Origin of the sequence: Chryseobacterium sp. MHB01 (genome assembly GCF_034651565.1) — a bacterium.
In the GTDB taxonomy this organism is placed as follows: Bacteria; Bacteroidota; Bacteroidia; order Flavobacteriales; family Weeksellaceae; genus Chryseobacterium; species Chryseobacterium nepalense.
In genome coordinates this window covers 1-57,671 of the sequence record NZ_JAYEDA010000009.1, presented here as the reverse complement: position 1 = coordinate 57,671, position 57,671 = coordinate 1, and the positions used below count along the sequence as shown (strand labels likewise).

The 57,671-nt window shown below is 33.7% G+C and carries 53 protein-coding genes, 8 tRNA genes and 1 other RNA gene (1 of these 62 running past the window's edge); 44 read left to right on the top strand and 18 right to left on the bottom strand.

Translation table 11 applies throughout. The features are described from left to right. Window positions 1-89, top strand: partial view of a hypothetical protein gene (locus tag U9K52_RS14965; protein ID WP_322927210.1) — the 3' end only. The gene continues 181 nt to the left of window position 1, outside the view; 89 of the gene's 270 nt are visible here — the last part of the coding sequence; its start codon lies off the left edge, out of view; its stop codon occupies window positions 87-89. Between the two features lie 44 nt (window positions 90-133). Here the strand turns inward: U9K52_RS14965 and coaE are convergent, their stop codons facing one another. The 3 genes from coaE to ruvB all read right to left on the bottom strand — a co-directional run bounded on the left by coaE (window position 134) and on the right by ruvB (window position 2,777). Beyond that, the gene (coaE, locus tag U9K52_RS14960) at window positions 134-769 is read right to left on the bottom strand and encodes a dephospho-CoA kinase (RefSeq protein ID WP_322927208.1); all 636 of its coding nucleotides are present in this window, start codon (window positions 767-769) and stop codon (window positions 134-136) included. 8 nt (window positions 770-777) lie between these two features. After that, window positions 778-1,644, bottom strand: a complete 867-nt coding sequence (locus U9K52_RS14955; protein ID WP_322927207.1) for an MBL fold metallo-hydrolase — start codon at window positions 1,642-1,644, stop codon at window positions 778-780. Window positions 1,645-1,754: 110 nt separating this feature from the next. Continuing rightward, on the bottom strand, window positions 1,755-2,777 hold the full coding sequence (gene ruvB / locus U9K52_RS14950; RefSeq protein ID WP_248388483.1) for a Holliday junction branch migration DNA helicase RuvB: 1,023 nt from the start codon (window positions 2,775-2,777) through the stop codon (window positions 1,755-1,757). Between the two features lie 194 nt (window positions 2,778-2,971). Here ruvB and U9K52_RS21395 point away from each other — a divergent pair, with 194 nt between their 5' ends. From U9K52_RS21395 to U9K52_RS14925, 6 genes are all read left to right on the top strand, one after another. Beyond that, complete coding sequence (locus U9K52_RS21395) at window positions 2,972-3,121, top strand: four helix bundle protein (RefSeq protein WP_412059341.1); 150 nt, start codon at window positions 2,972-2,974, stop codon at window positions 3,119-3,121. A gap of 188 nt (window positions 3,122-3,309) precedes the next feature. Next, window positions 3,310-4,533: an imidazolonepropionase gene (gene hutI / locus U9K52_RS14945; protein WP_322927206.1), complete on the top strand. Its 1,224-nt coding sequence runs from the start codon at window positions 3,310-3,312 to the stop codon at window positions 4,531-4,533. A 17-nt stretch (window positions 4,534-4,550) separates the two neighbouring features. Then, window positions 4,551-4,943, top strand: a complete 393-nt coding sequence (locus tag U9K52_RS14940) for a hypothetical protein (protein WP_263602227.1) — start codon at window positions 4,551-4,553, stop codon at window positions 4,941-4,943. A gap of 18 nt (window positions 4,944-4,961) precedes the next feature. Further along, the gene (hutG, locus tag U9K52_RS14935) at window positions 4,962-5,876 is read left to right on the top strand and encodes a formimidoylglutamase (protein WP_263602228.1); all 915 of its coding nucleotides are present in this window, start codon (window positions 4,962-4,964) and stop codon (window positions 5,874-5,876) included. Window positions 5,877-5,996: 120 nt separating this feature from the next. Then, window positions 5,997-7,289, top strand: coding sequence for an NAD-dependent succinate-semialdehyde dehydrogenase (locus U9K52_RS14930; RefSeq protein ID WP_263602229.1), 1,293 nt, complete (start codon window positions 5,997-5,999; stop codon window positions 7,287-7,289). A gap of 51 nt (window positions 7,290-7,340) precedes the next feature. Then, window positions 7,341-7,907: a thioredoxin family protein gene (locus U9K52_RS14925; RefSeq protein WP_263602230.1), complete on the top strand. Its 567-nt coding sequence runs from the start codon at window positions 7,341-7,343 to the stop codon at window positions 7,905-7,907. A gap of 53 nt (window positions 7,908-7,960) precedes the next feature. On the opposite strand, the gene pyk is transcribed toward U9K52_RS14925, so the two are convergent. Genes pyk through U9K52_RS14900 form a run of 5 tightly spaced genes read right to left on the bottom strand, consistent with a single transcriptional unit; the run spans window position 7,961 to window position 12,140 of the window. Then, window positions 7,961-9,406, bottom strand: coding sequence for a pyruvate kinase (gene pyk / locus U9K52_RS14920; RefSeq protein WP_263602231.1), 1,446 nt, complete (start codon window positions 9,404-9,406; stop codon window positions 7,961-7,963). After that, window positions 9,399-9,872 carry an IPExxxVDY family protein gene (locus tag U9K52_RS14915; RefSeq protein WP_263602232.1) on the bottom strand — a complete coding sequence of 158 codons (474 nt, stop codon included), beginning with the start codon at window positions 9,870-9,872 and terminating at the stop codon, window positions 9,399-9,401. Before U9K52_RS14915 ends, pyk begins: the two co-directional genes overlap by 8 nt. Continuing rightward, window positions 9,850-10,611, bottom strand: coding sequence for a ribonuclease III (rnc, locus tag U9K52_RS14910; protein ID WP_248388460.1), 762 nt, complete (start codon window positions 10,609-10,611; stop codon window positions 9,850-9,852). Before rnc ends, U9K52_RS14915 begins: the two co-directional genes overlap by 23 nt. 9 nt (window positions 10,612-10,620) lie before the next feature. Further along, on the bottom strand, window positions 10,621-11,865 hold the full coding sequence (gene fabF, locus U9K52_RS14905) for a beta-ketoacyl-ACP synthase II (protein WP_029295536.1): 1,245 nt from the start codon (window positions 11,863-11,865) through the stop codon (window positions 10,621-10,623). A gap of 35 nt (window positions 11,866-11,900) precedes the next feature. Then, on the bottom strand, window positions 11,901-12,140 hold the full coding sequence (locus U9K52_RS14900) for an acyl carrier protein (RefSeq protein ID WP_002976354.1): 240 nt from the start codon (window positions 12,138-12,140) through the stop codon (window positions 11,901-11,903). A gap of 282 nt (window positions 12,141-12,422) precedes the next feature. Here U9K52_RS14900 and U9K52_RS14895 point away from each other — a divergent pair, with 282 nt between their 5' ends. Beyond that, the gene (locus U9K52_RS14895; protein WP_322927183.1) at window positions 12,423-12,899 is read left to right on the top strand and encodes a thermonuclease family protein; all 477 of its coding nucleotides are present in this window, start codon (window positions 12,423-12,425) and stop codon (window positions 12,897-12,899) included. 95 nt (window positions 12,900-12,994) lie between these two features. Here the strand turns inward: U9K52_RS14895 and U9K52_RS14890 are convergent, their stop codons facing one another. Together U9K52_RS14890 and U9K52_RS14885 are read right to left on the bottom strand one after the other, a co-directional pair. Beyond that, window positions 12,995-13,405 carry a hypothetical protein gene (locus U9K52_RS14890; RefSeq protein WP_322927182.1) on the bottom strand — a complete coding sequence of 137 codons (411 nt, stop codon included), beginning with the start codon at window positions 13,403-13,405 and terminating at the stop codon, window positions 12,995-12,997. 737 nt (window positions 13,406-14,142) lie between these two features. Beyond that, window positions 14,143-14,709, bottom strand: a complete 567-nt coding sequence (locus U9K52_RS14885) for a hypothetical protein (RefSeq protein WP_322927181.1) — start codon at window positions 14,707-14,709, stop codon at window positions 14,143-14,145. Between the two features lie 833 nt (window positions 14,710-15,542). On the opposite strand from U9K52_RS14885, the gene U9K52_RS14880 reads away from it, so the two are divergent. The 11 genes from U9K52_RS14880 (at window position 15,543) to U9K52_RS14830 (ending at window position 26,419) form a co-directional block, all read left to right on the top strand. After that, complete coding sequence (locus U9K52_RS14880; protein ID WP_322927180.1) at window positions 15,543-16,331, top strand: GLPGLI family protein; 789 nt, start codon at window positions 15,543-15,545, stop codon at window positions 16,329-16,331. A gap of 296 nt (window positions 16,332-16,627) precedes the next feature. Next, window positions 16,628-17,920, top strand: a complete 1,293-nt coding sequence (locus tag U9K52_RS14875; RefSeq protein ID WP_322927179.1) for a phage integrase SAM-like domain-containing protein — start codon at window positions 16,628-16,630, stop codon at window positions 17,918-17,920. Between the two features lies 1 nt (window position 17,921). After that, window positions 17,922-19,400, top strand: coding sequence for a hypothetical protein (locus U9K52_RS14870; RefSeq protein WP_322927178.1), 1,479 nt, complete (start codon window positions 17,922-17,924; stop codon window positions 19,398-19,400). A gap of 125 nt (window positions 19,401-19,525) precedes the next feature. Continuing rightward, entirely contained in the window at window positions 19,526-19,801 is a 276-nt protein-coding gene (locus U9K52_RS14865; RefSeq protein ID WP_310405419.1) for a helix-turn-helix domain-containing protein, read from the top strand. A gap of 215 nt (window positions 19,802-20,016) precedes the next feature. Then, complete coding sequence (locus tag U9K52_RS14860; RefSeq protein ID WP_322927177.1) at window positions 20,017-21,312, top strand: BT4734/BF3469 family protein; 1,296 nt, start codon at window positions 20,017-20,019, stop codon at window positions 21,310-21,312. Between the two features lie 78 nt (window positions 21,313-21,390). Further along, entirely contained in the window at window positions 21,391-21,744 is a 354-nt protein-coding gene (locus U9K52_RS14855) for a hypothetical protein (protein WP_322927176.1), read from the top strand. After that, window positions 21,741-22,778, top strand: a complete 1,038-nt coding sequence (locus tag U9K52_RS14850; RefSeq protein ID WP_322927175.1) for an MBL fold metallo-hydrolase — start codon at window positions 21,741-21,743, stop codon at window positions 22,776-22,778. Before U9K52_RS14855 ends, U9K52_RS14850 begins: the two co-directional genes overlap by 4 nt. Before the next feature lie 35 nt (window positions 22,779-22,813). Further along, window positions 22,814-24,220, top strand: coding sequence for a hypothetical protein (locus U9K52_RS14845; RefSeq protein ID WP_322927173.1), 1,407 nt, complete (start codon window positions 22,814-22,816; stop codon window positions 24,218-24,220). 29 nt (window positions 24,221-24,249) lie between these two features. After that, window positions 24,250-25,314 (top strand): CBS domain-containing protein, encoded by a 1,065-nt coding sequence (locus tag U9K52_RS14840; protein ID WP_322927172.1) that lies wholly within the window; start codon window positions 24,250-24,252, stop codon window positions 25,312-25,314. A gap of 334 nt (window positions 25,315-25,648) precedes the next feature. After that, the gene (locus U9K52_RS14835) at window positions 25,649-25,996 is read left to right on the top strand and encodes a hypothetical protein (protein ID WP_322927171.1); all 348 of its coding nucleotides are present in this window, start codon (window positions 25,649-25,651) and stop codon (window positions 25,994-25,996) included. 3 nt (window positions 25,997-25,999) lie between these two features. Next, the gene (locus tag U9K52_RS14830; protein ID WP_322927170.1) at window positions 26,000-26,419 is read left to right on the top strand and encodes a hypothetical protein; all 420 of its coding nucleotides are present in this window, start codon (window positions 26,000-26,002) and stop codon (window positions 26,417-26,419) included. A gap of 82 nt (window positions 26,420-26,501) precedes the next feature. Here the strand turns inward: U9K52_RS14830 and U9K52_RS14825 are convergent, their stop codons facing one another. The 4 genes from U9K52_RS14825 to U9K52_RS14810 are packed head-to-tail and all read right to left on the bottom strand — an operon-like array spanning window position 26,502 to window position 33,109. Beyond that, the gene (locus tag U9K52_RS14825; protein ID WP_322927169.1) at window positions 26,502-27,527 is read right to left on the bottom strand and encodes a DUF4238 domain-containing protein; all 1,026 of its coding nucleotides are present in this window, start codon (window positions 27,525-27,527) and stop codon (window positions 26,502-26,504) included. Continuing rightward, on the bottom strand, window positions 27,527-29,329 hold the full coding sequence (locus U9K52_RS14820; RefSeq protein ID WP_322927168.1) for a hypothetical protein: 1,803 nt from the start codon (window positions 29,327-29,329) through the stop codon (window positions 27,527-27,529). The genes U9K52_RS14825 and U9K52_RS14820 overlap by 1 nt, the downstream gene beginning before the upstream one ends. Continuing rightward, a complete protein-coding gene (locus tag U9K52_RS14815; protein ID WP_322927167.1) occupies window positions 29,322-31,787 on the bottom strand; it encodes an ATP-binding protein in 2,466 nt (821 codons plus the stop codon). The genes U9K52_RS14820 and U9K52_RS14815 overlap by 8 nt, the downstream gene beginning before the upstream one ends. Then, window positions 31,787-33,109: a hypothetical protein gene (locus U9K52_RS14810; RefSeq protein ID WP_322927166.1), complete on the bottom strand. Its 1,323-nt coding sequence runs from the start codon at window positions 33,107-33,109 to the stop codon at window positions 31,787-31,789. Before U9K52_RS14810 ends, U9K52_RS14815 begins: the two co-directional genes overlap by 1 nt. 288 nt (window positions 33,110-33,397) lie before the next feature. Between U9K52_RS14810 and U9K52_RS14805 the strand changes: the two genes are divergently transcribed. Then, the gene (locus U9K52_RS14805) at window positions 33,398-33,952 is read left to right on the top strand and encodes a hypothetical protein (protein ID WP_322927165.1); all 555 of its coding nucleotides are present in this window, start codon (window positions 33,398-33,400) and stop codon (window positions 33,950-33,952) included. Between the two features lie 91 nt (window positions 33,953-34,043). Here U9K52_RS14805 and U9K52_RS14800 read toward each other — a convergent pair whose 3' ends face one another. Continuing rightward, window positions 34,044-34,892, bottom strand: a complete 849-nt coding sequence (locus U9K52_RS14800) for a putative phage abortive infection protein (RefSeq protein ID WP_322927164.1) — start codon at window positions 34,890-34,892, stop codon at window positions 34,044-34,046. A 664-nt stretch (window positions 34,893-35,556) separates the two neighbouring features. On the opposite strand from U9K52_RS14800, the gene U9K52_RS14795 reads away from it, so the two are divergent. Continuing rightward, window positions 35,557-36,087, top strand: a complete 531-nt coding sequence (locus U9K52_RS14795; protein WP_322927163.1) for an antirestriction protein ArdA — start codon at window positions 35,557-35,559, stop codon at window positions 36,085-36,087. 178 nt (window positions 36,088-36,265) lie between these two features. Here the strand turns inward: U9K52_RS14795 and ssrA are convergent. After that, window positions 36,266-36,667: a transfer-messenger RNA gene (ssrA, locus tag U9K52_RS14790) on the bottom strand. 76 nt (window positions 36,668-36,743) lie between these two features. Further along, window positions 36,744-39,878 (bottom strand): T9SS type B sorting domain-containing protein, encoded by a 3,135-nt coding sequence (locus U9K52_RS14785; protein ID WP_322927162.1) that lies wholly within the window; start codon window positions 39,876-39,878, stop codon window positions 36,744-36,746. Window positions 39,879-40,199: 321 nt separating this feature from the next. On the opposite strand from U9K52_RS14785, the gene rpsU reads away from it, so the two are divergent. The 15 genes from rpsU to U9K52_RS14710 all read left to right on the top strand — a co-directional run bounded on the left by rpsU (window position 40,200) and on the right by U9K52_RS14710 (window position 51,136). After that, window positions 40,200-40,397, top strand: coding sequence for a 30S ribosomal protein S21 (gene rpsU, locus U9K52_RS14780; RefSeq protein WP_007846872.1), 198 nt, complete (start codon window positions 40,200-40,202; stop codon window positions 40,395-40,397). 82 nt (window positions 40,398-40,479) lie between these two features. Continuing rightward, complete coding sequence (locus tag U9K52_RS14775) at window positions 40,480-41,367, top strand: tyrosine-type recombinase/integrase (protein WP_323673805.1); 888 nt, start codon at window positions 40,480-40,482, stop codon at window positions 41,365-41,367. Further along, window positions 41,364-41,654 (top strand): HPF/RaiA family ribosome-associated protein, encoded by a 291-nt coding sequence (locus U9K52_RS14770; RefSeq protein WP_248388446.1) that lies wholly within the window; start codon window positions 41,364-41,366, stop codon window positions 41,652-41,654. The genes U9K52_RS14775 and U9K52_RS14770 overlap by 4 nt, the downstream gene beginning before the upstream one ends. Window positions 41,655-41,763: 109 nt before the next feature. Continuing rightward, window positions 41,764-41,837 (top strand) — tRNA-Thr (locus U9K52_RS14765). A 19-nt stretch (window positions 41,838-41,856) separates the two neighbouring features. Beyond that, window positions 41,857-41,937, top strand: a tRNA-Tyr gene (locus U9K52_RS14760). Between the two features lie 86 nt (window positions 41,938-42,023). Beyond that, window positions 42,024-42,096: transfer RNA gene (locus U9K52_RS14755), tRNA-Gly, on the top strand. Between the two features lie 93 nt (window positions 42,097-42,189). After that, window positions 42,190-42,263: transfer RNA gene (locus U9K52_RS14750), tRNA-Thr, on the top strand. Window positions 42,264-42,282: 19 nt separating this feature from the next. Next, window positions 42,283-42,363, top strand: a tRNA-Tyr gene (locus U9K52_RS14745). An 86-nt stretch (window positions 42,364-42,449) separates the two neighbouring features. After that, window positions 42,450-42,522, top strand: a tRNA-Gly gene (locus U9K52_RS14740). Between the two features lie 40 nt (window positions 42,523-42,562). After that, window positions 42,563-42,634 (top strand) — tRNA-Thr (locus U9K52_RS14735). 401 nt (window positions 42,635-43,035) lie between these two features. Beyond that, a complete protein-coding gene (locus U9K52_RS14730; RefSeq protein WP_072883523.1) occupies window positions 43,036-43,716 on the top strand; it encodes a response regulator transcription factor in 681 nt (226 codons plus the stop codon). Window position 43,717: 1 nt separating this feature from the next. Continuing rightward, window positions 43,718-45,082 carry a HAMP domain-containing histidine kinase gene (locus U9K52_RS14725; protein WP_263602235.1) on the top strand — a complete coding sequence of 455 codons (1,365 nt, stop codon included), beginning with the start codon at window positions 43,718-43,720 and terminating at the stop codon, window positions 45,080-45,082. Window positions 45,083-45,449: 367 nt separating this feature from the next. Further along, a complete protein-coding gene (locus U9K52_RS14720) occupies window positions 45,450-46,691 on the top strand; it encodes a TolC family protein (protein ID WP_248388441.1) in 1,242 nt (413 codons plus the stop codon). A 2-nt stretch (window positions 46,692-46,693) separates the two neighbouring features. Continuing rightward, window positions 46,694-47,779, top strand: a complete 1,086-nt coding sequence (locus tag U9K52_RS14715; RefSeq protein WP_248388438.1) for an efflux RND transporter periplasmic adaptor subunit — start codon at window positions 46,694-46,696, stop codon at window positions 47,777-47,779. A 258-nt stretch (window positions 47,780-48,037) separates the two neighbouring features. Further along, a complete protein-coding gene (locus U9K52_RS14710; RefSeq protein ID WP_263602237.1) occupies window positions 48,038-51,136 on the top strand; it encodes an efflux RND transporter permease subunit in 3,099 nt (1,032 codons plus the stop codon). A gap of 79 nt (window positions 51,137-51,215) precedes the next feature. Here the strand turns inward: U9K52_RS14710 and U9K52_RS14705 are convergent, their stop codons facing one another. Continuing rightward, window positions 51,216-52,715 carry a DUF4394 domain-containing protein gene (locus U9K52_RS14705; protein WP_248388432.1) on the bottom strand — a complete coding sequence of 500 codons (1,500 nt, stop codon included), beginning with the start codon at window positions 52,713-52,715 and terminating at the stop codon, window positions 51,216-51,218. 318 nt (window positions 52,716-53,033) lie between these two features. Here U9K52_RS14705 and tuf point away from each other — a divergent pair, with 318 nt between their 5' ends. The 8 genes from tuf (at window position 53,034) to rplL (ending at window position 57,537) form a co-directional block, all read left to right on the top strand. Next, window positions 53,034-54,239, top strand: coding sequence for an elongation factor Tu (tuf, locus tag U9K52_RS14700; protein WP_042721320.1), 1,206 nt, complete (start codon window positions 53,034-53,036; stop codon window positions 54,237-54,239). A 58-nt stretch (window positions 54,240-54,297) separates the two neighbouring features. After that, a tRNA-Trp gene (locus tag U9K52_RS14695) sits at window positions 54,298-54,368 on the top strand. Window positions 54,369-54,380: 12 nt separating this feature from the next. Next, window positions 54,381-54,587: a preprotein translocase subunit SecE gene (gene secE, locus U9K52_RS14690; RefSeq protein WP_072883529.1), complete on the top strand. Its 207-nt coding sequence runs from the start codon at window positions 54,381-54,383 to the stop codon at window positions 54,585-54,587. Between the two features lie 21 nt (window positions 54,588-54,608). Beyond that, the gene (gene nusG, locus U9K52_RS14685; RefSeq protein ID WP_072883530.1) at window positions 54,609-55,151 is read left to right on the top strand and encodes a transcription termination/antitermination protein NusG; all 543 of its coding nucleotides are present in this window, start codon (window positions 54,609-54,611) and stop codon (window positions 55,149-55,151) included. Window positions 55,152-55,366: 215 nt separating this feature from the next. Next, complete coding sequence (rplK, locus tag U9K52_RS14680; RefSeq protein ID WP_034702033.1) at window positions 55,367-55,813, top strand: 50S ribosomal protein L11; 447 nt, start codon at window positions 55,367-55,369, stop codon at window positions 55,811-55,813. 11 nt (window positions 55,814-55,824) lie between these two features. Then, a complete protein-coding gene (gene rplA, locus U9K52_RS14675) occupies window positions 55,825-56,517 on the top strand; it encodes a 50S ribosomal protein L1 (protein WP_072883535.1) in 693 nt (230 codons plus the stop codon). Window positions 56,518-56,534: 17 nt separating this feature from the next. Next, window positions 56,535-57,122 carry a 50S ribosomal protein L10 gene (gene rplJ, locus U9K52_RS14670; RefSeq protein WP_263602239.1) on the top strand — a complete coding sequence of 196 codons (588 nt, stop codon included), beginning with the start codon at window positions 56,535-56,537 and terminating at the stop codon, window positions 57,120-57,122. A gap of 46 nt (window positions 57,123-57,168) precedes the next feature. Next, window positions 57,169-57,537, top strand: coding sequence for a 50S ribosomal protein L7/L12 (gene rplL / locus U9K52_RS14665; RefSeq protein ID WP_248388426.1), 369 nt, complete (start codon window positions 57,169-57,171; stop codon window positions 57,535-57,537). Window positions 57,538-57,671 lie beyond the last annotated feature (134 nt).

Sequence of the window (57,671 nt, the reverse complement as noted above, 5' to 3'; positions counted from 1 at the left end):
TAGGATTAGGCATTGGTAAAATTCTAAAAGAAGATTATGATTTGCAAGTTATCCCTGAAATTAGCTTTAAATTAGGATATGACTTCTAAACTTTAACAATAAACCCGCTGTATATTCAGCGGGCTTTTATATTTTATTCAATGTCGAAAACTATCTTTTCTGTAATTTCTTTTAAATCTTCGAGATTGGTATTGTTATAGATAATGCAATCTGCCAGTTTTATCTTATCTTTTTCAGGCATTTGCTTTTCCATGATGGCCTGTACCTCTCTGTACGTTTTACCATCCCTGTCCATTACCCTCTTCATTCTGATATTATCTTCTGCCGTTACCAAAATAGATTTATAACATTCTTTATTAAGTTTCAGTTCAAATAATAAAGCGGTTTCTTTAAAAATCAGATATTTTGTCTGCTTCTTAATCCAATCTTCGAAATCAAGACGTACTGCAGGATGAATAATCTGGTTTAACTGCTCCAGTAGATTCTGGTTGGTGAAAACTTTTTCAGCGACAAATTTCCTGTTATAAATTCCATTTGCGTCATATGACTCTTCACCGAGAAGTTCTTTAATTTTTGCTTTCAGGGCTTCATTTTCGTTTACAATATCTTTGGCTCTGTCATCTGAATAATAGACGGGAAATCCAAACTCTTCGATAAATTTTGCCACCGTGGTTTTTCCGGATCCTATTCCACCTGTAAGACCGATGATCTTGGGTGCTGACAATGGTTCCGGCTCAGCTTTCTGAGTTTCTGAATGTAGTTCTTCCATAGTTTGAATTAATATCCGAAAACATCATTAAAACTAAATGTCTCATCAAGTCTTACACCCTTTTCCGTCATCTTAAGACTGGCAAGTTCGTTGTGGGCATCGTGCTCAAAAAACAACAAGTACTCATTATCCACGCACTGTTTTAAGAATTTTCCCTTTTCTTCAAGAGTAAGAAGAGGTCTGGTATCATATCCCATTACATATACCTGGTTGATGTGCCCTGCGGTCGGGATAAGATCTGCTGCAAAAACAATGGTTTTTTCCTGATATTGAATCACGGGAAGCATCTGTTTTTCAGTGTGGCCGTCAACAAAAATAACATCCATTTTAAGATCCGGTGCGAAACCGTAATTTCCGGTGGTAGGAAGAGGTAAAAAATTAAGCTGCCCGCTTTCCTGAATCGGAATGATGTTTTCCTTTAAAAAACTTGCTTTCTCTCTTGCATTAGGTTCCGTTGCCCATTTCCAGTGGTTTTCATTGGTCCAGAACTGTGCGTTTTTGAAAGCCGGGCGGTATCCTGTTTTGTCATCATTCCATTCAATAGCACCACCGCAATGATCGAAGTGAAGATGCGTAAGGAATATATCCGTAATGTCTTCTCTTACAAAACCATATTTCTTTAAATTTTTATCTAAAGTATCATCTCCCCAAAGAGAATAATGACTGAAGAATTTTTCATCCTGCTTGTTTCCCAGTCCGCAATCTATTAAAATCAGCTTTTTGCCGTCTTCAACAAGAAGGGAACGGGTTCCCAGCTCAATCAGGTTTCTTTCGTCTGCAGGATTGGTTTTTTCCCACAGACTCTTCGGGACGACTCCGAACATGGCGCCGCCATCCAGTTTAAATTTTCCGCACTGTATTGGATATAGTTTCATATTAAGATTTATAATGTTTGTTTATTTCTGAAAAATAAGATTTTCACGCCAACCTGAAAAATAATTTAGTAATTTTTTGTTGACGCATAAATATGTCATAGCATGTGCACTTAAAAAAGTTCTCCCGGATTTTTTGATCTGGAAATATTTAAATGTTTATAGGCTTTATCGGTTACTTCACGTCCTCTCGGCGTTCTGATGATAAAACCTTCCTGAATTAAAAAAGGCTCATACACTTCTTCCAGCGTTTCAGGATTTTCCCCGATGGACGTTGCCAGTGCAGAAATGCCTACGGGTTTTCCCTTAAAATTTTCAATCATTACCCGCATGATCTTGTTATCCATCTCGTCAAGCCCAAATTCATCTACGTTTAGGGAATCAAGTGCATATTTGGTAATGTTGATTTCAATTTCCCCATTTCCTTTGATTTCTGCAAAATCACGAACCCTTCTCAAAAGAGCATTGGCAATTCTCGGGGTTCCACGGCTTCTGCGTGCAATTTCAATGGCTGCATCTTCATAGATTTTTACTCCTAAAACCCTGGAACTTCTCTGAATAATCATCGACAAAAGCTCTATGGTATAATATTCCAGCCTGCTCTGGATACCGAATCTTGCAAGCATCGGTTTGGTAAGCATTCCGCTTCTTGTGGTGGCACCTACTAAGGTAAAAGGATTTAAACCAATCTGAACACTTCTCGCATTCGGTCCGGTTTCCAGCATAATATCAATTTTATAGTCTTCCATTGCAGAATAAAGATATTCTTCTACAACAGGAGACAAGCGATGAATTTCATCAATAAAAAGGACGTCATTTTCTTCAAGATTGGTCAGCAGCCCGGCAAGGCTTCCCGGTTTATCCAGCACGGGACCGGAAGTAATTTTGCAGTTTACTCCGAGCTCATTGGCAATAATATTGGCCAGTGTCGTTTTACCAAGTCCTGGCGGGCCATGAAGTAGTACATGGTCTAATGCTCCGCCACGTTTTTTGGCAGCAGTTACAAAAACTTCGAGATTTTCCAGTGTTTTTCTCTGCCCTGCAAAATCTTTAAAACTCTGCGGGCGGATCTGTTCTTCCTGTGCAAGTTCTTCACGGGAATAATTGTCTTTATCCGGATGTAAAAAGTCTGGCATTAATTCAGTTTCATTTACTGTAAAGATAGGAAAATTGAGGTTAAGAATAAAGATTGAGGTTAAGATTAAGATAAATGTATATCGTTTTACAAGTTATCATATTAATTTATTTTAAGTAATTTTGAGAGGAAAAATAATTAATAACAAATGATAAAAGATTTTACTGATGCCCGTATGGCAAAAGGCAATGGATATTGCTGAAAAGTGTTTCAATCTATCAGGGGATTTACCCAAAAGAAGATTACGCACTAATTTCACAATTAAGAAAATCTGCCGAAAATATTTCTTCAAATATAGCGGAAGGTTTGGCAGAAGAACTTCAAAAGCCAAAGCAGGTTTTATGATATTTCCAGAGATCTGCATTTGAAACAAAAAACCATGTAATATACGGAAACAGAGTAAATATTTTTCAGAACAGGAGAGTTTGGAATTCAGAATTTGATTGGTGAAGTTTTACACGATTTAAATAAAATCACAAATCGTTTAAGTGCCATTAAACCTTAATCTAAGCCTCAGCCTAAACTTAATGTTAATGAAACTAATTGGTCCTTTTAAACAAATCGTAACACTTGCCAACCTTCCTTTAAGAGGAAAAATATCCGATGAGCAGCTTGAAATTATTGAAGATGGCGGAATTATAATCAATCATAATAAAATCCGGCAGATTGGAAATTTTGAAACTTTACAATCCGAAAACCCTAATATAGAAATTGAAAAAATAGAAGGGGAACAAATTGTATTGCCGGCATTTACGGATTCTCATACCCATATCTGTTTCGGGGGCAATCGTGCTAATGACTTTGCAATGCGCAACGCAGGGAAAACATATCTCGAAATTGCAGAAAGCGGAGGTGGAATCTGGAGTTCGGTTCAGCATACGAGAAATGCTTCTGAAGAAGAACTATTACAGACATTATTACAGAGAATTGATTTTTTATTAGCCCTTGGTATTACCACAATCGAAATAAAAAGCGGATATGGGCTCGATGCTGAAAATGAGCTCAAGATGTTACGAATTATAAAAAAAGCGCAGCAGCAAACCAAAGCAACGCTCATTCCTACGTGTCTTTCAGCTCATTTAAAACCACGTGATTTTGAAGGGAGTAACCAGGAATATTTACAATATATTTTAACAGAAATATTGCCTAAAGTAAAAGAAGAGAATCTGGCGAAACGTGTAGATATTTTTATTGAAAAGTCAGCGTTCCAGTCGGAAGAAAGTAAAGTGTTTTTACTTAAAACTAAAGATTTAGGTTTTGATATTACCGTTCATGCAGACCAGTTTACACCGGGAAGTTCAAGGATTGCAGTAGAGGTGGGTGCAAAATCTGCAGATCATCTGGAAGCAACTGTTGATGAAGATATTGAATTTTTAGCACAATCGGAAACGGTTGCAACTGCTTTACCGGGTGCAAGTCTGGGACTGGGAGAAAAATTTACGCCTGCCAGAAAGCTTTTGGATGCAGGAGCTATCTTGGCTATTGCCAGCGACTGGAATCCCGGTTCGGCACCAATGGGTAATCTCATTACACAGGCATCGATTTTAGCAACTTTTGAAAAACTGACTACCGCTGAAGTTTTAGCCGGAATTACTTTCCGCTCGGCTTTTGCGCTCGGACTGGAAGACAGAGGAAAACTTGAACCTGGAATAAAAGCAGATTTTGTAACTTTCAAAACGAATAATTTCCAGAATGTTTTATATAATCAGGGGAGTTTAAAAGCGGATAATGTTTATGTTGATGGAGAAAGAATTTAAATATATAGGAACTATACATGAAAAATTTTATTAACATAAAAGAAAAATATATTTCTCTGGAAGTACCGGAAAAGCATATTAATTATGCATTTAATGCAGTTAAATCAGGAGTTAAGAAAGAGCTTATCTTTAAAAATTTAACTTCCGATGTAAGAAGGGTTGATTATAAATTGGCAGATGAAATGCTTGATGAAATGTTTTCGGCAAATGGTGGTGAGTTTAAATATGAAAACCGAGGAGGCTATATATATTCTGTATTTTATTTAATTGCTATTGTTGTTTTACTTCTGCTTATAACATTTTCTAACAATGATAGTTTAGTCATTAAACTTAGCTTTGCATTAATCCCTTTTTTGGTCTTATTTTTGAGAACATTTATTCCGACATTAAAAGGAAAATTCAGAGAATAATCTGTAAATTATACGATAATGATTTGGCACGGAAGATTAGACGGAGAAGATTTGCTTTTCCACAGAATATTTCAGAGAGTTAGAGAGGAAAAGAACTATGATCTTATTTCAACGAAGGATTTCGTTTTACACGGTTTTGCTGTGGATGAAGGTGTTCTCAGAAATAAAGGAAGACAAGGTGCAAAAGATGCACCGGATATTATCAGGAAAAATATGGCAAATTTTCCGGTTATCCGGCCTGATTTTACCTTGCTGGATTTCGGAAATATTATGTGTGGTGGGCATAACCTGGAAGATGCCCAGAATAACCTTGCAAAAAATGTATCTAAAGTATTGCTTAAAAACGGTAGATCTGTTGTTCTCGGTGGTGGACATGAGGTTACCTATGCACATTACCTTGGTTTAAAGACTGCATTTCCGGAACAAAAAATAGGAATTATTAATATTGATGCCCACTTTGATAACCGTGAGCCTGAAAATGGGGTAGGAGCAAGTTCAGGTACAGGATTTTGGCAGATCGCACAGGAAGGTCCCATCAGTTCTTTACACATCGGGATCCAAAGGAATTCCAATACGCTTAAATTATTTGATACGGCTCACCAATACGGAATGAAATACATATTAGCAGATGAAATCTTCTTTGAAAACCTGCCGTCTGTTTACCAGAGAATTAATGATTTGGCAGAAAGTGTAGACTATCTTTATCTTACCATCTGTATGGATGTTTTCAATGCGTCAATAGCTCCCGGAGTTTCTGCTTCTGCATATAACGGAATCTTCGCGGATGCTGCATTTATGCATCTTTATAAGCATATTTTAAAAAGTGAAAAGCTTGTAGCGCTGGACGTGGCAGAAGTTAATCCGCTATATGATATTCAGGACAGAACGGCAAGACTTGCGGCAACACTTGTTAACGAATGGTTTATGATTTAGCATCAATCTGATAGAGAGAATCATTATTTTACTAAAACTTAAGGAACATATTTTGCTCCTTTCATCATGCTTTTAAAGCAATAATAAATTCATTTTGAATTTAAAAACAGAGACTATTTTATGGAACAATTAATTGAAAATAAACTTATCAAAGCAGATAAGGCATTTTCAGAATGGAAGAAAATTCCATTCGATCACCGGCAGAAACTCATTGCCAAAGCAGCTGAAATTTTAAAAACAAGATCTGAAGAATTCGGTACCATCATAACTTCGGAAATGAACAAGCCGATTTCCCAGGCTATTGCTGAAGTAGAGAAGTGCGCTTTAATGATGAATTATTATGCAGATGCCGAAAACATTTTACAACCGGAAAAAATACAGTCCGAGTATTCTTATTCCGAAATTCATTATGTCCCTAAAGGTGTGATCCTTGGTGTTATGCCATGGAATTTTCCTTTCTGGCAGGTTCTGAGATTTGCTGTTCCTGCTATTCTTGCAGGAAATACCGTTGTATTAAAACACGCATCCATCTGCTTTGGGAGTGGGAATGCTATTGAAAAAGTTTTTATCGAAGCTGGTTTTCCTGAAGGCGTTTTCCAGAATCTTGAGATTGGGCATAAAGATGTAAAAGAAGTTCTTGAGCATAAAATTATTTCCGGGGTAAGTCTTACAGGAAGCGAAAAAGCAGGAGCAGAAGTAGCCTCAATTGCCGGACAGCATATTAAAAAATCCTTACTGGAATTAGGCGGCAGCGATGCATTTATTGTTTTGGATGATGCTGATCTGGATGAAGCTGCTAAAGTAGGGTCTTTGGCGAGACTTCAGAATTGCGGGCAAACATGCGTAGCGGCAAAAAGATTTATCATTGATGAAAAAATAGAGGATGTTTTTCTTCCAAAATTTATCGAAGAGTATAAAAAATATGTTCCTGCCGATCCCATGGATAAGGAAACGAAAATTGCAGGAATGGCGAGGCCTGATCTTGCAGATGACTTAGAGAATCAATTCCGTAAGGCATTGGAAAATGGTGCTGAAATTATTCTCCCGCTGGAAAGAATTTCTGATAACGAATTCAAGCCTGGTTTAATAAGGGTAAAAGAAGGTAACCCGATCCTGCAGGAAGAGTTGTTTGGACCGTTGGGAATGGTAATGACTGCCAAAAATGATGAGGAAGCATTACAGTTGGCCAATGATATTCCTTTCGGACTTTCAAATTCTGTCTGGACTCAAGATAAAGACCGCCAATTATTTTTTATTGAAAATTTAGAATCAGGAACGGTAAATATCAACAGAATGACAAGTTCTGATCCTCGTTTTCCTTTTGGAGGTACTAAGTCTTCCGGATATGGAACCGAACTTTCCTTATTGGCTTTAAAGGAATTTGTTAATGTGAAAACGATTTTAGGTCAGTAATAAAACTAATTTTAAATTGGATTTTATTAGTTTTGAAGAAAAGTAATAACTATGAAAAAACTTAGTATTCTTATAGGAATATTATTCTTACAAAATGTATTAGCTCAGGAAGAAAAATGTGGTTTACAGAAATCAGAATTTAATATTTATAAAGTTAATGCTGAAGATGTAAAATGCTTAGCAAAAAATTCCGATAAAAGGAATACTATTTTTTTTACATTTGCCCGCTGGTGTACTCCTTGTCTTTATCATCTTCCAAACTTTAAGAAGATAGAGGAATTCTATAATGTTGATTCTTATGTATTGTTAATAGATAACGAAGGCAGTAACATGACAAAATTAGCCGTTGATTATGTTTTAGAAGGCTATCCTAATGCAAAAATTGTAGTTCTTAAAGATAAAGAGAAAAAGAACGGAAGAAAGTATAAGGATTTTCTGAAAGAAATTACCCCGAGTCAGTCTGAATTGGTGACGGATATGTCTAAGTATATTGTTTTAAACATCTCAGGAGAAGTACAATTGGTCACTTCCTGGAAAGATAATAAAGAATATCCTGAATGGAAAGACGATAGTTCCACGATAAAAAGAATCGTTTTGCCATTATTAGAAAAGAAATAAAACAAAAAACTCCCGATTATTCGGGAGTTTATTTTATGTGAACCGAGTTTTCATTAAACGGTAGTCAATCTCAATGTATTTGTTTTTCCACCTTCATAAGATGGAGTCGCATTGATGTTAATTACAAAATCTCCGGCTTCAATATACCCATAATTATGCGTTAGCATATTTACCTGGATAATCGTTTCATCAGTAGATTTCTTCATATCATAGTAATAGGCATGAACTCCCCAAAGAAGGTTCAGCATGGTGATTACTCTTTTGTTTCCGCTGTAAACGATGATGTGAGAATTTGGTCTGTGTGCCGAAAGCTGAAACGCCGTATATCCTGAACTCGTTAAAGTAACGATGGCAGAAACGTTCGTTGTTTTTGCAATTCTTACCGCTGCAAGACAAACTCTGTTGGTGATGAACCGCTCATCAATACAGTTGAAATCTTTTTCTATCGGCTCGTTTTTATGCTGATAAAAGTGTGTAGTTTCAATATTTTTTACAATTTTGGTCATGTTTTCCACAACCTGCACCGGGTATCTTCCTACGGAAGTTTCTCCTGAAAGCATCACTGCATCGGCACCGTCCAATACAGAGTTGGCAACGTCGTTTACCTCCGCTCTTGTTGGCGTAAGGCTGTTGATCATTGTTTCCATCATCTGTGTGGCAATGATAACCGGCTTTGAGTAGAATCTTGCTTTTTCTACCAGAGTCTTCTGGATGGCCGGAACCTCTTCCATCGGAACTTCAACCCCTAGGTCTCCACGGGCAACCATTAAACCGTCGCATTCCAATAAGATTTCATCGATATTTTTAACGCCTTCCGGTTTCTCAATTTTAGCAATAATCGGAGTTTTGAATTTTCCGTTCGGGTGTTTTGCAATCAACTCTTTCAGGTCAATAATGTCCTGTGCATGACGTACGAAAGATAATGCGATCCAGTCTACATCCTGATCCAGCATGAAATTGGCATCCTGAATATCCTTTTCCGTTAATGCAGGAAGAGAAACGTTCGTATTCGGTAGGTTAACCCCTTTTTTGGAGCTTAAAGGTCCACCCTGAATAGTCTTTGCTTTTACAGTATCGATAAGGTTGGTTTCCATAACTTCCAAAACCAGTTTACCGTCATCGATCAGGATTCTTTCCCCAACTTTTACATCCTGAGGAAACTGCTGATAAGTCATATAAACTTTTGTAGAGTCCCCCTCAATCTTTTCATTGGTGAAGGTAAGAATATCGCCGGGATTAAGGTAAGAACCTTCCTTTACCACCCCAACTCTCAGTTTAGGGCCCTGAAGGTCTCCTAAAATACCAACAGAGAATCCGTACTCTTTATTAAGCGCTCTGATGATTTCAATATTTGAACGAACTAAGTCGTAATCTGCGTGTGAAAAATTGATTCTGAAAATGTCAACACCTGCTTTCATTAACCCTAACATTACTTCCTTCGACGATGAAGCCGGACCAAGTGTTGCGATAATTTTTGTCTTCTTTAAATACTTATTCATAATACTGGATAATTTGATAAAGTTCTTCTTCAGAACCTAGTGTATAATCTTGAATAGGAAACACAAGATTTTCAGGGAGCAAAATTACGGAAAAATCAGGAAACTGTTCCGAACTATGCAAAATATATTGTACTTCTACCTGATTATTTAATAAAAATTTAATATTTTCTTCTCCTGTAAAGAGCTCGGTCTGTAATTTTTTTTGTTTACTTTCCGAACATCGGTTGGAGATGAAAGTGAAGCATGTTTTTGTAAACTTATGATATGCTTCAAATCTTGGAAAAAAGTAATCATAATATGATCCGTGATAGATGAGGTCATCAATCCGTTTAAAATTAAGATCGTTCTTTTGATTTACTGTAAAGAAAAACTCATGATCAGGTACATTTTTGGCTAATCTTACCAATCCTATGGTAACATCTTCAAATTCTGTTTCATCGAGATCATAAAGCTTTTGAATTTCCAAGTATGTTTTCTTTTTTGTTTAAAATATAAAATGCTCTTTGTGCTGCTTTTTCTTCCGCTTTTTTCTTGGAAGTTTCGGTAGCGTTGGCAATTTTTTCTTCACCCAGCCACACGTGGCAGCGAAAAACAATCGACTTGTTCACCTGTATCTCTTCACAGGTTTCGTACTTTATATTTAATTTTTTCTTTTGGCTCCATTCGAGCAGAAGGCCTTTATAGCTTACAATTTTATTTTCAAGCTTATTCATTTCAGTGGGCGTAAGAAGCCTTTCCAAAATGATCTTCCTGCATATTTCATACTGAAAATCCAGGTAAACGGCACCGATGAGAGCCTCAAATAAATTTCCGGAAATGTTTTCGCCTAATGCTACAGAAGTCTGCTTTTGCAAAAGGTCGGTAAGTTTTAGGTCTTCTCCTAATTTATTAAGATTTTTCCTATTCACAATCTTGGATTTCATTTGGGTCAGGTAGCCTTCATTAGCCTGAGGATACGTCTGAAACAAGTGGCATGAAATGATTGTGCCCAAAACAGAATCTCCTAAAAATTCCAGCCTTTCATAATTGCTGTCTTTATTTTTAGAAGAGTTTTTCAAAGAAAAAGCTTCGCGGTAAAGAGCAACATTTTGCACCTCAGTACCCAGAATTTTATTTAATTCGATACTGAGAAAATAGTCTCTCTCCGTTAATTTTCTTTTTCTTTTTTTGAGAAGGAATTTAGAAAAGTATTTCTGTAACTCCATTCAGTAAATTTAGATTTTCTTAAATAGAACGCAGGCATTGTGCCCGCCAAATCCAAAAGTATTGCTCATGGCTACTTTTACATCTTTCTTCGCAGCTTCGTTGAATGTGAAATTCAGTCTGCTGTCGATATTTTCATCATCCGTAAAATGGTTGATGGTAGGAGGAACAATACCATGAATAATCGTTCCCAACGCAGCAATAGCTTCAATAACTCCTGCAGCACCCAACAGGTGGCCGGTCATTGATTTTGTAGAATTAATCTGAATGTCAAAAGCATGCTCTCCCAATAACTTTGAAATAGCATTGGATTCTGCGATGTCTCCTAATGGAGTAGAAGTACCGTGCATATTGATATGATCTACTTCATCAGCAGTTAGCCCTGCATCTTCCAGGCAATTTTTCATTACCAGATAAGCGCCTAATCCTTCAGGATGCGGTGCGGTCATGTGATGTGCATCTGCACTCAGACCCCCGCCTTTTAATTCTGCATAAATTGTTGCACCACGTTTTACAGCGTGTTCATATTCTTCAAGAATAATACATCCCGCACCTTCACCCAGTACAAAGCCATCTCTGTCTTTGTCAAAAGGTCTTGAAGCTGTTTTAGGATCATCGTTTCTTGTAGATAATGCCATCATTGCATTGAATCCGCCGACGCCGCTTGCCGTAACGGCTGCTTCTGAGCCACCACAAACAATAACGTCTGCTTTACCAAGCTGGATCAGCATTTTGGAATCAATTAAAGCATTGGCCGATGAGGCACACGCAGAGACTGTAGTGTAATTGGGACCGTGGAAACCGTACTCAATGGAGATATGTCCTGGTGTGATATCTGCGATCATTTTAGGAATAAAGAAAGGGTTGAATCTCGGAATTTCCGTGTTGGCCCATCCTAAAACTTCGGTTTCAAATGTTTCCAGACCTCCGATTCCGGAACCCCAGATCACGCCGACTCTGTTTTTGTCTACGCTGTCTTCAATAATTCTTGAATGTTGTACTGCTTCTCTTGCAGCTACCAGCCCGAGTTGTGTATTTCTATCCATCTTTTTGGCTTCTTTCTTATCGAAATGTTGCAGCGGATCGAAATTTTTTACTTCGCAGGCGAATTTTGTTTTAAAGTTTGTGGCATCAAAAAGAGTAATCGGAGCGGCACCGCTCTCACCTTTCACAAGATTTTCCCAGTATTCTTTTGCATTATTTCCAATCGGTGTTATTGCTCCAAAACCGGTTACAACTACTCTTTTTAATTCCATAAACTTAGTTTAATTTTCTTTTTTGTTGAAGAATATTATTTATTTACTACTTCTTCGATATAAGCGATAGCGTGTCCTACAGTAGTAATTTTTTCAGCCTGATCATCAGGGATTTGAATGTTGAATTCTTTTTCAAACTCCATGATTAGTTCAACTGTATCCAATGAATCAGCTCCTAAATCGTTAGTGAAGCTAGCTTCAGGAGTTACTTCTGTTTCTTCAACGTCAAGCTTATCAGCGATGATAGCTTTTACTCTTGATGCAATGTCTGACATAGTAAATTTTTTTTTAATTGTTAGATGGTGCAAATATATAAAATTCTTTACGATAAAACATTTTTTTCATGCTTTTTGTGGTGCATAGGGATGTATTTTGTTGCGTTGCGCGTTAGTCTTTTAGTTTTCAGAGCTTTAGATTTTGTTGTTTCGTGACGTTATTTAAGTATAAAAAATTGCCGTTATCTTCATGGGAATTTTCTTGGAAATTTCAATTAATAAGCAATATGTTTTTAAAATGTAAGCACATTATTACTAGTTTTGCGCCTCATTCTACATTTAATGATAAAAATTATTTACGGTATATCCTTATTCGTTGCGGGATCTCTATCGGCGCAGATCAAAGGAAAAGTCATCAAAATAAAAGATGGTGATACAGTAGTGGTTTTATTGGCCGATAAAACCCAGCAAACTTTAAGAGTCGCGGAAGTCGACTGCCCGGAAAACGGACAGGCCTTCGGGAGCAATGCCAGACAATTTACCGCCAATCAGGTTTTCGGAAAAACGGTTGTCTTTTACAAAATAGGGAAGGACCGGTATGGAAGAAGTATTGCCGGTGTTTTCTATGACGGGGACAAATATTTGTCAAGGGAAATTGTGAAAGCCGGATTCGGGTGGTGGTATTTTAAGGCTTCTAAAAATACGGAACTGCAAAAGCTTCAGGATGAAGCAAAACAGAAGAAACTGGGTTTGTGGAGTGATACAAAAGCGATTGCTCCGTGGGAATTCAGGAAAAATAAAAAGAATAAGACGAAATAAAATACACTCCAAATGTGCTGGAGTGTATCATGTTGATAAAATCATCCCACCAAATCATTGGTGAAAATAAATAATATTTCAGGTGACAGCAACTTTTATGCTTTGCAGAATGCGTCCCATGTTGTCCAGAAATGAGCGTTGATTGCTCCCGGAGCCGGGTGGGTGCTGTCGGCCACAATTCCTACCATAGAAGCGCAGTTGGAGTTGCATCCGATCTGGTTTCTGCTTCCTTCCTGAGCCGGAATTTCTCTCCATGTTCCGGTAGAACCGCTTAACAATTCTACTTTAATATCAAAAATTCCTGAAAGACCCGGAGTCTGAAGTTGCTTGGTTGGATTTTCACTGGAGATCATGTCTTTCCAATTTCCTTGTGAAAATGTTACTCTCCACTGTCCGATAATTTTTGCCGTGTCATTTTGCGGTGAAAGGTATACCCAGAACTGAGCACCTCCTCCTAATTTTAATTCTCCTGTAGAATTTGCGTTGTAGCTTGTGTTTGCTTCCATGATGTTTGTTTTTTATAGGTTGTTTTGTATGTCAAAGTAATGCAGAAAAAAACATCCGGAATAGCGTGGAAATGACCAATTGGTGGATTAGGTGTTTGTACGGAGGGGTGGGGTACGCTATTACTATTGAAAAAGTAGAATGATTAGGTAAGCCTTAGTTATTAGTTAAGGTTAATTATATTTTTGTGTTTTGATTATATATTTTAATACTTTTTACTATTAATACTACTATGTATATAAATAGTAGTATAGAGCATATTAAAAGTAAATAAACAGTGTAGCCTTCATATTTTCTATTAAATAAAATGATATCTAAATTATAAAGTTTATAATATTTAATTAATAACGAAAAGAAATATATAGGTAGTGAAATTGAAAGACAAATAATAATATATTTATTAAAGCTTTTCATACTTTTGATGTAATTTATATAATTTGTTTCTTTGTACGTATAAGAAGTAACCCTTTCTCCTGATTTTTTTAAATCTGTAATTTCTTTTAATTGTTCCTTTTTATTTAAAATAAATGAATAAAGGAGTGTAAACAGGGATATGCAAAAACCAAAAACGACGATTGCAAAATTTGAAATATCGGATAATAAATTGTTGTAAAAGTCCATATTTAATGCTGAATACTTTGTTTTGTAAACTCTGTTATTATAGAGTTTAAGTTTTTCATTATGAAATCCTTTTCAAATATTTTATCTAAATCATTTTCATTAAATTCAATTTGACTATTTAAAATTTCTTCGATAGTTTGAGAAAGTTTATTGAAATCATTTTTTTGTTCTTCTGTAATACGTATTTCTCTATTATTTTTAAAAACTTTAAAGACTCTTTTATTGAAATTATTTCGCTAGAATCTTTTGTTGGGTCATCATATACAAAAAATTTCCATTGAAAAACAAACTTAGATGAATCTCTACCATATATTTGGGGTAGGGCTAAAAGGTAGTTAGTATCACTTCCTACTTTGTGATTTTTCTGTAAGTTTATTTTTTCATATAATTCAACAAATCCATCTATTAAATTTGTATTATAAGCTGTTGTTTTTATTAATAGTGTAGGAATTTCTTCATAGTTTTCTTCAAAATATTCAATTGCGGAAATTTGAGTTTCTTTAACTTTATTTATTTTAGGTTGTCTTATGGTAGGTTTACTTTCATTAAAACTATCAATTTTCTTTTTGAGATTATTTATCATAGAGAAATAAGAAAGGTCATCATATAAGCCTGTTTCTCTTTCAATAATTTCAGATGAAAATATGGGAATCCTAATCTTATGTTTTTTTATATTTTCTTCCATTGTATTAGTTTTTAAAGAATTAATAATCTCAAATATACATAATTAGAAATTTATTTTAGCAAATGGAAAATTACCTCAAATATTAATTAATTCTTTTCTTATTGATCTTGAATTTATTTGATAAAGTTAATAACATTCAGTTAAATCTTACATTTTCAGTTATTTTAGATATATGCAATTACGATATGCTTCTGTTTTTCATATATTGTGTGTGATGACTTGAAGAATTGTTCAATTGATTTTTTTCTATACATTTATATCCGTCATTTTCAAGATATTATCATGGAATTTTTAAAATTTCCCATTATACTTTGTTATTGAGATTTAAATATTGTTGTTTTAAATTATATAATTGCTTTTTCTTGACAAACTTATATAAGTAATACGACAAAAGGTGTCGTGTTTTATTTTATTTACTGAATGATTGCTGAAAACTCTTATCAACTTATCATCATGCGCGTATTGACTCAAGTAATTCCGATTACTATATGATTACAAGATTTAACATAAAAAAATATATTTATGCTGTATAAAATTATATTTTATATTTGTTTGTTAAATTTTAAAAATTACAATTATGAAAAAATTATTTACTGTAGCAATGCTTATAGTTGGTACAATGTCTGTATATGCTTCATATACGTTCCCCTTTAGAACCTCATGTGGAAGAGTGGTACAGGTAGAAACAAATTCAAGTGTTTCTAACAGTGCTTTAGAACTCATACTTTCCCAAATTAATTACGTTCAATGTGGCGTATATCCACAAAAAATCACTATTTTTTACTAACTAAATGATTTAAAGCAACTTAAAATTAGGTAGCTTTTTTAAGGCTATGAAAATAATAATGATTTTTACTTTAATATTTGCTTCTATAATATGCAAATCTCAAAAAAGCTTTTCGACAGAATATGAAGCCAGATATACTTTAGATTATAAATTAATAAAAAGCGAAAAAGAGCCACGCTTAACAACATTCATTTTACTTATGAATAATAAAGAGTCTTATTTCAAAAGCATGAATGTTTATGTTGGTGATTCTTTAATGTACTATAAAAAAATAAAAGAGAATGAAAACTCTCTTAATAATTTAAAATACACTAGTGAGTACCCTGAAAATATCGGCACTACTTTAGGAAAAATATATGTCACGTCTCCTATATCAGAAGGATTTGCAGCATATGAAGAGTCTAATAATATAAACTGGAAATTGGTTAATGAATTCAAAACCATTGGAAATGCCAAATGTCAGAAAGCAATTACTACCAAATACGGAAGAAGCTGGATCGCCTATTTTAATCCTAAAATTCCATTAAATTTTGGACCTTATAAATTTAATAAACTTCCTGGTCTTATCGTAGAACTGTACGACGATAAAGATGAATTCCACTATAAATTGTATAAATTCAAAAAAAGAAAAGGACTTTGCTCTTTTGCAAATTCTTATAAATTAAAAAAAACAGTTAAAAAAGAAAAGGTTTATATGTGGCGAAAGAACATGATTCTTGATATGAGTGCTTATAAAAGTATAGTGAAGGAAGATCCTGAAACTCTTCGAGAATCGGAAAGAAAGTTAAGAAAGCTTTATGATGATTATAATACTATAGAACTTAGTCCTAATTAATTTTAATACATCCTTCAAGGTATTAGGAATTGAAAATTTGTAGAGATAATTCAATTGTATAGCATATGCTTATTAGTGTCTAAATAAAACCCTGTAAATCAATAATTTACAGGGTTTTCTGTGGAGTTGGAGGGACTAGGTTTTTAAATCTGTTAAAATCTTGATTAATTTATAAATGCTTTGTACAAAGGCTTTTTAAGATTGTTTAATTAAGTTGAATTTATTGAAATTAAACTATATTTGAATTTTATGGGTACAACTTTGGGTACAACTTTGAATTTTAATCATTTTTTATTATGGCATCAGTAAGTTTTTTTATTAGAGGAAAAGTAGTAGATAAAGAAAGTACAATTTGGGCGAAGTTTAGAGATAAGGATATTGACTTACGTGTTCCAGTTCCGTATCTGAGTTGTAAGCCTAAAGAATGGAAAGATGGGAGGTGCAAAATGCCGTCTAAAAAAATGCATAAAGATGATGCTGAAACTATAAACACTCGTCTTTCACAGTTAGAAGCTAATATTATTTCAAGTTATACGGAAGATAATCCAGAAATCGATTTAAAAGAATGGCTGAAGTCAATTATAGAACCTACAGCTTTAAAAGCCGAAGATAATAACTATTCGGATGATGTTGTTACTTTTATTGATACTTATATATCTTTAAAAAAAGATAGTGTTACTGAATCGACTATTAAGAAAGCTAATGTTGTTAAGCAATTAATGATAAGATATATAGCGGATAGAAAAATCAGTAAGAAAACATTTAGAGGATTAAAGTTTAAAGATTTAGATAATTCTTTTAGAATTGATTTTGAAGATTATTGTAATAGAGAGAGTTATAAGATTTCAACTACATATCGAAACCTTAAATTCTTAAAAATGATTTGTAAGGTTGCAGGTTCTTTTGATATTGAAGTTCATAAGCATGCGGAATTATGGAAATTTGAAGTTGAAAAAGCGACAAAGCATATCCCAAAATCAATTTACTTAACTTTTGATGAGTTGGATAAAATAGAACATAAAGAAATGCCATATGATTATTTAGATAATGCAAAGGATTGGTTACTTATATCATGTTATACTGGACAGCGTGTAAGTGATTATATGAGGTTTAACTCTTCTATGATTGTGGAAGATAGTGAGGGACAGAAATACATTGAATTTACGCAACAAAAGACTAATGCTAAAATGCAAATTCCTTTATTAAAAAAGGTTCAGGATATTTTAGCAAAACGAAACGGAGAGTTTCCACGAAAAATATCGGATGTAAAACTAAATCTTTATATCAAAGATGTATGTGAGATTGCTGAAATAGATGAAATTGTATACAATGGTAGAACGGAGACGATAGAAAAAGATGGGAAGAATATTACTCGCAAAGTTTTTGGTAATTTTCCTAAACATAAACTTGTTACATCTCATATAGGAAGAAAAAGTTTTGCTACTAACTTTTATGAGAAAATTCCTACTACTTATTTGCTTAATTTTACAGGACACACAACTGAAAAACAGCTATTGGCATATATTAACAAGACAGAAGTAGAAAAAGCAAAGTCAACTGCAAAAATCTTTAATAGGTTGGGTTATTAATATGATAGATTATAAAGGTATATTAAACAAACAAGGAACAGCATTAGATTTCATCATTTACGTAGTAGCATCAGATGCTCCACAAACAGATGACACAATACATGGATTTTTCTTTCAAAAATGGACTAGAAGAGTTCACACTCCCTTTTTTATTACTAATGAGGAAATACAAAATAATATTCATCAATATTATTCAAAATATAATATTACAGATGATAATAAGCGTAAAATTTTAAACCGTGTCAGTCTTGATAGATTAATCTATTATGCAAATGAGTTAGTTTTTGAAAAAATAGAAAATGCGGATTTTACCGACAATTATTTTGAATATATTGATTCATTTATTGATATTACAAAATATATTACTGTCAATGATCGAGTTGATTTTGATTCAATAGAATTTATAGAAGAAATATACAGTAAGAAAGAAATAGAAGAAATTTTAGATAATATTAATTTTTTTCTTTCGGAATATGATAATTATAATGAGGATACGGAAGAATTTGAGAGGTTAAATGCAAATGCGAAAAAACTTACTTTATCCAATTTAAATGAGTATTTTGAGGAGTATGTAAGTCTCAGATTATTACTTCCAAATATTTTCATTAGCTATTATGCATCATTAGTAAATTTCCTATCAACCAAAGAACTATATAATATACATAAGTTTGTTAAAGAAGTAGAAGCAAATATTAATTCTCCTATTATTAATAACGTTTCAAGCAAAGTAAAATATTTGGAGACTTTAATTTCAGAGAATGAAAAGTTATTATTTAAACATTCATTTGTAGTACCACAGCTAAGTGTTTTTTTTGAAAATTCAAAGCCAATTCCGATGGTTTATGAATCATTATGGGATTATTTAAATATTCATTCCCATACAGAACTATTAACGCATTTTTATTTAAATGGGATTAATCCTTACGTTTACAAAGAATTTGATTCTGAACATTCATTATATGGAATGAAACTAAAATATTTAAATCATTTACTATTTGGTGAAAGAAAAAGCAGTAATGATGATTTGGACGATGAATTTAATCGATTTGCTGACGTTAAAAGTAATTTTGCAATCTTTTTGAAAAGAAAAAACTTTAATGTTGATGAAATAAGAATAATAATGAATGCCTTATCAGAAAATAGATATAGTGAATTTGGTATTAAGTATCTGAATTTAAGTAGAGATATTTATTTTTTCCGCTTTTGTTACTTTTTTTATGTTTTTGATTATTTTGAGGAAATAGAAGGAAATGAATTAAATACAATTATATCTTTTGAAGATGTTGTAAACTTCAATAGAAATAACAAGCGTGAAAATAAACAACAATATCATAAAAACTATATTAATATTAATAATCCAGATAGTAAAGATTATCCATTTGCTACAAAAAAAACGGATTTGTTCCTGTCAGAAATCGAATCAACTTTGGGAATTCGTAGGGAAAAATTAAAACCAATTCCCGAAATAAAAATAAATTAAAATATTTATTACTGAAAATCAGCAGGTTAAATAAAAATCACTAAAAAATATTTTCCCTATAAAATCCCTATTTTCCCTGGTATTGGCTTTGTTACTTATATTTTAAATAAATAAAATAAGATATAATGAACTCAGCCATTCAATTAATGCAAATCGATTTAGATTCTTTTGGTCAATTCATACAGAAGTTAGTTCGAGAAGAATTAGAAAAGTACAACAATGTTAATCAAGGTCAAGAAAACGAGAAGCAATTTTATACTCGTGAAGAAACAGCAAAACTCTTAAATGTTAGCCTAACAACATTATTTCACTGGAATAATGATGGGACTTTAAAAAATACCAAAATAGGGAAAAGAGTTTATTATTCTAGAAATGAGGTTTTAACACGTTTAAATCCTTAAAACATCTTTTGACAGTTGCTTTATTAGTAAGGTATAGTTCTCAAAACTGTTTCTAATCAATCTGTCAATCTAAAGCAAATATCTAATTGCAATTGGGCTTGGATCTCATAAAAGCCTAAAAATTAACTAAAATTTTAAAGTATTATAAACCCTCAAATAATATAGCAAACAAGCTGTATGAGCTATCGCTATACCCTTATTTTAAATGAATCACTATGAAACATAATCATTTTAAAAATACAACAAATACAATTATCAATATTTGCAAAGCTGTAACATCTAGAAATATTATTTACTCTGTAAAAGATTTAAAAGAATTTATAGACTTAGTAAAATCAGATGATAAGCCCGAAAATACAGCTATTAAGAATTTAAGAGTACTTAAGACTAAAAGTCCTGAACTAAAAAAAATAAAATTAACTCAAATCTCTTGTGCAATACTTCATTTCAACTATGCTAACAATAAGATGATAAGTAAAAACACTAAAAACCCTACAGGCTATTTATTTTTTGATATTGATAATAATGCTTCAGACATATTAAAACAGCAATTAGACAAGAATAAATATATAGCAGCGTATTGGAAAAGTGTTTCTAATACTGGATTTGGGTTAGCGGTTAGAGTTTCTGGAATTACTCCTTCTAATTATCTTGATGCTTGTAAGTATATTCGGGGGATATTAAATCTCCCAATAGATGAAAAAGCACATTCAGTAGACAGATTGACAGTTCTTTCTTATGATCCAGATGCAGTGTATAAAGCTACATCTACGATAATTGACATTTATTCTCTAAATTTTGAAAATGTAATTTCCAATGAAAGTTCTAAAAATCGAAAACAATCTATACAGCCACTTTTCCGTAACACTATCAATAAAGATAAATCTTTATTAGGTATACACTGTGACGGAAAAATAACAATAAGATATAATAATCTTGATGAAGTAACTGAAGATATGGAGTTTCATTATAATAATGGTATTCACGATTGTGGAAAAAATAAAGTAGAATATACAATTGCTTATATGCCTAAAAATGTGAAAAAAGGAAACCGTGAAAGAACCTTGGGATTATATGCTAAAAACTTATTATATCTCAATCCCGATATGACGAAAGAATTGTTACACAAAATAATATCAAATGCTAATATAAGAAACCTTTTAGAACCATTAGGATACAATGAATTACAAACTATTGTATCTAAGGCATATCATAATCAAGATAAATTTAAACCTATTTGTAAAAAGACTAAAAGATTTTTCTTTGAAAATGTTACCCTTACTCCTATTGAGAAGACTTTAAAGTTCCTGCCAATTCTTAATGAAGAAAAAAGACAAAAAACACAGGAAAAGAAAAATATGATTTCAGAAATATTCTGTAGCTGGGACTGTCATAAGGATGGTAAAATAACTCCTAAAAAAGTGCTAGAGCTTGGAGATGGAATCTTGAAGAAAACGATGGTTTATAATTATTTTAAAAGTAATATAAATGACATTCCGAATTGCAATTGATCATTAAAACAAATATTAAGACGTAAAGATTTTATATTTTTACGAAAAGATGAATTATCGAATTTAAACTAAATAACTATGGAACAAATTAAACAACAGATTAAAGACTTCAAGGCTGTTTTAGAATCAGGTATTGATATTGAAATGTTTATAAGTGTATTAAAGTCTACAAATTTAGGACCTGCTAAGAAAGGTGGTCCGTATGTAAATGCGTTAGATTCATTAGGGTGGGTAGAACTTTATAAATCAACAAGTATAGATATTTCTGAAATGCAATTACTAATACTTTTTGACTACATGGTAAAATATCATAAAAAATATTTTTGCAAGTTTAATAATATCTATGCTGTTTTTCAAGAACTTCATTATGAAAAAATTTCTTTAAATTTATTTGAGTTGGAAAGTATCATTTATTATTCAATGACTTTATGATAAATCGAGTTTTTCATCCTATTGGTCAGGGTGCTTTCTATTCAGAAAATCATATTGGATTTAATATTGTTTATGATTGCGGAAGTTCTGGAAAAAAGCGAATTGCTGAAAATGTTGTAAAGCAAAGCTTTTTACCCAATGCTACTATTGATATTCTTTTTATATCACATTTTGATTCTGATCATGTGAATAGGATTCCAGTTCTTACAAATAATTTTAAAATTAAAAATGTTATCCTCCCTTTATTGCACCCAGAGGATAAAGTGTTATTAATTAATATTTATAAAGCTCTAGGAAGAACAGATGTTGCTACTTTAATTGAAACTCCTGAAGATATTTTCGGAAATGATACAAATATTGTATATGTAGATATTTCTGAAACTGATAAAGAAATTAATGAAGGATCAATAAATATCGAAAATCTTACAAATGGACAGATTATTCGAAGTTTAACAGAGTTATTAGCAGTTGATTATGATTGGATGTTTGTACCTTATAATTATCTTCATTATGAAAGGAATTTGAAATTGAAAAATTTGTTTTTACAGTATGATTTAGATATTGATAGAGTTAAAACGGATTTGGGTTATGCATTATATCATAGGAATGATATAAAAAAAGTTTATAAAAAATTGAATGGAGGCATAAATGAGAATTCTATGTTTGTTTATTCAGGATCGATTGGTGATAATCATTCATTTTATACATGGCATTTATTGGATGAGAATGGTAGAGTAGGATGTATATATTCAGGGGATGCAGATTTTAACAGAGTTAATATTAGAAATGTTTTTGCTAGATATTGGGATAAAGTTGGTACTATTCAAGTTCCCCATCATGGGGATGTTAAGTGTTATAATGATTTATTTTTTGATGGAAGGAGTTATTTTTGCCCCATTTCTGTAGGTGAAAATGGTTATGGACATCCATCTTCTGCTGTAATACAATCTATTTTAAGTAACAATTCTATTCCTATTTTAGTAACTGAAAAGAATTCTTCAACATTTAGACAGTATATAGCTAAAAGAAATTAGAATTATAATTTAACACTTGAATCAAGTTTTTAATTATGAAAAAAATAGATACACGTACATTATGTGATATTTTAGAAAAGGCACAAAGTAGAATTATTAATATCACTGATAGTGATATTATTATAGATGAATTACTCAATATTGATATGGGAGTTAGGTCATTCTATTTTAAAAACTGTCAGATTAGTGGTCATAGAATAGATTTTTTTATTGAAAACGAGACTGAGATTACAAATTTGGCGGGATCGATTAAATCTTTTCAATCAATATCTTTTGAAGATTGTAAAATATCAGCTGACATATTTATAAAAGATTGTACATTAAACTCTATATCGCTTCATGATGTTGAAATTACTTCTAATTATTTTCATATTACTACTGCAACTGTAAAGAATATATCCATCAAAGGTAAGCCAGACTATCCCAATATTATAAATTCTCTGATTATAAATAATATAACTGGTGAAAATTCTCGCCTATATTTTACTCTAAATAACATTTCATATCTGAATATTAAGGATTCATCTTTTGATAAAGTTTTTATGAATGGAAACCAAATTGATAGGTTATTTATTGATAATTTTAATTGTCTAATAAGTTTTGAATTTTGGAAAAATAAATTAAAGCAAGCTTCAAAAATTAAAAAAGCTACCATAAATGAATTTATAGGTCAAAATACGATCTATGGAAGCGAATTAAAATTTGAACAAGTTACATTTAAAGATGTCTGTCGTTTGGAACAAATACCTAAGACAAATAATAGTACCTTGATTTTTAAAGAATGTTCCTTTGAAAAAAGTGCCTATTTCGATAATAGTAGCCTATATCTACTTTCTATTAATGCAACATTCTTTAAAGATATAGTATCATTTAATTCAACAACGGTAGATAGAGTTGTTTTCAAAAGTGTTCATTTTGATAAAATTGCTTTTTTTAATGAATTTAAAATATTGTTGGAAAATTTGATTGATGTTGGTACAATTAGGATAATAAAAAATCAACTTTATAAAACTGAAAATAAAATAGATTATCTTCATTATAATGTTGTTGAACAAAATCTTTTATTGAAAGATAAAAGTTTAAATATTAACGATAAGGTTCTTTTAAAACTTAATAAAAAGTCAAATAATTTTGGTAGTAGTTGGTTGAAAGCTATATGGTTTACTTTAATAGTAAGCTTAATTGGTTTTTTTACTTTATTACTTATTAATACATTTTTAAATGGTAGTGGCTACAAGTATGAAATTAATCCTACTTCAAAATGGTTATCATTTCAAGAAATATTAAAAGAATGGTTAAGATTTACATTCTCTTTTGACTTAAGAAGCTATCATAATTATGAATCAAATGGATTTCTCCTATTTGTTTTTTTCTTTTTCAAAATTTTTATAGGTTATGGAGTTTATCAGACTATCGCAGCTTTTAGAAAACACAGTAAATAATAATTATAAACTAATAAATTTAAATAAAATTGGCAACAACATATGTCCCTGAAAAATTAAGGGAAATTAAAATAAAATTAGATAATGGTGAAAAGGTAGATCCAATCAGTGTAAGAGATTTCTTGTATTGGTTTTGGAGGTCTCAAAGAAGAGGTTGGTATGTTGTTAAGGCTATAAAAAATGCATTAGCAAATCAAGAACTAGAAACTTTTCCTGATTTTAATAGTATATATATTGGCTCATTGATTGAGTTTAGAAAAATTAAAATACCAAATGATGAAAGAGAGTTACATGGATTAATAGAAAATAAACCAGAGAATATTGCTGATAAGGCAATTGACGAGGTTTTAAATTTTGATGATCCAACGTATAGAGTCTCAAGATTGGAGGCTGCAAATAAAGAGCTAATTTTTGTAAAACCAGATAGCGAGCTAGCAGAAGCTATTACTCTAATGATGGCGAATGACTTTTCGCAATTGCCAGTTATGCAAAGTAAAAGAGATCTGAAAGGTGTTATAAGTTGGCGTTCTATAGGGCAAAAATTATCCGTAGGGAGAACATCTTTAGTAGCTAGAGATTTGATGGAGCCTAACTTTCAACTAATTTCTGATGAGACTTCACTTTTTAAAGCTTTACCCTTGATTATTGAGCATGATTATATTTTGGTGCGAAATAAGAATAAAGAAATCTGTGGAATAGTTACGGCTAGTGATTTAAGTTTACAATTTAAACAATTAACTGAGCCCTTTTTATTAGTTGGAGAAATTGAGAATCATATTAGACAAATCCTAATAAAACTCGAAAAAGACGAACTCGAAAAGGGAAAGGATTCTAAAGATGAACATAGAAAAATAGAAACAGTAGCTGATCTAACTTTTGGAGAATATATGAGACTATGTGAGAACCCAGATATTTGGATTAAACTAGATTTACCAATCGATAGAAAAACATTTTGTTCGGAAATGAATAAAATTCGTGATATTCGAAATAATATTATGCATTTTGATCCTGATGGTCTAGAATATGAGAATACTGAAACATTAAGAAATTTTGTTAGGTTATTACAAACTCTTCGAGATCTAAAAGTTTTTTAATTAATAATTTATATATTAATTTTTAGGAATAATTTTTGATTAGTAAACGAGATTATAAAATTTATATCTTTGTAATTCAAATTTTATCGATAACGAAAAAGCGTTAATTATTATTCTAACTGTAGGAATCTGGTAAATTCAAAAATAAGGTTTAGAATAAGTAAGTTGAACGCTCACGTCCTTTATAATTATTGGGCGTGGGTTTCGCTTATTTATACCTTATGGCTTACCAGAGCCCCTACAGTTAAATAAGAGTTACGAGCCTACGTCCTTTTCTATTATAATACGCAATAACAATATCACATCAGGCTCGGGTGAATCTAAAATTCATCTTATGAAAAAACTATTATTTACAATTGGTTTAGTATTGCCAACACTATTTTTTGCACAACAAACAGACAAATGCGATTTACCTGAGGGTTATCAGGAACCCAAACCTGAAAAAAGACTACAATCAAGTTTAAAAAGAGTTAATGCAACTATTAATGATCTTAGAAAACATATTGCAGTTGAAAATGATTGTGATGAGAAAGATGTTGTTTTTCTTAGAATTTCTGAACAATTGGGTAATGGAATGTATTCAGCCTGTGTCGCAGGAAAGCCTATGAAATATAAAAGAATGGGAAGTGTATTTATGAGGGCAAATGAAAATCCTTTTGATACCTCAAGCTCTATAAAATAAAATATGAAAAGATTATTTATAATAGTAGGGGTATTTTTTAGTTCCTATTTTTCATCTCAAGTCTATCATGATAAAATTACATTTTCTTATGGTTATAATGTAATTGAAATTATTGAAAATGGAAAACATATTAAATATATTAAAAAACCTACTGTATGCACCTTTAATACTGGAACTAATAAGTCAAAGGTAGTTTGTACAAATGAACTTTTTAGTAAAACATATATTAATATCGATGATGATTTATTTGATGATTCTCAAAAAATAAAATTTCCTAAAAAGTCTATCAAATTTTATGATTATAAAATTGTAGATGATGAAAATTATTATCTCTTAAAATTGTGCACGGATAGGGCAATATTATTGGATATTCATGGTACAGGTTACGTTTTTTACGATTATAATAAAATGAATAAGAACTGACACAAAGTAGCTCTATCAATCGATAATGTAAATAATTTCTGATTCTATTACAATGAAGATTCAGAAATTATTTTTTGAACAATTATCTAATACTAAATGATGGATGTCTTAGAGGATTAATTTCATTTTTAAAATCATTTAGGTTAACCTTTATTTTCAAAAAGTCTAATTGCAAACCAATTTGTATATCTTCCGAACTAATGATGAAAAATTTTTTGTTATTTTGGTTGATTATTTCGTTTATATTTCTTTTAGTTCCCCTATATTCTTGAAAATTATTAGAAAGTTCATGGGTATATTCTTCAGAGATAAAATTATTAAAATAAATTTGAGACTCACAATTAATAAACTGTAATCCATTTAACTGATGTATTGTATCAATAGATTCTGTTGAACAACAATTAACATCATCTCCTAAATCATATACCTTTGGATCATATAAACAAATCATAAGCCTAGGATGAATTGGATAGAAAATTTGTAAGCCTTTTGCTACTAAACCTGTAGCTCCAATATAATTGCCAGCCTGTTCCATCAATTGATTATAAAAAATGATAGGAGAATCAGATGTAATAAATGGAAGTAAAGAAAGATTAACTATAAATTTAAAATCAAGATAATCTAATAGCTTCTCATGTTCGATGGAATGCAATAATCCAAGTAATACAGGATTTTCATGTTGTAAAGTAGCATCTTTTAGGCTTTCCCATAATTCTGGTTTAAATTCTTTAACAAAAGCTTTTAGCCCTTTGTTTAAACTTTCCATTATATTTTCACCAGAATTTGGAGTTCGAAAGGCTTGATACAACATGAATCTTTTTATCAATTTAAATCCATTGCTTTCAATTGGAGGAGGAATTAATACTTTTTCCTCTGTCCAGTAGTAAAACATTTTTGCAACGTTACCTTCAATGTGAGCTAAAGCATTTTCTATTTCATCATCTTCTCCATACAGAAAATTTCCATAAGCTTGATTTTTCAATGCAGCATTAGGTATAAATTTTTTATTATTGAGATTGTATAACCCTAAAAACTTACCCCCATTATTAATGGAGAATCTTTTTAAATAAAAACGAGGGATATAATGATGTCTTTTTTTCTTTACCATTAATTATTTGTAAAATCATGATCAAAAGCATTTCTAGATAAGTACAACATAAATTTTTGTAATAAATCATCCGAATATGGTGATTTATAGTGTTTTATTCTTTGTATGTTAAAATCTAATAGTTTGCCTTTTTTGGAAAGACAGTTTTCATTATTTAGTTTGTAACCTGAAAAAGTAGAACCATAAAAAATGGAATTCTTTAATATATTTTTGTTTACAATTCTTATTTTATTAAAGGTTTTTATTCCATCTGCATAATCTAAAAATTCTTTATGCAGATCCTTATATCTTTTTTTCCAAGATTCTTGAATGGTTGTTGATAAATTAACTGTTTCAGCTAGATTGATTTTTGCCTTTCCGTCTTTATTAAAAACTGTCAAATCTAAGGGGGATAAGCTTACAGATTGAAATGTTGAAAATCTTGCAATTTTCACTTGATCAGCTGGTAAAGATATGTCTTCTACTAATTCCATAGTAGCAAGCTGTCCTTTATGATATTTGTAAAAATCTTCTTTTTTTAAAGTTTCTAGCTCTACTAATAGCCCAAGATTATATTTTCTGTCCCTAGCCCCATTTTTGCGTAAAGCTATATTACATGGTTGAACTAATAAAATATATTCTTTATCCTGTATCTTGAAAATATCTCCATTTGATATGGGATAATGTAATTCGTTTTGAATATCATTTTGAATATAAAGTTCTTTCAATCTTAATTCAATAATTTGTTTTTTTTCAAAAGGAGTTTCTCCTCCTGTTTTTATTTTTTCAACTTGTCTGATTTTAGCAAGACTTTGATTTATTTTGGTTCTATGAGAATTAGAAATAAGTCCTTTTAGTGCCTTATTTGTTGTTATTATATTGGCAATTCTTATTAATGTTGCCATTTCCCAAACACCTTCTACTACTGAACTTTTTTGAATAATATGATTAAATGATTCAGGAGTTAAATTATTAATTTCTTGAATTGATTTAGTAAAAGAAGATTTTAACAGTTTTGAAGTTTCTTTCTTTAATAATTCAACTTCGTTAATTAACATTGTATTACGTATGCCTTCTGCCAATCCTGGTAAATATGAATCACTTTGAAATCTTTTCTTTGAAATAGTGTAGAATTTTTCTTTTTGCAAATCATGCGTTTTACAATATTCACTTCTTTTTTCATATTCTTCATTAATACTAAATAAATGGGAAAAAATACCACAGTATATATAGTTGCTAATTGTATCATCCTGAAGTAACTCAACAGCTAAATCTCTACCATCCCGATGATCATCTAGCGGAGCATGTGAAAATTCAATATCAAATAGAAATAGAATTTTTGAATCTGCATTTAAAGATTGTATTATCACATCTTTATTTGTAACCCACTCTGTGGGGGACAATAAATCTATTTTATCTCTTAAGACAGTTTTTAGGCTTAACGGAGCAACTGAATTTTCTAATTCTTCAGTATTGTTTTCAAAGGTCAAAATTTTTAAATATAGTTCTCTCCTTTCTTCGTCATTTTTATTGTCCCATAAACTTTTCACTTCGTTTTCAAAAACTTGTTCAGGTAAATCCCAATTTACAAAATCTAGTTCTTCAGGCTTATTCTCATAATGAAATTTTAGTTTACCTATATAAGCTTCCTTCAATTCATTAATTGAACATCTATCATCAACATAAATAATCTTTTGAACATTTAGCTGAGCCATAAAGTCTAATATTGCTGTTTTAGCTTGAGCTTCTGTTCTAGGATCTATTGTGTTTTTAGCCTCTTTTTTTAATGCTTCGTTTTCAGTGGTTATTATTTTTTCATCCATTTGTTAAAATGATGTTTGAGAAGTTAATTGCAAAAATGTATTTTCTTTGATCTTCATTTCGGGTTGGCTCTAATGCAATTGTACATCCCGAAGAGTCTAATAATTGTTGAACTATGAATAAACCTAAACCTCTTCCTTCACCCTTAGGTTTTGTTGTTACAAATGGTTCAAATAGTTGGTATTCTATGGCAGTGGGAATACCATATCCATTATCATATAAGTAAATCCATGGTGATTCTATTTTGATGGTGATTGATGGGTTGAATTTTGATTCCCTTTTTTTTCTTTCTTTTAACCAGTATTCTGAATTATTTAGGAGGTTATCAATAATTTGAACTAATTTGCCTTTATTTACTGTAATTGAGAAATCATCTTCTTTGATTATATTAAGCTCAATACTAAGCTTGTCAAATCTGTTTTTATAATATTCTTTTTCCTCATTAAAAAAATCAGAAATATAGAAGCTAGATTTTCTTTCTCTATTATATTTTAAAGTAGGGTCAAGATGTTTTAATTGTATTTTTAATCCATTTACAATTGAGTTTATATATTCAATAAAAACATAAATATCTGAGTCATTTAATTTTTTGCCGTGCATTTTGGCGGAGTAGAAAGAAGCCTTTTCAGCTAATCGATCTGCAATTGAAGCAAATTCATGACTTACAGATTCGGCAGTTAATCCTAAACCTGCTAATTCTGAAAAATTGGTTAATTGTTCTTCTAGAATTTGAATTTTAGGCTCAAGTATATCAATAACCTCATTTAAATTTTCTGTTTTTGTTATTACTTTTTCAAGCTTTTCTAGAAGACTTTGAATTGATTTTAATTCGTTAAGTAGGGCATCTACCTTCTCAGCTGTTTCTTTTTCTGAATCAGTGGAAAAAAGAGGATTGGTTTTAACAGATTTAACAATTTTGTCTGAATCTATAATTGCTTTCTCCACAGTAATAACTGAATCTCTAAATTCTGTTTTAACTTCTTCTGTTTTAGATTTAGTTTCTTTAAGCTGATTAAATGCCTCTTTGACAGTTTTTATACCACTATTTTGGGTTTTATACGTTTTAAGAAACTCAAGATAAGTTCTACGAATATTTTCCTGATAACGATTAATTTCATCACGAATGAAGAATGCTAATGTGAAAAAATTACGAGAATATGGATTTGAGACTAAACCCTCTCTATCAGTTTTATCCTTTAGTTCACTATTTTTTCCTTCATCAATCGCAAAATAACCTAATACATTAGCTGGTCTTAGTGGATAATAAGAATTTCCGTAAGTCTGAGATTCTCTTAGGCGTAGCCAATCATCGCCATCAATACCAAAAGGCTTGACGGCGAATCCGTTTCTAAACAATTTAATTCCAGTTTGATTTTGAGCAAACTCTCTGTAATTGGAAAGACTTCCGAAAATATCTTTTAAATTCTCATCTGAGGACATCCAATTATCATAAGAAAACTCATCAATGATACCATTAAATGAGCCTGGATTGGCTCTTTCACCATCAAAAATTTCTAAACCTCCAATGTCTCGATTAATATCAAATACCTTTTCAAACTCCATAAAAAAAGGAGCTGTAGATATATTGATATCAGGATACTTATTTTGAAGAAATTCGTGGAACTTTTTACCATTATCTATTTCTAAATAATTTTTAAAGTCGTCTCTACTATTTCCTATAAATTTGGATAATTTTGTTTTCCCTTTGATTTCTAATTTATTTCCGTTAAAATCAAAGGCAAAATGAGAAATAGCAAAATCCCTTAGTTGTTCATTTGATTTATCCAGATCTATAGTAGTTCCATTAATTTTTAAATATACCTCAAAAGGTCTATTTTCCTTATATGGAGAAATGATTTGTAAAACTTGCCCCTTAAACTTTTCTAAGTTTTTACCTTCCCAAACTTCTGTATGGTTAAGGTTAGAGAGAACCAGTTTGGTTCCACTTTTTGTTTTAGGTAAAAATAATTCAGATTGTACTCTAACTTCACTTAAAGTTTTTTGCTTTTCAAAATCAGCCCAATCAAATGCGATATGTGTACCGTGTGCCTTTATTTTGTTTGTGAAAATTTCGCAAATGCTTGCTATTCTTTGTGTACTTAGTCTCCCAAGTCCTTTATCTCCTAATGGTGTGCGTCCTTTAGGGGTAACTTTTTTATTTTCCTTTAATTGACGTTTTTGCGAATAGGAAATTACAAGCCATGATTTTAAAATGGTACCCTTACTCATTCCAAAACCATCATCTTCAACGACAATAAATCCATTGTGATTAGGATAGAAAAGTTTTTCCTTTATATATTGACCAGAAGTGTTGATTTCAATTGAAACGTAACTAGCATCGGCATCATAAGAATTTTTGATTAACTCTAATAATGCTGTTATTTCGTCTGAAACAAGTTGTTCTCCTAATTGTTTAACTATATGAGGAGTTATATCAAAATGATGTTTTCTTTTAGCCATTAACTTGTTTTTTTGAAAATTATAATTTTCTCCTTACTCATCATATTTGAGAAGTTATTTCTTCCTGGCATTCTTTTGCTTAAAATCTCTCTTTCTAAATCTGTAAATAAATCAATACCTTTCGAACTAAATAATTCTTTAAGAATGAGATCATTTTGAACGATTTGTTTATTGACATTTCTATTTCCAATTGTCCATACTAAAAAAGAATCTTTTCTCATTTTTGGAAGCATCTTATCGATACTATTGTCTAAGTCATATATAAATCGAGTAACTTTCTCAGCTTTTTTTCGTTCATTATTGTCGAATTGATTTATGAATTTTTTAAGTGTTTTGGACTTTTTAAAAACTACTTCTTCAATATCTTTTAAATTTTCTTTTATTTGACCACCTAAACTTTTATTATCTATTGATTGAGCAGTTTGTAAATAATCAATTTCAATTGAGTTATCAATGTCTCCAATTGGTATCCATTGTAGAGGTAGATAAGAAAATTGACCATAAGTAACAGTTGTCTGATTATCTCCATAGGGTGGCGAGGTAACCAACAAATTAAAAGTCTTTTTTGTTTTAATTCCAATATTAGTATCTCCCCAAATTACATCAGCATTTTTAGCATATTTATTTTTCTTTATATGTCCATTACTTACCAAGACTGAAATATAATCACTTATGTTTTTTATATTTTTTTTCGTGATGGAAGTAAAGGTCTTTAATGCAGAAATTTGTCGTGATCTAATTTCTTCTATTGGTCGCATATGCATCTTAAATGTAGATGTTCTGTCATTGCTAGTTAGTCGAATTGTTTCAGCTAATCCTACCCAAAAGAATTTTCTTATTTTCAAAGAAGGTTCATTGTGGATTGCTCTATATATTTTTGACAGTTCTATTTGGATGTCTTTTGTAAACCATTTGTCAATATTAATAAATGAAATTTCAATAATTGTTGAAGCGTCAGAATCAATTCTATTAATAAGGCTTTCAGCAGCATCTATAAGTTCTTCAGCCTGGTAAAAAGTTGTTTTAACTTGACTTAACAAAATGGATAAGGGATTTATGTCTTGCCCAAATACATTCATGCCATATTTCATTCCTGTAACAAGAGTATTTGAGGCTCCCATAAAAGGATCTAATAAAGAAACATTCTTATTTAGAGCTTCTGAAAGCTTTTCTATAATTGGCTCTTGAACAGATGGAACCATCATAGCAGGATAATTCAGTATGCTTCTAGCAAAGTCATTCCTAGAATAGTTTTCACCATTTAGTGTTTTTGAACTTATAGCCTTTAAATTTTGTTTAATATTTTTAATACTCTTGTTCACTTTATCGGATTTTAAAATTCCTTTTTCATATAAAATTCTATTTCTAACTTTTTAGTTATTAAATAGCTTAATCTGCAAAGATATGAACAAAATGTAACAACTTACTTACTTATCTAAATGTTAGTTGTGATCCTACTCATACAATGTATTGAAATTCTAAATTGATTATTTTAATTGTAAATATAAATATTTCCTTTTATAGAGAATTTATAGAATTAAGTATTTATTTTTATAAACAGATACTAAATATGTGAGTATTTAATTCTTGATATACCAAGTTTACTACTTATGATTATTAATTTATTTGAACTCAAAAGAAATATTTGTAATGTACAACTAAATCAAAACGATAGTTATTTGTTATCGTATCCTCATTTTATAGATTATTTTAAGCAAAAAAATAAGCTTAGAAAGAAAGATCTTATTTGTGGGGTTTTTATGGTTTATGGATGGATGCCAACTATTCTAAAAAGAAATGATTGTAATTATGAGATTATAGAGATATTGAATTTTGTTAAAAATAATAATGATGTATTGTCTGAAGATAATCTTAGAAAACTTTTACCATTTGCCAATAAATCAATGGTAGGATTGTCAAAATTATTACACTTTATTAATCCCGAAGTGTATCCGATCTGGGATAGAAAAATATGTAAATATTTTTATTCGACTAGTCATAATTATCAGATACAAAATGTTTCTAACTATTTGAAATATACAAATGCAATTCATAAAGCTCTAGAACTAGAATTACCTCAAGAGTTTAATTTAATTAAGAAACAATTAAATTATAATATTTCTAATATTAGATTGATTGAAATAAGTATTTTCTATACAGTTTAATGTTTCAGCAATATGTATTGTAGATGACTATAATATTTTGTGATAAATAATTTTAAATGAAAAATAACTAATTTAATGACTTAAAAGTATTTTATTTTTTATTTTCTGTTTTTCCAAATGCAGACTGTTTTATTAAAAATTTAGAATTGACATTAGGAAGTAAACTATAATCAATGTTTTTAAATAGTCCATATTTTTCAGCTAAAGGTTTAAATTTTATCTGCCCATTAAAATGTATGCAATTATAAAAAAGTAAAATTTGTTCAGCACTTGACAGCTGAGCTCTAATCAAAGAAATATAAAATTTTTTGTCAATATCAGGTGTATTATGTACTAACTTAATGATATGATAAAGTGTACGAAAATAATGACCTAAATTATTTCGATTATGGAAGTATAATTTGTGATACGCTTTAGTAATATGCTCTTCTCCAACATTTAATTTGCTAAATAATAATTCTCTTTTTCCCGTTGGAATGTTAGGTTGTAATTTTATATTTTCTGCTGTAATAATTTCTTGTAAGTATCCATTAAACTTACTTCTCAATATTGGGAAAATATTTCTTCCTTTAGTTAGATTTAATCCATCGTCATATTCAAGATTGTCAATAAGTGAATGAAATAAATTTAACATTTGAAAAAATGTATTTTCAAAATTTTGGATGTGAATTGAATTAGTTTGCTTTTTAAGTTCCTCTCTTTGAGTATTTAAATCTTTTCTTTGCAATAATATTGTCACAATAAGTCCTATAAAAGATAATCCAGTAAAAAGTGCATTGGCAAATCCAAACATATCTCCAAAAGTTCCTCTTTTACCTTCATCAGCATATAAGCCAATTACTATTGTCATACCCATTGTTAAGATTAGAACTAAAGAGGAAATAGCTATAAACACTATGAAATTTCCACTTTCCTTATTGGATTCTTTATTTTTTTTCATTTGGTTAATAATTTTGGCAAATATATAGAAAGAAAGCTTTGTGACTAGACCTATTGACTTTTTAGAATTGTTGAGTAATAATTTATTTCAATGTTAGATTTATTTATAAATTATTTGAGTGAAAAAATGTAATGGTGAGTCCTCAACCACAAAAATACTCCCACTAAAGCTATCTAAAAAATCAAATAATCGTTTATAGTAGAATTTACGACAATTTAACACCAAAAAATATAATGGGTGTAGGGATGATACTATCTATATATAAAGTGGATGCCCTAAGCAAAGAGTTTTTATGTACCCCCTCCCAAACTGTCACACCTTTTCTCAAAAGTAAGTTTTATTTTATTTGGTTTTTGTGGATCTGTTTTTATTTTCCACTTACTCTTTTGTACTGCTGATACTCTTCAAACTGCATATCTTATTATAAGCTTTTATGACAGTTTTTTGTTGATGTGGTTTGTGGTTGAAATATTTAAAAAACTTTAATTTTAAAATTAAAATCTCTGTCAATTGGCATGAATATTGACTTTATTACTATGTCAAAGAACTGTTTCAAGTTCTTTTTTCTACATAGATTCTCACAATAACATATAAAAAATGCCTAAAGTGCTACGAACACGATAGGCAACATCAATAAATTTTAATTACACTAAAAATTATCGACATGACAAATTTACAAAATTGTCTTGATACTGTTAGTATCTATGTTTTTACGTACGCAAAGTACAACAATGGGAGCCTTTATGGAAAATGGTTTAATCTTTCAAATTATTCAAATTATGACGAACTATTAGAAGCAATGAAAGAACTTCATAAGGATGAACACGATCCTGAGTTTATGTTACAGGATTACGAAAACTGTTCATTCTTTGAAAAACTTGGATTAATAGGAGAAAGTTATTTGTCAAATGGCATATTTGAAATAGCTAAGCAAATAAATGATTCTAGCTATAATATTGAAGTTTTTGAAGCTTATGTAGATTGTATTGGAAAAATAGATTTTCAAAGTATTTACGATGGAATAATGAACTATTATATGGGTGAATATTCAGACAATGAAATATTTGCTCAATATATATTAGAAGAAAATATTCCAGAAAGTCTGCCTGACTTTATTTATATTGATTGGGAAAGTACATCAAGAAATTTAATGTATGATTATTTTGAATCGAACGGACATTATTTTAAATCATAGTATATTTGTAATATTATAAACCCTTTGTATGCTTTAAAATTCAAATAGGTTTTATTAAATTCAAACAGATTTAAAAAGTACATTTCAAAAATTCGGGTACAACTTTGGGTACAAAAACAAAAAAGAGAAAATGTAATTGTTTAAAATTCAATAATTTACAAATTCTCTTTAGCTCAAAAAGTGGAGTTGGAGGGATTCGAACCCTCGTCCAAACAAGCAATACATAAGCTTTCTACATGCTTATTCTGCTATTGGTTTTCGACTGAATGCAGAGAGCAGACACCCAACATTCAGCTTATCTTCTGAGGTTTTCGAGCTTTAGCCGAAGCATCTAAAGCCTTATTTCCGCATTCCTATATCCCAGGATCAAACGCCGCAGAACAGAGCATTTGTGGAATATCTTGCTTCCCTACTAAAGTCTTCGGGAAAACGCTTGATCTACTATACTTCGATATTAAGCTGCAAGAGCGAACTCTTCGTTGCCAGTTAAAATTGTGTAGCAAGGGATTATAGAGATCGCGCTACGGTTCTCTGCATGCTTACTTACCCATTGGTCTTGCTGTCGAAACCAGTCAACCCCATGAATAGAGTATGCAAAAATAAGGCTTTTTATTCAAATATAATTAACATACGCTAATCTTTTTGAAGAAGCGCTGTTACTCCCTGTTCTTTAATAAGATCCAGCCGGATAATTGTACAGGCTGTTTCGTAATCTGGTCGGTCCAGGATAAGCTGTACCAATACGTGTCGGTTGGCAATGGCATTCCGACGTATTTTCCATTCCATACCGGGTTTTTAGAACTTACCTCGAAAACAACTTTACCGTATTTATCAAAAATACTTCCTTTGAAATTTCCGAACTTGCTGATAACGCTGAAGTCGATATTGTCGTTGATACCATCGCTGTTTGGAGTAATGGTGTTGTTCATTAAGAACGTATAATATTCCGTGTGGCTATCACATAAAATTCCTCTCTTTCTCACCCTGATAGAATACTGCGTATTTCTCAAAACATTCTTGAAAATATTATAGGCCTGCCACGTTACACCGCTGTCAATAGAATATTCCAGAGGATCGCCTGCCGGGTTTTTAACGTTGATGGTTAATATGCCATTTTCATAAGTAATCCCTGTAATTTCAGGAGTTTTAATATAAGAAACCACGCCAGTAAGCACTTTGGAACAAGATCCGTTGTTGATGGTCACTGTATATGTTCCGGGAATTGCTGTGCTTATGGTTTGGGTAGTGGCTCCGGTATTCCAGCTGTAAGAATAATTCTGTCCGGCTCCGGCATCGAGAATTGCATTGTCTCCCTGACATACTTCAACATTCGGTAAAGACGCTGAAATCGCAGGAACAACATTGATCGTAATCGAAGTGGTAGTCTGGGCAGGACAGCCATTGCTTCCGATTCCTGTTACCGTGTATGTCGTGGTAGTGATAGGAGAAACGGTTTGCGTGTTTCCATTGCCCGGAAGTCCTGTCCAGGTATAACTTGCGGCTCCTGATGCGGTAAGCACAACAGAATCTCCTTTACAGATATTGATTGATGAAGCGTTTAATGTAATTGTTGGAGGTGTAATATTTTTTACAACCGTTACTGAAGATTGCTTTGTACAACCTAGCGGGCTGGTAATTTTCAGGGTATAAGTTCCGGCATTATTCACTGCAGGGGTTAGCGTGTTGGCTCCTGAAACAATGGTTCCACCGCCGGCTGCTGTCCACAGGAAAGTTGAACCAGGCGGAAAGGTTGAAGCGGATGCATTAAGGGTAACCTGTGTATTGGTACAGTTGATTTCAGATGGTGTGGCAATGTTTACCGCAATTGCAGGATCCATTGTAACTGTTGCTGAACTTTGGTATTGACATCCTAAAGAAGTGGTTACCGTAACAGTATAGGTTCCGGATGCAGTTACCGTATTGGTGGTTCCTGTTGTACCATTGGACCAGGAAAAGGTATTTCCGGTTCCGGTTGCAGAAGCTGTCAGCACTGTTGAAGCTCCTTCACAGAAGGTTAGGTTTCCTGTAATTTGAACATTTGGATTCGGGCTGCTGCTGATGGTAACGGAAGCTGTATTACTCGTACATAATCCGTTATTGTTGGTTAAAGTATAAACTCCGGGAGCATTTACCGTGATGCTTTGCGTAGTTTGTCCTGTTGACCATGTGTTTCCGGTGGCATAATTGGAGGTGAGGGTAATGTTTCCGTTATTACAGATAACTGTGGAAGAAGCGGTAATTGCAGCAACCGGTTTTTGGTTGACGATCAATTGCAGGTTAGCCACTTTCGAACAGGTGCTTGATTTTACCCGGACATACACTGTTGCGTTTCCGGAAACATGTGCAGTCGTATTGGTAATGGTATTGGTATTTCCTGCCACCGCATCGGCCTGATTAAGGTAATAATCAAAGGTTACTCCGGCTGTGGTGCTTATATTGTTCTGGGCTGATGTTAAATTAAAAGTAGCAGTCGGCGTATCGGAACAAATACTAAGACTTGTATTCTGAACAACCGGAACAATTCCCTGAGTAACCGTAACCGATTTTTGATAGGTGCAGTTAGCAGGGGTTTTAACCGTTACTGTATAGGTTCCCGCTGTAGTCACTGAAATGCTGCTTCCGGTGGCGCCTGTAGACCATGTATAAATGTTCCCGATTCCTATGGAAGTCGCGGTAAGCTGTGTAGGCGTGTCGCATAATAAAAGGTTGCCGTTAATCTGTACATTGGGATCCGGAGCGGCTGTAATGGTTACGGATGCCGGCGGACTTGTACAATTGCCATTTGTAGTTACCAGTGTGTAGGTTCCGGGTGTGGTAATTAATATGGAAGGGCTTGTAGAGCCTGTAGACCATGTATTTCCTGTGGTGCTGCCTGAAGTTAAAGTAACATTTCCTCCCGGGCATAACGTCATAGATGAAGCAGTAATGGAAGCCGTTAAATTACTGGCTTCAAAAACAAAAGACCCCGTCTGTTTGCAGGCATTAAGACCGCTTGCCGGATTACTTGGGTTATTATAATTAATGTTATAGTAATAGAAAGTGCCGATTGTTGCAGGAGTGGGAGTCGTGATCGGATTGGTTCCTGTTGCAGCATCATTGGCGTTATCATAATAGCTTACAACAAAGTTTGTGTTTCCATTGATGATTCCGGGAGATAAGGTAGTGAAATCAAAAGGGGTATTAGTGTCGCAAATTGATATCACTCTTGGCGAATTCGGAGTTGGTCCCGGTACACCAGGCGCAATAAAAGGATTGGGAGCATTAGCGGAACTGAAAGGAGATATAAAAGTAGCTGTTCCGCCCCAGGTCAGATTGAACGTATAAACGGTAGTAGACCAGTTGTCTATATATAAATAGTATGTTTCTCCCGCATTGACATCCATATATTTACAATATGGATTAGTATTGCCCCCACCCGAAGTTGTGTTTGTATTGGTCATGTTCATTCCCGTACTTGCAAGGGTTCCGGATGCATTGCATCTTATAGGAGCACCCAAGCTGCCGCATGTTGTATTCGGGCCGTAAATCGCCCAGTCGTAATCAACAGGCCCGGTAGGAGTAAGGTTGAAAGTAAGCGTTCCGCTGGTGGCAATGGTAAATTTATACCACACGGAGTGGTGTTCACCGGAAGATAGACATCCGCCTAGATCTTCATACTCATTTCCGACTCCGGAAGGTGTATAATTAATATTGGAATTTCCGCACACGGTGATTGCTGAAATACAATCTTCCTGAGCAGAAAGGGAAATATAAAAAATGGATAGCAAAGAAAACAGTAATCTTTTTATCATGCCCTGGTTACAAGTTTTAAAGGTGAATATGTAGGATCATTGAATAATAAAGGAATAGGGCAAAAGCTAGGTTTTGCCGGAAGCAATTGGTAAAGAAAAAGGGGCCATTTTATTTAATGTTAGTTTTTCGGCAAATTTAATTAAAATTTATTTACAAAAATCAATTAAATAATTGTAATATGATTTAAATATCGTTCTGGTTTTGAATATTTTCTATTCGTATGGTACTTTAAAAGAGAAATGATTATCAAACAATTCGGATAAAAATTTGCAGATTTATAAAAAATTAGTATTTTTGCAATCCAAAATGAGATGTAAAATATGTTAATAATTCCAGTTAAAGATGGTGAATCCATCGACAGAGCATTAAAAAAATATAAAAGAAAATTTGATAAAACAGGGACGGTTCGTCAGTTAAGAGCCAGACAACAGTTTATCAAGCCTTCTGTAACGTTAAGACAAGCTAGATTGAAAGCTGCTCACAAACAAAGAGCGCTTAGCAAAGAAGAGCAGGCTTAAGAAATTTTCTTAATTCGCATACGAATTCACTCTTTAAATAGTTATATTTGAAGAGTGAATTTTTGTTTTTATACCTTTAATGATGCTGGACAAATTCTTAGAATATTTAGAACTCGAAAAGAGGTATTCGCCTCATACGATTACAAGTTACAGAAAAGATCTTGAAGACTTCTGCCGTTTTTACCTTAAAACCGAAGCTTCAGAAGATATCTCCAAAGCCGATAAAAAAATCATCCGGAATTTTATTGTTGAATTGAGCGAGAACAGGATAGCCAAAAGAAGCATCAACCGAAAGCTTTCCTCTCTCCGAAGTTTTTATCTTTTTCTTTTAAAAATCGGTGATATTGAAGTTTCTCCTACCGAAAATATTTCTTCATTGAAGTTCTACCCGGAAAAACAAATTCCCATGTCTGAACAGGAAATGCAAAACCTAAGTGATCAGGTGTTTACACATGTTCAGGATCTTCTCGAAAAATGTATTCTGGAAGTACTTTACCAAACCGGTATCCGTAAGTCGGAGCTTTGTGGTATGACTTTTGAAAATGTAAACTTAGACGCCGGCGAAATAAAAATAATCGGGAAAGGAAACAAGCAAAGAGTTATTCCGATTTCCGAAAATCTGGCAGCGGTTTTAAAAAGCTACGTACAAATCCGCAAACCGGCAACAGAATTTAAATCATACTTCTTTGTCAACAAGAAAGGTAAAAAACTCACCGAAAAATTTGTTTATTTGGTGGTTAATAAGTACCTTAGTCTTATAACAACAAAGGAAAAAAGAAGTCCTCACATCCTTCGTCACAGCTTTGCTACACACGTTTTGGATAATGGGGCAGAGATCTCTAAAGTAAAAAAAATATTAGGACATTCCAGCCTTGCAAGTACTCAAGTCTATACGAATGCCAATATCGAACAATTGAAAAAAGTTTTTAATCAGGCTCACCCAAGAGCCTCAAAAAATGACGAATTATGAAGATCACAGTACAATCAATTGGTTTAACTCCACACGAACCACTAGAGTCACACATCGAAAAAAAAGTAAGCAAGCTGGATACGTTCTATGATAAAATCCAGGACTGCAAAGTGTTTTTAAAAGTGGAAAATAACTCGGATAAGGCCAATAAAACGGCCGAGATTATTTTAGCGGTTCCGGGAGACGATATCGTGGTAAAAAAGACAACAACAAGTTTTGAAGAAAGCTTAGACCTGTGCGTTGATGCTGCTAAAAAGCTACTAATCAAGAAAAAGGAAATGGCATAGCAAAAAAAGTCAAAAAAAATTATTAAAAAATTTGAGAATTCAAAAAATCCGTTCTATATTTGCACTCGCAAAAAGGAACAGTGATCTTTTGAATTCTTTTTTATAAAATGCCTCCATAGCTCAGTTGGCCAGAGCACGTGATTTGTAATCTCGGGGTCGTGGGTTCGAATCCCTCTGGAGGCTCATTTAATATAAAATATCTGGGGAGATTCCAGAGTGGCTAAATGGGACTGACTGTAACTCAGTTGCTTCGGCTTCGTAGGTTCGAATCCTGCTCTCCCCACATTTTATATTAGAAAAAAAAGTTGCATGAATAAAGGATTTTCCTTAAGTTTGCACAGCGTTACCAATAATTTTGGAAACAAAATTGCGGAAGTAGCTCAGTTGGTAGAGCGTCAGCCTTCCAAGCTGAATGTCGCGGGTTCGACCCCCGTCTTCCGCTCAGAATATCACACTTATTGTAGGGTGATTTTTTTTTAACTACTGAAATGATGTAGAGTAGCTTTTCTCACAGCTTTCAGTCCATTTGTTAAATGCCTCCATAGCTCAGTTGGCCAGAGCACGTGATTTGTAATCTCGGGGTCGTGGGTTCGAATCCCTCTGGAGGCTCATTTAATATAAAATATCTGGGGAGATTCCAGAGTGGCTAAATGGGACTGACTGTAACTCAGTTGCTTCGGCTTCGTAGGTTCGAATCCTGCTCTCCCCACATTTTATATTAGAAAAAAAAGTTGCATGAATAAAGGATTTTCCTTAAGTTTGCACAGCGTTACCAATAATTTTGGAAACAAAATTGCGGAAGTAGCTCAGTTGGTAGAGCGTCAGCCTTCCAAGCTGAATGTCGCGGGTTCGACCCCCGTCTTCCGCTCTCATAAAATCACGCTTTTAGTGTGATTTTTTTGATTGTTGCCGACTTAGCTCAGCGGTAGAGTGCTTCCTTGGTAAGGAAGAGGTCACGGGTTCAAGTCCCGTAGTTGGCTCAGATTCTAATCCCGATTTTTTCGGGATTTTTTTATTTTCATATTCGAAAATCAGTTAGTGAGGATCAAACACAAACTTGAGAGAAATAGGTAAAGTTCTATTTTATGGAATGACCAGTAAGCACGAACTAAAGCACATGATAGCAGAAATCCAATAATATTTTAATTTTTAACGCTATCGACGCAAGGATTAGCTTATTAAGCATCGCATATACTTTCGTTCGCAAGGGCGTTTCACTCAGCAAATGATAGCATAGCTGTAATATTGGCCAAAAACTTCCATCATCCAGCCGCCTTCTTCCAATCCTACCACCTTAAAATTCAATTAAAATACTTCCCGTAATTTTGAATTCCTTTACGGTCATGAAAATTTTCTTTACATTCGTATAAAATAATTTTTGATGAATATTCTTTTATTGGAAGATGATCTTATTCTTTCTGCGGAACTTTGCAAGTTTTTAGAATCAAATAATTTTACCTGTGATAAAATCTATGACGGCGAAACCTTTCTGCGTCAGATAAAAAACAGTTCTTATGATTTATATCTTCTCGATATCAATGTTCCTAAGATCAATGGGCTCGATGTATGCCAGACGATACGTTCTTTCGATAAAAATACCCCCATCATTATTATTTCTGCTTACGGAGATCTTTCGGATAAGAAAGATGCCTTTACAAGACTTGCTGATGATTATCTGGTAAAACCTTTCCAGTTCGAAGAATTGTTGTTGCGTATGAATTCTCTTCTGAGAAGGAAATCTCCCTCTGAAAACAGCGATCAGGATATTATAAGGGTGGATGATCTTATTATCAATAAAACCGAACAGAAAGTTTTCCGTGCCGGGAACGAAATTGCACTCACCCTAAAGGAATTTCAGCTGCTGGTTTACCTGGCCGAGGCCCAGGGAAGAACGGTTTCAAAACAGCAGATCACGGAACATGTCTGGGAACATAATTTCAATACCAACACCAATACGGTGGAAGTTTATATCAACTTTTTAAGAAAGAAAATAGATAAAGATTTTAAAATTAAGCTTATTCATACACGTTCCGGATTCGGATATTATTTAAGCCCGCTGTAACATGTCTTTAAAAAGAAAAATCGCCCTCAATCTCAGTATTGCTTTTTCATTACTTTTCGGTATTGTGATGGCGGTGATTTATATATCTTTTAATGATTTCAGGAAAGATGAATTTAAAGAAAGATTCAGGCAGAGGCTCGAATTTACCTCCCACTTTATTGCAAAATCCAAAGACTTCGAAGAGGAAGCGCCTGTTTTTTTTAATGAAAACTCGGACAATATTCTTTTGAATGAAACGATTCTGATTTTCAACGGCAATAAAGAATTAATCTACAGTACGATTAAAGACCGGAATGTTACCTGGGATAATGAGCTGCTAAAAGAGCTCGATGAAAAAAAGGTTATTTACTCTGAAAAAACGGTTCCTGAAATTTATGCTGCCCTCAAAAACATTAATGGACAAAATTATTACATTCTTACCAGTGCCTACGATACCAATGGAAATTCCAAACTGGAGTATCTGAAGTATCTGCTGATTACGGCTTATGTAATGAGCACGTTATTTATCGGTTTTTTCAGTTATTACTTTATGGGGCAGTTCCTGAAGCCTCTTGAAGATCTTAATAAAGAGATCTCAGAAGTAACGGCCCACAAACTGACAACAGAAATTCCCGTTCGTGATTCCAATGATGAGATTGATGTTCTTGCGAAATCATTCAATACCATGATCAAAAGACTGGATGATGTATTTCAGTCGCAGAAAGATTTTACGGCAAGTGCCTCTCATGAAATCCGAACACCTATTACCAGAATGGCATTTCAGCTCGAAAATTTAATTAAGTTTGGACAGCATTCTCCGGAAACATTATCTTCACTTCAACAGATTAAAAGAGATGTTTATCAATTATCGGATCTTACCAATTCATTGCTCCTGTTGACGAAGTTCGACAAAGAAAATATCCAGAGCATCTACGAAGAAGTCAGGATCGATGAAGTTATTTTTGAGTCTTTTGAAGCTGTGGAAAAAAGCTATCCGAAACTGAAGATGGATTTTCTGATTTCCGAAAATACCTCCGAAAATGCTTTGCTTATCATAAATGGCGTACAGTCATTACTTGATATTGTTTTTATTAATTTATTCAAAAATGCAGCTATCTATTCTGATGATACTGAGGTGGACGTACTGATTACCGAAACGGATAACAGGCTTATTGTTGATGTTATTTCCCACGGAAATACAATTCCTAAAGAAGAGCAGCCAAAACTTTTTGAAGCGTTCATGAGAGGTAACAATTCTCAGAATACTTCCGGATCAGGTCTTGGGCTTCGTATTGTAAAAAGAATTCTGGAATACCACGGTGCTGAAATCATTTATACGGCTCCCGGAGATCTGTTGAATAAATTCAGTGTTATTTTTTATAAGTAATTTTAAGCATCTTAAATCTCTAAAAAATTTACTGCATTGTCACCCTGAGCGCGAAGTAGCCAAAAGACATTCGTTAAATTTACCACGGATTGCAAGGATTTTCACAGAAGAATTTTCATAATTTTTAGATACATTAGAAAAATCAAAGATTTTTAAAACTTATGTGTTCTAAAATATGCGCAAACTTTATCCTTAAACCTAATGTGACTTATGTGTTTAAATGTTTTGTGACTTTGCGGTTAACTTCCATTTACACTGATTTATAATGCATTTAAATTAGTCCATAAGCCCATTTTAATTTTTTTTTAAGCATTCTTTAAGAGCATTTTAATACCATAAAAGCAACTTTGTATCATAAAATAAAAAAATGAACAGAATTGCAGGGCTGTTGATTGTTGCTTCCTCACTGGTGGCGGCACAACAGCAAATGTCACTTTCGGATTGCGAAGAAGCTTTTCAGAAAAACAATCTACAACTGCTCGCCGAACAGTACAACATCAACATGGCTGATGCAGATATTTTGCAGGCCAAAATCTGGGAACTTCCGCAATTGAGCGGGCAAATCAATGCCTACAACCCTGAAGATCGCAAAGTTTTTGATGTAGGTCGGGCAAAAGGTGCGGAAATTACCCAGCTTATTTACATGGGTGGAAAAAAGAAGAATGAAATTGCTTTTGCAAAATCAAATAAAGAACTCGCCCAACTTCAGTTTTCCCAATTGCTTATAGATCTTCGGGTACAGCTTCACACTACTTACTATAATCTTTATTACGAAAGGCTTAAACTTAAAAATACTGAGAAACAACTCGGATACATGAGTGATCTTCTCGCTGCCTATAAGCAACAGTCTGCAAAAGGAAATGTATCGCTTAAGGATGAGGTAAGGCTTCAAAGTGTTGTTATTCAGTTAAGTAACGATAAAATAGCAATCAATAAAAATATTCTTGAATTTGAACAGGATCTTAAAGTTTTAACGGGGATTACCGATGATATCGAACCAAAACTTTCGGATTCGGAAGCACATGATATTCTGGCAGCACAGCCTTTTGGTGACGAAACGGAATTGCAGAAAAAAGCAGTTGAAAATAATGCCGATTATCAGTACAACCTGAAATTAATTGACAACAGTAAGCTGTATGCCCAATGGCAGAAATCCTTAAACGTTCCCGATCTTAATCTAGGAGCTGCATGGGACCAGAACGGTGGAACATTTAAGAATGAAATAAATCTTACAGTAGGTATTCCCCTGCCTTTATGGAAATCAAATAAAGGAAATGTTGAAAAAGCAAATTTTGCCATACAGCAAAACCAGAAGAATGCAGAATTTCAAAAACTTAGCTTAGAAACAAAAGTTCAGGCGGCTTACAAAACCTGGAAAACGCAGTATGACCAACTTTCCCAGATAAAATCTGATGATCTTAATAATATGGAACTGGTTTATAATGGGATGCTGAATAACTTCCGGAAAGGAAATATAAGTCTTATTGAATTTGTAGACTTTATGGACAGCTACAGGGAAACGGCACTTCAGATCTATGATATGAAAAACGGAATCATGCAGTCTGCAGAACAACTCAATCAACTTATACAAACAAAAATCTTCTATTAAACATGAAAACATATATCATTCCCATAATTATATCATTATCAGTGCTTTCTTGCTCAAAGAAAGAAGAAACGGCACAGCCGCAGTCAAAAAAAGGCTTTGAACTGAGCAATACCATGCTTCAATCTATTTCTCTCGCAAAAGTTGAAAAAAAATATATTGAGGACGATTTTAATTTTTACGGAAAGATTTCGGCAGATAAAAACAGTTATATCGATGTTTATCCCCTGGTAGGAGGAAATGTTCTGAGTGTAAATGTAGAGCTGGGAGATTACGTAAGAAAAGGACAGGTACTGGCAACCATCAGAAGTACAGAAATGGCGGAAGTTCAGAAAGATGTAAGTGATGCGAGAACGGATCTTGTGGTAGCACAGAACAATCTTCGGGTAGCTAAAGAAATGTATGAAGGAAAACTGAATACCGAAAGAGATGTGCTTGAAGCAAAAAGCGAATTGCAGAAAGCCCAGGACCAGATGCAGAGAGCCAATGCCGTAAGTACGGTTTATAATGTTAAAAAAGGAAATATTTACAGTGTTATAGCTCCCATCAGCGGATATATTGTTCAGAAAAATATCAATAAAGATATGCAGCTGAGAAGCGACAGAAGCGAAAATATCTTCGATGTAGCCAATACTAGCAACGTATGGGCCATTATGAATGTGAATGAATCTGATATTGATAAAATCAGTCTTGGTATGAAAGCTCAGGTATCCACGCTGTCTTATCCAGATAAGGTTTTTGACGGAAAAATCGACAAAATTTTTAAGATCATCGATCCGGAAACCAATGCCATGCAGGCCAGGGTGGTACTCGATAACCAAAGCGGATTGCTGATCCCGGAAAGTAAAGCAACCATTAAAGTAACCAGCTCGGAAAATACTACGGCACTTACTGTTCCATCTAAAGCTGTGATTTTTGATGACAACAGAAGTTTTGTGATTATTTATAAATCAAGGACGGATGTAAAGGTGCGTGAAATAAAAGTGCTGAAGCAGGTCGGCGATGTTACGTATGTTTCCGAAGGACTATCAGAAGGAGAACAGGTGGTTACCAATAATCAGTTGCTGATTTACCGCTCACTGAATAGTTAATTTTTAAACCATTAAGAATTTTAATAATGTATTCAGAAGTGAAGTCTCATTAAGAAATATCTAAAAATATTATAAGCATCGATTTTAAACTCGTTATGAGTCACTTAGTAATTCTTAAGTCCTTAATGGTTCAAAAATGAAAGTTCTTTGTTAAGTGAAACGCCTTCGAACTTAAAAATGTAGAGTTTGTCGGAAAATCTTTGCGCTCTTTGCGTTTAAAATAAATTCAATGACTTTTCAGGTCAAAAAAAATCCATCATGAACAAATTCATTAAAAATATAATTGCTTTTTCATTAAAAAATAAAGCGTTTACCTTTATCTGGGTAGCTGTTCTTGCAGTGGCTGGGTTCATCAGTTTCAAAAACATGCCCATTGAAGCTTTTCCCGATGTCACCAATACCCAGATCGTTATCATTACCCAATGGAACGGCCGAAGCGCAGAAGAAGTAGAACGTTTTGTAACAACACCCATTGAATTGGCAATGAGTCCGGTTCAGAAAAAAACCAGCGTACGAAGTACTACCATGTTTGGTCTTTCCATTGTCAAAATACTTTTTGATGATGGCGTAGACGATACTTTTGCCAGAAATCAGGTGAATAACCAGTTAAGAACAGTGAGTCTTCCTGATGAGGTGGACCCGGAAGTACAGCCACCGTACGGACCCACTGGTGAGATTTTCAGATATACTTTACAGAGTAAAACCAAAGATTCCCGGGAATTGCTGACTTTACAAAACTGGGTGATTGACCGTGCGTTGAGGGGTGTTCCCGGAGTGGCAGACATCAACGTTTTCGGAGGGCAGGATAAAGTTTTTGAATTAAGTACCGATCCAAGGGCTTTGGATAAATATAACCTTACTCCACTCCAGGTGTATGATGCTGTTACCAAAAGCAACCTGAATGTCGGAGGCGATGTTATTGAAAAAAACGGCCAGGCTTACGTCGTTCGGGGGATTGGTTTGGTGAAATCAATTGCAGATATTGGAAATATTACCATACAGAATGACAGCGGAAACCCTGTTTTAGTGAAAAATGTTGCAGAAGTTCATGAAGGTTCAATGCCGAGAGTAGGGCAGGCCGGACTGAATCACCAGGAAGATACCGTGGAAGGAATTGTCGTAATGAGAAAAGGCGAGAATCCCCGTGAGGTTTTAGTAGGGGTAAAAGCTAAAATTAAAGAGCTAAACGAAAAAATACTCCCGAAAGATGTCAAAATGGTAACATTTTACGATCGTGATAATCTGATGGATTTTACAACGGAGACGGTAATGCACAATTTATTGGAAGGTATTATTTTGGTTACAGTAATCGTCTTGATTTTCATGGCCGACTGGCGTACAACTCTGATTGTTTCCATCATCATCCCCTTGTCGTTATTGTTTGCGTTTTTATGTCTGAAAATGGCTGGAATGAGCGCCAATTTATTGTCACTGGGAGCGGTTGACTTCGGAATTATTATCGACGGGGCCGTCGTCATGGTTGAAGGACTCTTTGTAATGCTAGACCACAAGGCACATAAATATGGTGAAGAAAGGTTTAATAAATTAGCAAAAGCCGGCTGGATAAAGCAAACCGGAACAGGCCTCGGTAAAGCAATTTTCTTTTCAAAATTAATTATCATCACTTCTTTAATTCCTATTTTCTCCTTCCAGAAAGTTGAAGGGAAAATGTTTTCACCATTGGCATTTACTTTAGGTTTTGCTTTAATGGGGGCCCTGATTTTTACTTTAACACTGGTTCCGGTACTTTCTCATATTTTGTTAAATAAAAATGTTAAAGAAAAAAACAATCCGTTTGTGAATTTCTGGGACAGAATTGTTTTAAAGGGATTCAATTTTACATTCAGACATAAAAAAATAAGTTTAATGGTTTCTCTGGCATTTTTAGGACTAACCTTATTCTCTGCAAAATTTTTAGGAACGGAATTCTTACCACAACTCAACGAAGGTTCATTATGGATCACTGCAGAAATGCCGATGAGCTCATCTTTAAAAGAATCTTTAAAAACGGCAGATCTTCTCAAGAAAGACATTATGAGCTTCCCGGAAGTAACCGATGTTCTTGCGCAAACCGGTAGAAGTAACGACGGAACAGACCCGAACGGTTTCGGATTCGTACAGTTTGCCGTCAATCTGGAGCCTAAAGAAGACTGGAAACGGAAAATTACTTACGAAGAACTCATTGAAGAAATTGATAAAAAACTTAGAAATTATCAGGGAATTACCTTCAATTATTCCCAGCCGATATCGGATAACGTTGCTGAAGCAGTGGCAGGATTCAAAGCCGAAAACGGAATTAAAATTTATGGAGACAATCTTCAAACCCTTGATATTCTGGCCGAAAAAGTACTAAAACAAGTTAAAGATATTCAGGGAGTAAAAGATGCCGGGATCATTAAAAATATTGGTCAGCCGGAAGTAAGCGTTGTGCTCGACAGGGATAAAATGGCTGCCTACGGAGTAATGCCGGATGATGCGCAATCTGTTCTCGAAATGGCTTTCGGGGGTAAAACGGCTTCTGAAATGTTTGACGGAGAAAGAAAATTCCCGATTCGTCTGCGATATTCACAGGAGTACAGAAAAGATGAAAATGATATTGCCGCATTAATGGTTCCTACACAGGATGGTACGAAAATTCCGCTAAAAGAAATCAGTACCATTGAAAAGGACAACGGAGCCGCTTTTATTTACAGAGATGATATCAAAAGATATATCGGGATCAAATTCTCTATCCGTGACCGTGACTTGGGAAGTACGATTGCAGATGCACAGCAGGCCGTTTCTAAAATTGATCTGCCGGATGGTTATACAGTAGGGTGGACCGGTCAGTTTGAAAACCAGCAGCGGGCTTCAAAAAGACTGGCGCAGGTTGTTCCTGTAAGTATTCTCGGAATCTTTTTCCTTTTATTTGTGCTTTTCGGAAATATGAAAGATTCTTTATTGGTATTGGCCAACGTGCCTTTTGCACTGATCGGCGGAATTATAGCACTTCATGTAACGGGAATTAATTTCGGAATTTCGGCTGGTGTAGGAATGATTGCCCTTCTCGGAATCTGTATTCAGAACGGGGTAATCCTGATCACGGAATTTCATCAGAACGTAAGAAACGGATTACATCTTGACAATGCCATTTTACAGGGAGTAAAATCAAGAACCCGTCCTGTGATCATGACCGCTTTAATGGCATCCATCGGATTGATGCCGGCAGCCTTGTCAACGGGTATCGGTTCAGAATCGCAGAAACCTTTGGCGATTGTAATTATCGGAGGATTAATTACGGCTACCGTTCTCACCTTATTAATATTCCCGATCATCTTCTGGATATTCAACAGGACAAAAAAATCCCAGCAGATCTAAATCTTTCATTTATATTCAAAAGTCAGGGCGGAAAACAAAGTTTTCCGCCCTGACTGCTATTGAAATAATTATTATGAGGTTAAAATCCTAATCCCACAGCAAAACCTCTCACTGCATTTGGGAAATCTGCAACAGAGGTTGCGGCACCTGTTGAGGTATTAATGCTGTAAATTTTCGTCGCCGCTCCTACGGTTGCCAGCAAATATGCTTTCTGGCTCATGCTTCCGATATCGAAGCCATTCGCACTGGTAATATTGATTCCTAAAGAACCAGTCTCTACTAATGTTCCGTTGTTAGGCGGATTCTGCTGATACAATTTATCTGTATTGTGATCGATAATGAATAGCGTTGTTGATGTTGCCCCGGCAAAATTATTGGTATAGGCAGCAGCTCCGGCCATTGGAGTCCCAGGATTAAGAGTTCCGTCTACAGCGGTAATTCCTCCTGTAACAGGATCTAAACGAAGATTCTGTCCCGTATTGCTTATGACTCTAATTTTATCAACAGTAGGGTTGAAATCAAATCCGAAATCCGTTCCTGCAAGTAATGTTGGAAAAGGAGAGGCTCCTATAGCCGTTGCAGCTCCTGTTCCTAAATTAATGGTATACAGTCTGCTCGTGCTGCCCAATGCATAAAGTTGTCCGTTAAGCGGTCTGAAGTCGATGCCCAGAATGTTTTCCCCGGTCTGAAGCCCTGTAATTGCTTTAGCAACAGGCATCGGACTATTCGGATTAAAAATCTGGAGATTGTTAGAATTGTCCACCGCGTAAGCAACCGGCTCCGTAGGGATGGCAAGATCAATAATTTGCTGCTGAAGCATCCCTATATTCGTTGCCTTTCCATTATTAAGGTCAATTATATGAAGGTTGTTATTTAAAGCTAATAAAGCTGTGCTGTTGTCATATTTAATATCAAAAGCGGCCTGTCCTGAAAAAGTTGTTCCTAAACTTCCGATTTCCACTAATGCTCCATTATTGGGAGGATCTTGTTTAAATAATTTTCCGGAAGCCATATCAATATCGTACAGAACAGTAGTTGAAGCTCCGGATTTACTGTTGGTATAAGCAATTCCGGTAATTGATGGAGTTCCGCCTCCGTTGATATTCAGATCGGTTGCCGCTACTGCTCCGGTTTCCGGATGAAGCCTTAAGTTTTGTCCGGTATTACTTACCAAACGGATTCTATCTACCGTCGGATTAAAATCTATTGAAGCAATATTTCCTGAAATTGCAGGTGAAAAAGCGGTGGTACCAACCATTCTTGCAGACGCACTGGATGTATTGATGATGTACAGCTTGCTTGCATTCGACAGCGCATAAAGCTCTCCCGTAGCAGGACGGAAATCTATGCTCATGAGTTTTTCGCCGGAAACCAATCCTGTAACCATTACTTTGGAGACGAAATTTTTAGGATTATTGGCATTAAAAGATACGAGTTCGTTGGTTGATGTAATTCCATATACCATAAGATCCGGTCCTTGAGCAATCATATCTGATGGCATCGGATCTTCGGTTTCATCACACGAAAATAAAATGACAATGCTGAACAGCACTGTAAATAAATGTAGTAGTTTTCTCATAATATTAATATTTAAGGTTCGTATTTCCATTTACGATAAAATGTGAATGATGGTTTTTATTATATTTATTTTTTTTAATTGGATTTATGTGATTAAGAATTAAAGAGATAGTTTATAATTTAATGAAAAGGTTCACAGGGATTTTTTCAATTAAGAAATTTGTGTAAATTTGCAATCTCAATACATTGAAATATAAGGTTTGTACTTCATTGGATTTGAATATTGAAACTTTTTTCAAGAAAAAGGTTTTGGTATTTAAAAATTCATTATATTTGCACACCGAAAATTTGAAAAACAATAAATAAATAATTTTAAATCATGGCAAAGGAAACGTTTAATCGTAACAAACCACACTTGAACATTGGTACTATTGGTCACGTTGACCATGGTAAAACTACTCTTACAGCTGCTATTTCTGCTGTATTAGCTAGCAAAGGTCTTGCTGAGAAAAAAGACTTCTCTGCAATTGACTCTGCTCCAGAAGAAAAAGAAAGAGGTATTACTATCAATACAGCTCACATCGAATACGAAACTGAAAAAAGACACTATGCTCACGTTGACTGTCCAGGTCACGCGGATTACGTAAAGAACATGGTAACAGGTGCTGCTCAGATGGACGGAGCTATCGTGGTATGTGCTGCGACTGACGGACCAATGCCTCAAACAAGAGAACACATTCTACTTTGCCGTCAGGTAAACGTACCAAGAATCGTTGTTTTCATGAATAAAGTTGACATGGTGGATGATGCTGAGTTATTAGAGCTTGTTGAAATGGAGCTTAGAGACTTATTATCTACTTATGAATTTGATGGAGATAACTCTCCTGTAATCCAAGGTTCTGCTCTTGGTGCACTTACTGCTGCTACTGAAGGTAACTCTGACGATAAGTGGTTTAAGTCTGTTGAGCAATTAATGGATGCTGTTGATGAGTGGATCGAAGAGCCAATCAGAGATACTGATAAGCCATTCTTGATGCCAATCGAAGATGTATTCTCTATTACTGGTAGAGGTACTGTAGCAACTGGTAGAATCGAAGCTGGTATCATCAACACTGGTGATCCTGTAGATATCGTAGGGATGGGTGATGAAAAATTAACTTCTACAATTACAGGGGTTGAGATGTTCAGAAAAATCCTAGACAGAGGTGAAGCTGGTGATAACGTAGGTCTATTGTTGAGAGGTATTGAAAAAACTGACATCAAGAGAGGTATGGTAATCGCTAAGAAAGATTCTGTGAAGCCACACAAAAAATTCAAAGCATCTGTTTATATCCTTTCTAAAGAAGAAGGTGGACGTCACACCCCATTCCACAACAAATACCGTCCTCAGTTCTACGTAAGAACTACTGACGTTACAGGTGAGATCTTCTTACCAGAAGGTGTAGAAATGGTAATGCCTGGTGATAACTTAGAGATCACTGTAGAATTGTTACAACCAATCGCTCTTAACGAGGGTCTTAGATTCGCGATCAGAGAAGGAGGTAGAACAGTTGGTTCAGGTCAGGTTACTGAAATCTTAGACTAATCATCTATTACAATATAAAAGCTTCCGTAAGGAACTTCTTTACGGAAGCTTTTTAACTACGGGCATCGTCCAATGGTAGGATACCGGTCTCCAAAACCGTTGATCAGGGTTCGAATCCTTGTGCCCGTGCAAATAACAATTATGAGTTCATTAATCAATTTTTTAAAAGGTTCTTATAACGAATTCAGACATAAAGTTGAATGGCCAAAATGGTCTGACCTGCAGTCTTCTACAATTGTAGTGACCGTAGCGACAGTGATCTTGGCTCTATTTACCTTTGGTGTTGACGAGTTGTTTTCTAAAGCAATCAGCAACATAATAGGAATGCTTATCAACTTGTTCAATTAATAATAAAAGTATTTTCCCATAATGAGCGAATTGAAATGGTATGTGCTGAAAGCAATCAGCGGACAGGAAAATAAAGTGAAAAACTACATTGAGACGGAAATCAAACGTTTAGGGTTTGAGCAGTACGTTACTCAGGTAGTTATTCCTATGGAAAAGGTTATTCAGATCAGAAACGGTAAAAAAGTTCCTAAAGAAAGACCTTACTATCCTGGGTACCTGATGATTGAAGCTGATTTGATGGGAGAAATTCCTCACGTTATTAAGAACATTCCAGGAGTTATTTCTTTCTTAAGCTTAACAAAAGGAGGGGATCCTGTTCCGATGAGAAAATCTGAAGTAAACAGAATGCTGGGAAGAATGGATGAACTCTCTGAATTTGCAAGCGATGTTGAAATTCCATATGTAGTGGGTGAAAACGTTAAAGTAATTGACGGACCATTCAACGGATTCAACGGAACTGTAGAGAAAATTCTTGAAGATAAAAAGAAAATTGAAGTTTCAGTTTTGATCTTTGGTAGAAAAACCCCAATGGAACTCAGCTACGTACAGGTAGAAAAAGTATAAAACATACTTAAAGATATTTTAAAATCCACTTATCAAAAAGGTAAGTGGATTTTTATTTTAAATATTTACTAAAAATAATAATATCAATTTGCTATTTCAAAAATATTTTATAATTTTGCAGTCCGAAAAGTAGGCATACTTAATGTGAGAATGGGTAACCTACTGAATAATAATGCTTCCAAACTCATTAATTATTCAAATTTAAAAAACAAACAATGGCTAAAAAAGTCTTTAAAATGGTAAAGCTTCAGGTGAAAGGTGGCGCAGCTAACCCTTCTCCACCAGTAGGTCCAGCTTTGGGTTCTGCAGGTGTGAACATCATGGAGTTTTGTAAGCAATTTAACGGAAGAACTCAAGATAAGCCGGGACAAGTTTTACCTGTAGTTATTACAGTATACGAAGACAAATCTTTTGAATTCGTAATCAAAACTCCTCCTGCAGCAATCCAGTTAATGGATGCGGCTAAGATCAAGGGTGGTTCCGGAGAACCAAACAGAAACAAAGTGGGTTCTGTATCTTGGGATCAAGTGAAGAAAATCGCTGAAGATAAAATGACTGACCTTAACTGCTTTACAATGGATTCTGCAGTTTCTATGGTTGCAGGTACTGCTAGATCTATGGGATTAAGAGTAACAGGAACTAAACCAACTTTTAACGCTTAATACTTAAAGAAATGGCAAAATTAACTAAAAAGCAAAAGGAAGCTTTAAGCAAAGTAGAAAAAGGAAGAATCTATAACCTTGAAGAAGGTGCAGCTCTTGTAAAAGAAGTAAACACTGCAAAGTTTGATGCTTCTGTAGATATCGCTGTAAGATTAGGGGTAGATCCAAGAAAAGCAAACCAAATGGTGAGAGGTGTTGTATCTCTTCCTCACGGTACTGGTAAAGATGTTAAAGTGTTGGCTTTAGTAACTCCGGATAAAGAAGCAGAAGCTAAAGAAGCAGGAGCTGACTATGTAGGTCTTGATGAATATTTACAAAAAATCAAAGAAGGTTGGACAGATGTTGACGTTATCGTTACAATGCCGGCTGTAATGGGTAAATTAGGACCATTAGGTAGAGTATTAGGACCAAGAGGTTTAATGCCGAACCCAAAATCAGGAACTGTAACCATGGAAATTGGTAAGGCAGTAACTGAAGTAAAAGCTGGTAAAATTGACTTTAAAGTAGACAAATACGGAATTATCCACGCTGGTATTGGTAAAGTATCTTTTGATGCTGCTAAAATCAAGGAAAATGCTCAGGAATTGATCTCTACTTTGATCAAAATGAAGCCAACTGCTGCTAAAGGTACTTATGTGAAGTCTATCTATTTATCTTCTACAATGAGTCCTGGTATTGCAATCGATACTAAAGCTATTAACTAATACTAAATCCTAAGACAATGACAAAAGACCAAAAAGTTGTAGCGATACAAGAGATCAAAGATTTGCTTCAGGATGCTAAAGTAGTATATGTAGCTGATCTGGACGGTTTGAACGCTGCTAAATCTTCTGAATTCAGAAGACAGGCTTTCAAGCAAAATATCAAAGTGAAAGTGGTGAAAAATACACTTTTGCAAAAAGCAATGGAGCAGATTGATGGAGTAGATTTCTCTGAAATGTTCGAAACTTTCAAAGGAAACTCTGCATTAATGATTGCTGAAACAGCTAACGCTCCTGCAAAATTAATCAAAGACTTCAGAAAGAAAGAAGAAAAACCTGCATTGAAATCAGCTTTCGTACAGGAAACTTTCTACCTTGGTGACAACAACCTTGATGCCTTAGTTAGCATCAAGTCTAGAGAAGAAATGATCGGTGAAATCATCGGATTACTTCAGTCTCCAATCCAGAGAGTTGTTTCTGCTCTTCAAAACAAATCTGAAGGTACAGAAGCTCAAGCTGAAGAAGCTGCACCTGCAGTTGAAGAAGCTCCGGCTGCTGAAACTCCAGAAACTCCAGCTGCCGAAGGTGAGGCTCCAGCTGCTGAATAATTACACTCAAAAAATTAAATAAATAATCAACAAAAACATTACAACAATGTCAGATTTAAAAAATTTAGCTGAAACGCTAGTAAACTTAACAGTAAAAGACGTAAACGAATTAGCTGCTATCCTTAAGGATGAGTACGGAATTGAGCCAGCTGCTGCTGCAGTTGTAGTTGCAGGTGGAGGTGCTGCTGAAGCTGCTGAAGAAAAAACTGAATTCGACGTAATTCTTAAGTCTGCAGGTGCTTCTAAATTAGCGATCGTTAAATTGGTAAAAGATTTAACTGGTGCTGGTCTTAAAGAGGCTAAAGATATCGTAGATGGTGCTCCTGCTCCAATCAAAACAGGTATCTCTAAAGACGAAGCTGAAGCGCTTAAGAAGCAATTAGAAGAAGCTGGTGCTGAAGTAGAAGTGAAGTAATTCAATTTCTCTATAGATATAAAGCCTGGACATTGTCCGGGCTTTTTTTGTGAGGAGCTTAATCCCGCTATCCGCACTCGCTATTTTTCTTTGTTTCGGGGGGGGGGGGGGGCCCCCCCCCCCAACAAAAAAAA

Excerpts from the sequence above, each read along its gene's own strand:
- U9K52_RS14725 (WP_263602235.1), top strand. The coding sequence starts at position 43,718 with ATGTCTTTAAAAAGAAAAATCGCCCTCAATCTCAGTATTGCTTTTTCA.
- U9K52_RS14815 (WP_322927167.1), bottom strand. The coding sequence starts at position 31,787 with ATGGCTAAAAGAAAACATCATTTTGATATAACTCCTCATATAGTTAAA.
- rplA (WP_072883535.1), top strand. The coding sequence starts at position 55,825 with ATGGCAAAATTAACTAAAAAGCAAAAGGAAGCTTTAAGCAAAGTAGAA.
- hutI (WP_322927206.1), top strand. The coding sequence starts at position 3,310 with ATGAAACTAATTGGTCCTTTTAAACAAATCGTAACACTTGCCAACCTT.
- U9K52_RS14855 (WP_322927176.1), top strand. The coding sequence starts at position 21,391 with ATGGAACAAATTAAACAACAGATTAAAGACTTCAAGGCTGTTTTAGAA.
- U9K52_RS14870 (WP_322927178.1), top strand. The coding sequence starts at position 17,922 with ATGATAGATTATAAAGGTATATTAAACAAACAAGGAACAGCATTAGAT.
- U9K52_RS14830 (WP_322927170.1), top strand. The coding sequence starts at position 26,000 with ATGAAAAGATTATTTATAATAGTAGGGGTATTTTTTAGTTCCTATTTT.
- U9K52_RS14955 (WP_322927207.1), bottom strand. The coding sequence starts at position 1,644 with ATGAAACTATATCCAATACAGTGCGGAAAATTTAAACTGGATGGCGGC.
- U9K52_RS14720 (WP_248388441.1), top strand. The coding sequence starts at position 45,450 with ATGAACAGAATTGCAGGGCTGTTGATTGTTGCTTCCTCACTGGTGGCG.
- U9K52_RS14825 (WP_322927169.1), bottom strand. The coding sequence starts at position 27,527 with ATGGTAAAGAAAAAAAGACATCATTATATCCCTCGTTTTTATTTAAAA.
- U9K52_RS14800 (WP_322927164.1), bottom strand. The coding sequence starts at position 34,892 with ATGAAAAAAAATAAAGAATCCAATAAGGAAAGTGGAAATTTCATAGTG.
- U9K52_RS14835 (WP_322927171.1), top strand. The coding sequence starts at position 25,649 with ATGAAAAAACTATTATTTACAATTGGTTTAGTATTGCCAACACTATTT.
- U9K52_RS14705 (WP_248388432.1), bottom strand. The coding sequence starts at position 52,715 with ATGAGAAAACTACTACATTTATTTACAGTGCTGTTCAGCATTGTCATT.
- hutG (WP_263602228.1), top strand. The coding sequence starts at position 4,962 with ATGATTTGGCACGGAAGATTAGACGGAGAAGATTTGCTTTTCCACAGA.
- rplL (WP_248388426.1), top strand. The coding sequence starts at position 57,169 with ATGTCAGATTTAAAAAATTTAGCTGAAACGCTAGTAAACTTAACAGTA.
- U9K52_RS14775 (WP_323673805.1), top strand. The coding sequence starts at position 40,480 with ATGCTGGACAAATTCTTAGAATATTTAGAACTCGAAAAGAGGTATTCG.
- U9K52_RS14770 (WP_248388446.1), top strand. The coding sequence starts at position 41,364 with ATGAAGATCACAGTACAATCAATTGGTTTAACTCCACACGAACCACTA.
- U9K52_RS14710 (WP_263602237.1), top strand. The coding sequence starts at position 48,038 with ATGAACAAATTCATTAAAAATATAATTGCTTTTTCATTAAAAAATAAA.
- U9K52_RS14715 (WP_248388438.1), top strand. The coding sequence starts at position 46,694 with ATGAAAACATATATCATTCCCATAATTATATCATTATCAGTGCTTTCT.
- U9K52_RS14885 (WP_322927181.1), bottom strand. The coding sequence starts at position 14,709 with ATGGAAGAAAATATAAAAAAACATAAGATTAGGATTCCCATATTTTCA.
- rpsU (WP_007846872.1), top strand. The coding sequence starts at position 40,200 with ATGTTAATAATTCCAGTTAAAGATGGTGAATCCATCGACAGAGCATTA.
- U9K52_RS14850 (WP_322927175.1), top strand. The coding sequence starts at position 21,741 with ATGATAAATCGAGTTTTTCATCCTATTGGTCAGGGTGCTTTCTATTCA.
- U9K52_RS14890 (WP_322927182.1), bottom strand. The coding sequence starts at position 13,405 with ATGGAAGCAAACACAAGCTACAACGCAAATTCTACAGGAGAATTAAAA.
- U9K52_RS14730 (WP_072883523.1), top strand. The coding sequence starts at position 43,036 with ATGAATATTCTTTTATTGGAAGATGATCTTATTCTTTCTGCGGAACTT.
- U9K52_RS14845 (WP_322927173.1), top strand. The coding sequence starts at position 22,814 with ATGAAAAAAATAGATACACGTACATTATGTGATATTTTAGAAAAGGCA.
- U9K52_RS14865 (WP_310405419.1), top strand. The coding sequence starts at position 19,526 with ATGAACTCAGCCATTCAATTAATGCAAATCGATTTAGATTCTTTTGGT.
- secE (WP_072883529.1), top strand. The coding sequence starts at position 54,381 with ATGAGTTCATTAATCAATTTTTTAAAAGGTTCTTATAACGAATTCAGA.
- U9K52_RS14805 (WP_322927165.1), top strand. The coding sequence starts at position 33,398 with ATGATTATTAATTTATTTGAACTCAAAAGAAATATTTGTAATGTACAA.
- U9K52_RS14940 (WP_263602227.1), top strand. The coding sequence starts at position 4,551 with ATGAAAAATTTTATTAACATAAAAGAAAAATATATTTCTCTGGAAGTA.
- U9K52_RS14880 (WP_322927180.1), top strand. The coding sequence starts at position 15,543 with ATGAAAATAATAATGATTTTTACTTTAATATTTGCTTCTATAATATGC.
- coaE (WP_322927208.1), bottom strand. The coding sequence starts at position 769 with ATGGAAGAACTACATTCAGAAACTCAGAAAGCTGAGCCGGAACCATTG.
- U9K52_RS14785 (WP_322927162.1), bottom strand. The coding sequence starts at position 39,878 with ATGATAAAAAGATTACTGTTTTCTTTGCTATCCATTTTTTATATTTCC.
- U9K52_RS14860 (WP_322927177.1), top strand. The coding sequence starts at position 20,017 with ATGAAACATAATCATTTTAAAAATACAACAAATACAATTATCAATATT.
- rplK (WP_034702033.1), top strand. The coding sequence starts at position 55,367 with ATGGCTAAAAAAGTCTTTAAAATGGTAAAGCTTCAGGTGAAAGGTGGC.
- U9K52_RS14795 (WP_322927163.1), top strand. The coding sequence starts at position 35,557 with ATGACAAATTTACAAAATTGTCTTGATACTGTTAGTATCTATGTTTTT.
- ruvB (WP_248388483.1), bottom strand. The coding sequence starts at position 2,777 with ATGCCAGACTTTTTACATCCGGATAAAGACAATTATTCCCGTGAAGAA.
- rnc (WP_248388460.1), bottom strand. The coding sequence starts at position 10,611 with ATGGAGTTACAGAAATACTTTTCTAAATTCCTTCTCAAAAAAAGAAAA.
- U9K52_RS14820 (WP_322927168.1), bottom strand. The coding sequence starts at position 29,329 with ATGGATGAAAAAATAATAACCACTGAAAACGAAGCATTAAAAAAAGAG.
- U9K52_RS14930 (WP_263602229.1), top strand. The coding sequence starts at position 5,997 with ATGGAACAATTAATTGAAAATAAACTTATCAAAGCAGATAAGGCATTT.
- U9K52_RS14875 (WP_322927179.1), top strand. The coding sequence starts at position 16,628 with ATGGCATCAGTAAGTTTTTTTATTAGAGGAAAAGTAGTAGATAAAGAA.
- fabF (WP_029295536.1), bottom strand. The coding sequence starts at position 11,865 with ATGGAATTAAAAAGAGTAGTTGTAACCGGTTTTGGAGCAATAACACCG.
- pyk (WP_263602231.1), bottom strand. The coding sequence starts at position 9,406 with ATGAATAAGTATTTAAAGAAGACAAAAATTATCGCAACACTTGGTCCG.
- U9K52_RS14900 (WP_002976354.1), bottom strand. The coding sequence starts at position 12,140 with ATGTCAGACATTGCATCAAGAGTAAAAGCTATCATCGCTGATAAGCTT.
- U9K52_RS14895 (WP_322927183.1), top strand. The coding sequence starts at position 12,423 with ATGATAAAAATTATTTACGGTATATCCTTATTCGTTGCGGGATCTCTA.
- rplJ (WP_263602239.1), top strand. The coding sequence starts at position 56,535 with ATGACAAAAGACCAAAAAGTTGTAGCGATACAAGAGATCAAAGATTTG.
- U9K52_RS14925 (WP_263602230.1), top strand. The coding sequence starts at position 7,341 with ATGAAAAAACTTAGTATTCTTATAGGAATATTATTCTTACAAAATGTA.
- tuf (WP_042721320.1), top strand. The coding sequence starts at position 53,034 with ATGGCAAAGGAAACGTTTAATCGTAACAAACCACACTTGAACATTGGT.
- nusG (WP_072883530.1), top strand. The coding sequence starts at position 54,609 with ATGAGCGAATTGAAATGGTATGTGCTGAAAGCAATCAGCGGACAGGAA.